Raw genomic sequence first — 57,671 nt, 5'->3', positions numbered from 1 at the left:
ATGGTTGCAGTTTTCTCTGCTCTGGCGTTATTCTCAATAGAGAGTCAAGCTCAGGACAATGCAACGGCAGAAATGACATCACAATCTTGTCCGCAAGAATTTTACTCATTGCCCTTATTTCCAAACCCAAAAATGTGTCAAGTGTTCGCACCTGAACTCCCCGCTAGTCTGACCTATCATGCCGCAACGGATCAACAAAGTGCACAAAACTTTTATATTCAAAAATTGGGAAAAGCTGAACAAGTTAAAACACTCAAAGGCCGCATTCTAATGCAGTATGATAGCGCCAAAAAAATCATAATCCTTTCCAAAGATGGAGCCGGAACACAAGTCGATGTGCTAGTGAAATCCTAGTACCCAGCACTTGTCCACAACCACAATTCGTCCACTTGAACGTCAACATATTGGTTTTCTAGATAATTTATACACCCGCACGCTACCTTATGGCACTGTCTTTGCTATTTCCAATTGAAATCTACAGGTTTGATGATTATTCGACGAAAGCGTCAAATTTTTGTCTCTTTTTTGAGGAAAGGTCTTATGGAACTAGCCATTATTTTAATGATGATGTTGATCATTGTAGCAATAGCTGCGCTTAAATTGAGTGACGGTGGTTTATCATTTCCGTTTAAACGAAAAACATCTTTACTCACGCAAACTGAACTCAGTTTTTTAGATTTAATTGAAAGTGCCATGGGTCAGCGATATCGGGTGCTGTGTAGAACAAGGTTGTCTGAAATTGTTTCGTTGCGTCAAAATACTGACAAACGAGCAGCCAAAAACGCACTGCTCAAAGCATCCAGTCGTCAATTAGATTTTGTACTTTGTAACAAATCCGACATGAGTCCCGTCATGGCAATTGACTTAGTGCGTGACGGTGGCAAAGATGGCTACAAAACCCAGCGTGATTGGTATGTCACTAGTGCTTTGGATGCCGCCCGAATTCCTCACTTACGCATTAAAGTAAAAGCAGGTTACAGCAAGGCAGAAATAAAAGAATGTATCGATGCAAAACTTGCCCCACTGCAACGCAAAACACCAAAGCCTGTAATGCCTGGAACTAACAATCCAGATAATCCCCGTGCAGATAAACCGAAAAGACCAATGCGTTCCACTCGTCCAGTGGCGGCCTAGTGAATATCAACGCGCTGAACAGTTAATTTAAACGCCCTTTGTTTGAAAAATCGACAAAGGGCTTTTTTCTAAGCAAAAAATCATCATCTTTTCACATAATGTTGCCGCAAACCTCGCAATTTGAGCCCGTAAATATTAAAATCCGCGCAAATTCATCCAACTAAAAATATCATGAAAATAGCAATCTTAGGCGCTATGGATCAAGAAGTAGCGTTACTAAAAGAGACGCTTGAAAACGTAGAAGTATCTGAATACGCTCACCTTAATTTTTATGCAGGTAAGTTACACGGCGTCGATGTAGTAGTCGTAAAATGCGGAATTGGTAAAGTCGCTGCATCCGTAGCCACGACAATATTAATTGATAGGTTCGCTCCTGATTTTGTGGTAAATACCGGTTCTGCAGGCGGTTTTGACACAGATCTTAGTATTGGTGATCTGGTAATAGGTACTAGTGTTCAGCATCACGATGTAGATCTCACTCACTTTGGTTATGAACGTGGGCAAGTATACGGTATGCCAGCCATCTTCCCCTGTGACCAACGTTTAATCGAAGCAGCAGAACATGCGGCTAAAGACGTGGTGCATGTTAAAAGTAAGCGCGGGTTAATTTGTACCGGTGACTCCTTCATTGGTTGTGATGACGCAGCGACGCGACTTCGAGGTTTATTTCCTGACATGCGTGCAGTTGAAATGGAAGGAGCTGCGATAGGCCAGACGTGCTATATGCTAGATACGCCTTTTGTAGTGATACGATCGCTATCAGACATCGCAGGACAGACGTCCTCCGTTTCGTTTAAATCATATATTGACCAAGCCGCTAAGAATTCTGCAGAACTGGTAATGAGTATGATTGCAGAAATGGCTCAACAGCAGATATAACCCATTATGATGGCTATTTATGAAGCCCTACAGCAATCCGGTTTTTTACCTTTATTGGTAATAATAACCGCATTGATACTGGAGTGGCTCATACCCTGGCCCGAAAAAGCTCATCCTTTGACACTATTGCGGCTAATGGCACTAAACCTGGCCGCAAGAGTGAACCCCAATGCCCCAAGAAGTGCTGCCCAGCAACGTATTTCTGGGAGTCTGGCGATCATAGTGCTGTTAGCTCCGATATTAGTGATCATTTCTATCCCGTTATTTCTTGCCGAATACCCATTATTTTTCGATACCCTAATGTTAATTGTGGCGATTCAATTTCAACCTGTACGACGCCATTTTAAAGGCGTGCAAAAAGCGTTGAAATCGGAAAAGAAAAATCTCGCAAGGCACCATTTAAATGGGCTTGTGCTTCGAGAAACCAACACACTAACACCAATGGGTATTGCTAAAGCGGCAATTGAATCCCTAAATCAACGATTCATCTACCAACAATTCGCTATTATCTTTTGGTATTTATTGGCAGGAGGATTAGCAGCGTTGGTCATTCGCATGTTGTATGAGTTAAACCAAATTTGGAACATGAAACTTGTTAAAAACCGCCAGTTTGGTTTGCCCATCGCTTTGCTAACCCAATTATTGTTGTTTGTACCACAAGTTATTTTTGCTTTGATTTTTTCGATTGGCACTGGCTTTGTAGGCGCTTACAAAGGGTTTAAGGGGGTGTCGCAAAAACAATTTTTTAATAGTTATATTAAAGCCATCATTGGTGGTGGTTTGGGGGTTCAACTAGGGGGCCCTGCAATTTATCAAAATATCAAAATGCGTTCACAACGCGTAGGCGCCAGCCGAGAAGTTCGCTATGCCGATTTGCAACGAAGTTGGCAATCCATGTATCAGACGTTATTTATATTTTTAACATTAATAGCGTTAGTCTTGGCAGTCACTTATAAATTATTTTAAGTGATCTTTTCTATACTTCCTTTTCTATAATGTTAACTAGCACAAATTAATAAGTTGTAGTTTAATTGAACAGTTAACAAAAAAGCATACACTGTAGTTAAAGCATACACTGTAGTTATCGTATTCTAGAAACGATATATCTTTCACCTTTGTAAAATCGGAAGTTTATATGAATCAAGAAAATCATGTCATGGTCACCGGCGATTATAAAGTCGCCGACATCAATCTAGCTGATTGGGGACGTAAAGAACTCACTATTGCAGAAAGTGAAATGCCTGCACTGATGAAGATTCGTGAAAAGTATCGTGCTTCACAACCGTTGAAAGGAGCCAATATTCTAGGTTGTATTCACATGACGATTCAAACCGGTGTATTAATCGAAACCTTAGTAGATTTAGGCGCGAATGTCCGTTGGTCTTCATGCAATATATTTTCTACTCAAGATCAAGCTGCCGCAGCAATTGTAGCTGCTGGAGTGCCAGTTTATGCTTGGAAAGGTGAAACCGAAGAAGAATACGAATGGTGTCTTGAGCAAACCATATTAAAAGATGGTCAGCCATGGGATGCTAATATGGTTCTAGATGACGGCGGCGATCTCACACAAATGCTGCATGACAAATACCCTCAGGTGCTAAACAATGTGCACGGCATCACTGAAGAAACCACTACAGGTGTGCACCGTCTATTAGAAATGTTAGAAGCTGGCACGCTCAAAGTGCCTGCTATAAACGTAAATGATTCAGTAACCAAATCCAAAAATGATAATAAATACGGCTGTCGTCATAGTCTCAATGATGCCATAAAACGTGCAATCGACCATTTGATGGCCGGTAAAAAAGCACTGGTAATCGGCTATGGTGACGTTGGAAAAGGCTCTGCCCAGTCACTCCGTCAAGAGGGTATGATAGTGCGCGTTGCGGAAATTGACCCGATTTGTGCAATGCAAGCCTGCATGGACGGTTTTGAGTTAGTCTCACCCTATATTGATGGCAATAATAGTGGCAAGATCGAAGACATCAACACAGCCTTATTGAGTAATATAGATTTAGTGGTAACTACCACTGGCAACGTCAACGTATGTGATTCAAATATTCTTAAATCTTTAAAATCCGGCGCTGTGGTATGTAATATTGGTCATTTTGACAATGAAATCGATACCGCTTTTATGCGTAAAAATTGGCGCTGGGACGAAATTAAACCTCAGGTTCATAAAGTCTTTAGAAGTGATGATGAACAAGATCATTTGTTATTACTATCCGAAGGCAGATTAGTCAATTTAGGTAATGCGACTGGGCATCCCTCACGTATTATGGACGGCTCTTTTGCGAACCAAGTTTTAGCCCAAATCCTGTTGTTTGAGCAAGGTTATGCCAATCTTGATGATGTGAAAAAGGCCGAATTGCTGCGAGTAGAAGTGCTGCCAAAACATCTTGATGAAGAAGTTGCTCGTTATATGGTGGAAGGTTTCGGTGGCGTGATCACCAAATTAACCCGGCAACAAGCAGATTATATCAATGTACCTCTGCATGGTCCTTTCAAAACCGATGCCTATCGCTATTAAACCTTATTAAATACGATTTTTATCGGTTCCTAGATAACTGACTGTCATTTGCGACACCAAATAATGGTCGGTTATTAACCTACTTTAGTCTAATTGCATAGATACTCTGTTTGAAAATTCGCGCTAAGTGCTATTATTAACCTAGTATAATCTGAACTTAGAACCAGAAGTGAAATGATGACTGAATACTCAGGAAGAGATAGGTTTGCCAGTTACACATTGTCTTATAGTGACAAAATTCTTACGGGTGTAGTTACCGGACCAATAGGATTCCAATTGGCCACTCAATACGATCGAGATTTGACTAAAATATTACAAACTATCCCAGATAAATACTTTGGATATGTCGGTGATTTCTCAGCTTGTCAAGCATATACCGACGATGCAACGAGCGTCGTTCATATAACTCATCAAAAGACTGAACAAGCAGGCTGCGTGGTTGACGCCTACTGCGTAGGCACAGCATTATCTACCGAGCAGCTTCGTCGCATTCGCAGCGCGGCGAAAAATCCAGCATCATTAGATGAAAGGGTTTATGAAAATTACCAACAATGCGTCAGTTTTGTTCACTCAGTTTTACAACAAATAGAGTCCTCCATTGAACCTAATGCATAATCAACAAATTCAATTTTGTCCTTTAGACCCTTCACATTTCGAGCGCGTTCTAAATTTGGCCAATCATGTTCATGGAGCTAATTATCTTAATCAAAACGCGATAGAAACTTTATACAAGCAGTCTTTCGCAAATAATATAAATGCGAGCTTTGTGTCACTAATTGGAGACGAATTAATCGGTTTTAGACTGACAATAGCGGCCAACAACTGGATTCCAGATAAATGGTGTACGCCAGAGCGATGGGGAGTGCCTGTAGAGCAAGTTTGTTATTTTAAGTGTAATACCGTTAACGACAAGTACCGCGGAGCAGGTATCGGCTCTAAATTACTTTCATTGTCGATTAAAAAAGCACAACAACAAGGTGCATTGGCTGGTCTGGCACATATCTGGCTAGCAAGCCCTGGGAATAGCGCATTTCGGTATTTTTCCAAATGCGGAGGAAAGCTGGTAAAGCAGCATCCAGGGAAATGGCAATCTTCCAGTATTGAAGACGACTATGTTTGTCCCGTTTGCAAAGACCTCTGTGAATGCGTCGCCGCTGAAATGCTTTTGAAGTTCTAATATTTATCCCTTGAAGTTTCTAACGCATAAAGGCAATTAAATTTATCGGTCTTAGAATGCACGAGCTCCCTAATTAAAATGAAACTCAATCTTTATAAACGACATATACAATAGGCACTTAATAGAATATGTATGATCCTATCGTTGAGCCATATCCAAAATCTCATCAACAATATCCCGATTCATATTGGGCTAAAAGTATCGAAAAATTTCCAGAAACAACGTCATTAGTTAATGATATACAAGCTGATATCGCCATCATAGGCGCCGGATATACAGGCCTTTCCTCTGCTTACCATCTAGCTAAAAAGTATGGCAAGTCTGTGGTCGTAATTGAAGCCAACGATCCTGGTTGGGGTTGCAGCGGGCGTAATGCCGGTTTCGTGCTGCCAGGAACTGGCCGATTATCACTGCTTGATATGGAACAAAAATGGGGCAGAGAGACAGCTCAAAGTGTTTTCCAAGAATATATGGAGTCGATTGACACTGTTAACGACTTTATCGAGCAAGGTAATATTGATTGTGATAAAACTCCTGGCGGTTACCTTAAACTTGCCCATAAACGCGCAAAAGTAGAAGGGTTAAGAAAGCAAGCTGAAAAATTAAGTGAGCGCTACGGTGAATCAGTCAAGTTCGTTTGCAGTCAGGAAGTAAATAACGCGTTTTTAAAAAGTGCCAATATGTTCGGTGGTATCTATTTTGATAAGAGTTTTGCAGTCAATCCAATGAAATTGGTGCTCGGCTATTATCAAATGGCAACAGAAGCTGGAGTTAAGGTTTTTTCTAATTCACCGGTGATTAATTGGCAGCAAAAAACCAATCATCATTGCCTATATACTCAAAACGGCCGAGTAACCGCGGAAAAAGTTATTATTGCCACTAATGGTTATACGGGCTCAAAGATGCATCCGTTAATCGCAAACCGTCACTTCCCAGTGCTCTCTAGCATCATTGTGACACGGCCTCTTAAAATTTCCGAATTGGCGACCATCCAGCTCAAGGCAGGTTTAATGGCAATGGATACACGCCGTATGAAATACTATTATCGATTGCTACCGGATAATCGAATCTTATTCGGCGGTAGAGGCGCGATAAATGGCAAAAAAGCCAACAACCCAATCAATAAAAAGCGGCTCGCCCAAGGCCTTAAAAATACTTTCCCAGTGTTAGATAAAATAGATATCGATCATTTTTGGAGTGGTTGGGTCAGTGCGAGTTACGACAATTACCCAAGAATTAATCATAGTGAGGATAAGAGCATCCATTACTCGATGGGATACTGCGGTTCGGGATTGGCTTTTTCGACGCTGGCAGGCAAACGTCTTGCGCAAAACATCTGTGAGCCTGAAAGCTTACCAAACTTACCATTTTGGCAGTCGCAATTACCCAAGTTTCCATTTTCTCAATTTCGGCGTGTTGGGCTTAGCGCTTATTACGCGTTAGCTTCACTACGAGATTAACCCCCTAGTGATAAGGCGTTCGCCTTGTCACATCGCCGACCTCTTGCAAGGCTACCCTCGCCTTTCAAATATGCTGTTGTCTCTAAAAAAATAATGCGCAAACATTGCTGTATGCGCATTATTCGAAACCTAGCATAGTTGTTAAACTTGACTAGGATTAGCCTAGTTTTATCTTTGCAAATTTACGTTTACCAACTTGATAAACCGCTTCGCTACTATTGGCGATTAACAAACGTGTATCCTCGACCTTTTCACCGTCTATTTTTACCGCGCCTTGTTTTATCATGCGCATAGCTTCTGAAGTTGAGCCAACCAAGTTTGCTTCTTTTAATAGATTAGCAATAGGCATTCCTTCACCTTCTGGAACCACTTCAATTTCAGGAATATCATCGGGAATCGCATTTTTTTGGAAACGCTGGATGAAATCCTGATGAGCTCCTTCAGCAGCTTGCTCTGAATGAAAACGCGCAATAATTTCTTTTGCTAATTCAATTTTAATATCTCGAGGATTTGCGCCACTTTCCACTGTTTGTTTAAGTTGCGTTATTTCCTCGATCGGTCTGAAGCTAAGTAAATCAAAATAGCGCCACATCAGTTCATCAGAAATAGACATTATCTTACCGAACATTTCATTCGGTGCATCGGTTATACCAATGTAATTACCCAAAGACTTAGACATTTTCTGAACACCATCGAGACCTTCTAAAAGCGGCATCATCAGCACAGTTTGTTGTGACTGACCTTCGGCTTTTTGTAGTTCCCGCCCCATCAACAAATTAAATCGTTGATCTGTACCACCTAGTTCCACATCCGCTTCCAACGCCACTGAGTCCCAACCTTGAACCAATGGATATAGAAATTCATGGATTGCGATAGCTTGGCCATTATTATAACGCTTTTTAAAATCGTCTCTTTCCAACATACGAGCTACGGTTTGTCTAGCGGCTAGTTTGATCAAACCTGCTGCGCCAAGATTATCCATCCACTCTGAATTAAAGCGAACCTTAGTCTTTTCAGGATCAAGAATTTTAAAGACTTGCTCTTTATAGGTTTCGGCGTTCGCAATAATATCTTCACGGCTCAACGGTTTTCTGGTTACATTTTTTCCCGTAGGGTCTCCAATCATGCCTGTAAAGTCACCAATCAAAAATATGATTTCGTGTCCAAGAGACTGAAAAGTGCGCAGTTTGTTAAGTAATACTGTGTGCCCTAGGTGCAAATCCGGTGCTGTGGGATCAAAGCCAGCTTTGATTTTTAAAGGTTTACCCTCTTTTAACTTGGCAATGAGTTCTTCTTCGATCAAAATTTCGTCCGCGCCGCGCTTAATCTCACGAATTGCGTCCTGCCAATTTGTCATTTTGCTACCTCAATTTTCACACATTAGTTTTTTATCAGCCGCGCATTTTACCCATGCAGAGTCGATTGTGAAAGGAATTCTGTATATTTTTATATAATCATGTATCCTGTAACATGCTCACTTAACTGGTTATTATTTAACCTGAAACTAGAAAATTAACTTAAATCGTTATATTCTCAACTTAGCTAACTAATTCAGAGATTTTCGTTACAGTGGTACAAAGAACTTTAAAACGCTTACCAACCAAACACAAAGCCTTATTATCTGGCTTTGCGTTATTTTTCTTACTCTTGTTGTTCATCCCGACTGAATCCGCTAAAGCATCCAAAAACAGTCAAATATTAGAAGTTGGCAAAAGGTACGAAGTACCGCTTACTATCAACTCTCAACAACAGTTAACAGAAGCTTTGGATGAAGAACCTTTGCAGTGGCAATCTTTCACTGTTGCTAAAGGTGATAACTTAGCCAAGATATTTAAGCGCGCCAAGCTTACTCCGCAGGAAACCTACTATGTTAGTAATGCCGGCGATGACGCAAAAAAATTACTCAAAATTCGACCTGGTCAAAGCTTACAATTATTAATTGATGAGCAAGGAAAACTTGAATCGTTAAGTTATGAGCTATCTTCAACTCAAACCTTATATATCAAACGTCAAGAACAGAATAGTTTTGCAAGTAATATCGAAACTAAACAGTTGGATACTCGTTTCAACTACGCCCAAGGCGAAATAGAAAATAATTTCTGGAATGCTGCCGTAAAAGCTAATTTATCAGAAAAGCACATTATGAGCTTAGCTGGCATTTTTGGTTGGGATATCGACTTCGCGTTAGGATTGCGTGAAGGTGATAGTTTTAATGTGGTATTTGAAGAACACTTTATCGACGGTGAATTTGTTGAAAGTGGTAAAATAGTTGCAGCTGAGTTTATTAATCAAGGTCAATCATTTACCGCAATACTATATGATGACGGCAATTATTACACACCGGAAGGACGCAGCATGCGCAAGAGCTTTTTGCGTGCTCCAGTGAACTTCAAATACATCAGTTCAAGCTTTAAGAAAAGACGTTTTCATCCGGTTCAAAAACGCTGGAAGGCCCATAGAGGCGTTGATTACGCAGCAAACACGGGAACGCCAGTCATTGCAGCGGGTGATGGTAAAGTTATTCGATCAACCTATGATAAATACAACGGCAACCATGTGTTTATCCAGCACGGCGAAAAATATGTGACTAAATACTTACATTTTTCTAAACGAGCTGTGAAAAATGGCCAAACTGTTAAACAAGGACAGGTTATTGGTTATGTAGGTTCAACAGGATTAGCCTCAGGTCCGCATTTGCATTATGAATTTTTAGTCGACGGAGTTCATAGAAACCCACGTACAGTGACTTTGCCTAAAGCTCAGCCGATAGCAAAATCTGAAGCACCTCTATTTGCAAAAATTGCAGAACAACGAGTGAATCAACTTAACAATACAAAACGAATTATGCTTGCAATGAACCGTTAGCATTAGGAGCATTATGTCAAACCTTTATTTAGGCTTGATGTCTGGCACCAGTATGGATGGTGTTGATGTAGCGATTGTAGATTTTTCGAAAATTAAACCCTCTATCATAGATTGTAAAACCTATGACTATCCTCCTGCATTAGTGCGCACTTTGAATTCATTGTGCGCTTCCTCGGGCAATGAGTTAGTGGCTATGGGACATGCTGATCGTGAAGTTGCTGAGGTCTTCGCCCATGCTGTTAATGACATTCTATTGAAGAATGAAATATCAGCATCCAAAATCGCCGCAATTGGTTCCCACGGGCAAACAATTCGACATCACCCATGTGGCAACAATGGATTTACCCTACAAATTGGCGATCCGAATACCATAGCAGTATTGACGGGTATTGATGTAATTGCAGATTTTAGGCGTAAAGACATCGCCTTAGGCGGCCAAGGAGCTCCATTAACACCGGCATTTCACCAAGCGATATTCCGTCACTCACATCATTCAAGAGTGATCCTAAATATTGGTGGTATTGCTAATATCACTCATATTCCTAGTGATGCACAACAATCAGTCTTAGGTTTTGATACCGGTCCAGGAAACACGCTAATGGATGCTTGGTGTCAAAAACATCTCAGTCTACCTTACGATGCAAATGGCGCTTGGGCGGCCAAAGGAAGTCACGACGCGCAACTTTTAAAGAAGCTACTTAATGAACCTTTTTTCACTTTACCGGCACCCAAAAGCACTGGCAGGGAATTATTCCATTTAGCTTGGTTAGAGCAACACCTTGCGGATTATCCCAAAAGCGTTTCCAAAGAATGTGTGCAAACCACACTTGCCATGTTGACCGCATGCTCAATAGCACAACAAATCAACCAACTTGAGGGTGTTGAAGAAGTTTTTGTCTGTGGTGGTGGTGCGAGCAATGATTTTTTGATGGAATGTTTAGAAAACGAACTTGTTGAGTGCGACTTGCGTACAACCGATGACCTTGGGGTTTCCCCCGACAGCGTAGAAGCGATTGCGTTTGCTTGGTTAGCCTATGCATTTAATCTAGACATGCCAGGGAATTTACCTTCAGTAACCGGTGCTAGTCGTCCAGCGGTGTTAGGCGCTTATTTTCCCGCCCATTAGGTTAGTAAAAATGCATAAACAACCCTTAACTAAATTGAAATTATAACGTGAAAAATCCACAGCGAGCGCTAGATAAAATAGACTTAGAGATCTTAGCAACCATGTATGCAGATCCCAGTTTAAGTAATAAGGACATCGCCGCGAAAGTTAAGTTAGCGCCATCTTCAAGTCTGGAAAGAGTTAAAAAATTACAGTCTGATGGCATTATCGAAAACTTGAGTATGCAAGTTAACTTGAACGCTCTAGGAGGGCATATTCAAGCAATGATTTCGGTACGCTTAAAGGATCACAATCGCGCAACAGTAGACAACTTTCAAACATCACTATTACCAATGGCCGAAGTGTTAAATATATTTCATATGGGCGGTGAAAATGACTTTTTTGTACATGTGGCGGTAACTGATTCCATTCATCTCAGAGACTTTGTGTTCAATGCAATTACTGCCCGAAAAGAAGTTAGCCATGTGGAAACTGCGCTGGTATACGAGCATCAAATAAGCCACACCCTACCTAACTTCAAATAGCGAAAAGTAACGCCGTTTATAGGGTTACTATTTGCGCTTTAAAACTCACCTTAGTGTATGCTTATTTGGCCATTTCTTGATGTACTAATCCATGCATTTTAGGTCCTGAACCATAATGTTGCTGACAAACTTGCATACATATTTCCATATACAATTTATCAATTTCTTCTAGGCTCATAAATTGCTGGCTAAAATTCGCAATACAGGGATCAATATGCAATTTTGCGCTATTGATTAAATGAGCCATTAACTGTTTAACGTTATCGGTTCCCATTGCAATACGCATGGTAGTAGGGTGAATCCCACCTTTTTGTTGTTCTGCAGTTGATAGCTCAGAGTGTGAGGTTAAAGCTGGACATAAGATAATCGTATTATTTTGTCCAATACTTACCTGATGACTAAAAGCCGGTTCCAATGCGTCAAAGAAGCGAACAAATGCCTCTCGGGTTAACCCCGCCTTTTCAAGATCGATGGTGAATAATGCACAGGGCCAACCATGCCGCATTTGGTTCTTTCGTAATTCAGCATTGGGGTGGTTTGGTAATGCGTGACTATTTACATTAAATAAAGGATGGGCCTCTAAGAATCGACTAAATACTTGGGTATTTATCACCTTATTCATTATTCGTTGCTCAAGTGTTTTCATACCACTTAAGACATCAAAAGCTTTTTCCGAATCAAGAAAAGCCCCTTTAATGTAATATACATCCCAAAACATTGTACGCGACCAATCAACTCCATTGACACAGCTTCCCTTAGGTTGAAACATTCGAAATCCTTCGCCTATAACTACACCTGCTGTAGTTGCTCCCGTTCCACATATGTCTTTGGTATAACTGTGTACTACATAATCTGGTCTTTTAGATTTATCTTTTTGCTGCAATGGCTGATGTAAAATGGGCGTAGCCAAGGTTGCATCTAGCATTACTAAATGATTTTCTCTATGGGCAATTTCGCAGATGCCTGCCACATCCAATACGTAACCATGAGGGTTACATGGTGATTCCAAATACACATGTAGGTTTTGTGTTTTTAAGCTAATTTTATGTTTGCTTTTAACCTGCTTAATAAAATCAGAAAACTCTTCTGCACTGTAACCATCAAACCACTCTAACTGAATATTCATTCTATTTTCACGGGCAAAATAGTCGTGTAAAAGCTGGTAAACACCGCCATATACATTGCGCGAAACAATTAATATATCCGAGTGGGAAAGTACATTTGAAAGTAAAGCGTCAATCGCAGCCATGCCAGAGTTGAAATTCCATGCCAAGTAATCAGCTGAATAAGGGCCTGCTTCTAAATCAACAATCGCATTAGCTAAAGAGATATTGGTAGGATTGAGTAATCTTGAGTATATTTGGTGAGTAAATTCCTTACCGTGAAAAGCATCATCGACCCATTCAGTGCACGCGTAAACGTAAGTTGCAGTGCGCACGATCACTGGTGTAGCAGAAAATAATGCTGGAATATTGTCAAACAATGGGTAGTGACTTTTAGACACCTGTGAGCCAGATTGTTGAGTCATGCTCTGATAAGTTGCCCTAAAAGGATTCTGCAGAGTGTCGAGTATTTTCGCAATTTGGAATGAAAGAAACTTCTTCGCATTAAAATAAGCCAACTTGTTTTCTTTGCTTAAACCATCCAAAGTCTCATTGGTTATTGTCCAAAGTCTATTAACATCAAGTTGGGCTAAGTAAAGATGTTTGGCTGTAGCAAACAATGCTTTACCATACTCAGAGTGAGGCTCAATTCCGAAATGTGCCAACTGCTCTTGTGCAAGTTCATCAATACTAACAGCCTCTGTAGTATTACGTCTTGGAGAAAGTAATTTAGCTTGGTTTACTTGTTGCTCATTTTCCATAAGGTTACTCTGCATTCAGTTGTTACTAAAATGTATAATATTTTGTTAAAAACAATATTAAGCAATTAAATAAGCAAATTTAAACAATGTTACGAATATAATTTTGATAAATTCGGCAAAAATAGGAAAGTTAAGTTTACTATGAGAGAACTAAATGATTAATTTATTGATTAGTAGCAAAGATGCAATTGACTATGTAGAGCATATTGAACGGGCTAAAATAGCTGATCTCAGTATTCAAATTTGCCCCAAAGATCCGGCCTTAATTTCCGACGCTCACACTATTGATGTAGTGCTAGGCGAGCCTAATCTGTGTATTGATGTTTTACCCCATTGCCCAAATGTGAAGTGGGTTCAATCGACTTGGGCAGGCATAAAACCGTTTTTTGATTCGGCTCCCCACGATTTTAAATTGACTGGTGTAAAAGATATTTTTGGGCCGCAAATGCGTGAATATGTGTTCAGTTATTTGCTGTATTTCGCAAGAAGAATTCAAACTTTTAAAGACTTGCAGACAAATCGAAATTGGACGCAACCCCTTTGCGCTCCTTTACAGGGAAAAACCATTGGTATTCTGGGTATGGGTTCAATCGGTACAGAAATAGCGAAAACTGCTAAACACTTTGGAATGCAAGTCATAGGTATTGCACAAAACATACGACAATTGGATTTTGTAGATGAGTTTTATCAACTTAATCAGCTTCAAGAATTTGCCCATTCATTAGACTACCTCGTTGTACTATTGCCACATACAGATAAAACTGAAAAGTTAATAGACAAAGGGGTTCTGTCATTATTAAACCACCAATGCATATTAATAAACGCAGGTAGAGGCCAAGTTATTGATGAGAATGCGCTGCTTCATGCTCTTTCACATAATCAATTACAGGCCGCGGTTTTAGACGTTTTTATTAAAGAACCATTAGCTGAAGATCATCCGTTTTGGGGTTTAGACAACCTCTATATCACCCAGCATACTGCGGCGATTTCTAAACCAGACGAAATATCTAAAATCTTTCTGCAAAATTTGCGCTTATTTAATCGAAACGAAAAACTAATAAATTTAATCGATTGGGAAAAAGGCTACTAATAACTCAATTGTTTCCGGTAAAATTACAACTGACTATGGTTATTAAAGATGACTATATTAGTGTAAATAATCATAAGTGGCGTCCTTATACTTTGATATGCTGTATTAAACCTATACAGAGAATTATTAAGTGGTTTAAGCATCACGGAGGATGCAGAAATTATGATTACTCATTCTGCCCCCATAAAAAAGCGTAGTGCTGAAGAAAGCATTATCCTTACTCTCAGCGGCGCAAGTACGATCGGCGTATTGCCTTTTGCTATCTATCGAATCATGGAACAAGATTGGGCTGTCGCTTGCTTAGATCTATTTGCGGTATTCGCAATAGGTTCTCTTTTTGTTTATGTTTACCGAACTCATCAGACCCTGATACCTGGCCGCATACTAGCTTTTGTTGCCATGTTTGTTGTGTTTGTAACTATATTGCTCAAAGGTATAAGTCAATTGATGTGGATTTTTCCAGCATTGACCGCCATATTTTTCTTATTACCTGCAAACATGGCTGCGATATACAGCTTGGTGATTTTACTCTCTATCGGATATGTGCTGCGCGAACAACTCACTGTATTTTTGGCTTTAGAGTTCTACGTAACAGCAATAGCGACTTTACTATTTAGTTATGCATTTGCAGATCGCATGCGCAAACAGCAACAACAATTGACCGAGCTGGCCACTAGCGATCCGTTAACCGGAGCCGGCAATAGACGAGCAATGGAAGAAAAATTATTAGATGTGATTGCGTTTCAAAGAAGAGAACAAAGCTTACCTGTTTCCCTTATATTGATGGATCTAGATAACTTCAAAAAGGTCAATGATGCTTATGGTCATGCTAAAGGCGATGATATTTTAAAGGCATTTGTGGAAACCATAGAAAAGCGCATTCGCTCTACTGATAAACTGTATCGGTTTGGTGGCGAAGAGTTTGTGATTATTGCCGAAAACACCCCTCTCAAAGATGCAATCAAACTAGCGGAACAGTTTCGCTTTGCTATTGAAAATGAAGGTTGGTTAGCTAAACACAATATTACAATTTCAGTAGGCACAGCCAAATACGAGCCCCACGAAACTGCTTTTGAATGGTTGGGTCGTGCTGATCGGGCGATGTACCAAGCAAAGGATTTGGGCCGAAATAATTGCTGTGTCGCATAAAAACAATCGATTGAGATTAGTTTGTGGGATATTTTGAAATAGATTTTTCTCCCACTCGTTTACCTCATCTAATTAACCTTTAGTTATTGCACATGGCACTCAATAAGATCAAAATGTCACATCTTCTCATTTACGATTAATAAAGATAATTTCATGGCACCTCCACCGGAAAGTAAACCCAACTTCATCACAAAGTATCTAAATAAGATGGAATTATTTGGCTGGTTATTGTGTGCATCCTCAATGTTGACCATAGTATTTGCTAAAGAACTCAATCCGCAAATACTGCCATTTGCTTGGATAGGCGCAATTCTTGGTGCTGGCATCATTGGCTGGGGGGCGGGCCAAAAACACAAAAGAAAGTAAGCAGCACCAGCCAGTTTAGAGTTAGTACTTACTACCTACATATACACAAATTATTCAAGCATTGATTAAATATCAGTTGTGCTTAAATTTGTACACTCCAGAATGACAAAGAAAATAATCGCTACTTTGTTCTAGACTATTAATAATGCAGAATCAGAATTCCATTGCTAAATACTAGTATCACCATGGGTTTTAGTGATATAAGTCTGTGCATATTCATATGCGCTATTTAATCCATAGTTTCTCAACCAGGTGTTTTGATTTTTTTAACACCAATATTGGATTTATCTTGTACCTAACTTCTGCTTCTTATAAGGAAACATTTATGCCTTCGCAACTTAACGATGTTATTCAAATGTCCCCAGAAAAACGGCATGCCTACTTGTTAACTCAGGTAACAATCAACCAAAAAATTTGGATCCTCACTGACGAGCATGGCTGCGTTATGCTTAATAGTGAAGATGAGGACTGCGTGCCAGTATGGCCTTCTGAAGAATTTGCTGAATATTGGGCAACGGGTGATTGGGCACAATGCACACCTAAAGCGATTCCATTGCAAGATTGGTTCGAGCGCTGGACTGGCGGTCTAGAGGAAGACGGGGTAAATATTGCAGTTTTTCCAAACCCTGATGAAGAGGGAATTGTTGTTTTTCCAGATGTTTTTGATTCTGAATTAAAACAAAGAAGTCAGTCTAAATTAAACTAAAGTTAACTTTGATAAAACCTATCATTAGAGTGAGGCGCAAGGCCTCACTCTAGATAATCTATCTCAGCAAATTCGCGATTCCCAAATAATGATTATTCAATTGCAGTCCGTGGTTTGGGTAAATATGCTCGTAAATTATCTTTAAACGCCAACATGCATGGTGTTAATACTAGTGTTAACACAGTCGCAAAGGCTAATCCACCAGCCACTGCCGTAGCTAACTGAGACCAATATTCAGTTGATGGACCACCAATATCAACATTGCGCCCCATGAAGTCGATATTAACACCCATTACCATTGGTAATAACCCGAGAATGGTCGTCACCGTAGTCATCATTACGGGTCTTAAACGTTGTGCTCCTGTGCGCAATATTGCCTCGGTCGTTTTAAGCCCTTCACTTTTTAATATGTTGTAGGTATCAATCAACACAATATTATTATTCACCACGATCCCGGCTAGGGCGATAACACCCACTCCAGACATGACTATGCCGAAGGGTTTCTGGAATATAAGCAGACCGAGTACCACACCTACAATTGAAAATAATACCGCACTCAAAATTAAGAAAGCCTGGTAGAAACTATTAAACTGCGTCACTAAAATAATAGCCATAACAAACAAAGCTATCAAAAATGCATTGAGCAAGAATGCTTGGGACTCTTCTTGTTGCTCATTTTGGCCTTTAATTGTGATCTCTACTCTGGGATCTATATTCAACTTAGGTAGCTGCTCCCTTAGCTCAGGCAGAGCAATGCTTAATAACTCGCCAGGTACCATATTCGCTTCAACTTGCAACACACGTTTGCTATCCACATGACGAATTAAATCGGTTTTCAATTGGGCAGTGCGTTCTACAAAATTACTTATGGGTACCAGACCATTTGCTGTTTTTAATCTCAATTCATCAAGCTTACCAATGTACCTGTCAGTGCGCGGAAATCTAACCCGAATATCTAATTCATCATCCACGTCATCTGGTCGATATTCCCCGATTCGTAAGCCTGTCGTCACAAATTGTACCGTGTTACCCACTAAGGTAGCATCAGCGCCAAACCTTGCAGCATCACTTCTATTAACTTTCAACTGCCACTCAATACCGGGCTTTGACGCAGTGTCACCGATAGACGTAAATTTCGAGTTCGCATCTAACGCCTTACGAATTTTTAATGCTGCATCATTCAATAATTCAGGGTATCGAGAAGATATTTCAATTTGTAAATCTTTACCAGACTGAGGCCCTTCTTGGTCAGGTGCGACTTCTATGTCGAGCCCAGGCATATCTCCAATTCGTTTTTCTACGTCAATTAAAACCTCATCTGAGTGGGCTCGTAAATGCCAGTCGAGAAGGTTCAACCGCAGCGTTCCAATTTGATCTTGACCACCAGAACGAGAATACAAAGTATCGATTTCAGGCATATCAATTAACTTTGCTTCCACTTCTTTGATGATATTGTCTTTTTCGTAAACCGAATAATCACCGGTAGATCTCACTGTGATGTTCACGCCTTGACTATCGGCCTTTGGAAAAAACTCCACGCCTAAGCCTGATGAAATATATAAAGTAAAAATCACTAGACCAAAAACAACAGCAATTGATAAACTTTTTAAAGGGTGAGCAATGGCCTTTGATAAAAATCGAATGTAACCACCGGTGTATCCATCAAGTGCAAGCAGATCGCCGTGTTCAGCTTGTTCAAGTTGTTGTCTGGTTTTCTCACTGATATATCGAGGTTTACCAAAAGCGGCTCCTAAAGTTGGTACAAATACCAATGCCATTAACAGTGATGCGGTTAATACTGCTATCAGGGTAAAAGGTAAGTACTTCATGAACTCACCCATAATACCCGGCCAGAACATTAACGGAGCAAACGCGGCTAACGTCGTAGCGGTAGAGGCGATTATTGGCCATGCCATGCGCAGAGCTGCGTTTTTGTAAGCACTTTTCTTGTCTTGACCTTCGCTCATGCACCTATCGGCATATTCTGTCACCACTATGGCACCATCGACCAACATACCAACAGCCATAATTAGAGAAAACAAAACCACCATGTTCAAGGTATAGCCAAACAAGGAAATAACCAAAATACCGGTTAGAAAAGAACCTGGTATAGACACGCCCACCAAAAACGCGGTGCGCACGCCTAATATAGCAACTATTACTATAGCCACTAAGACTACTGCACTGGTGACATTATTCTGTAGGTCACCGAGCATCGTATTTATGTTTATTGACTGGTCGCCTGTGTATGTAACATTCACACTATTCGGCCAAATTGAAGACCCTTTGGCTTGCTCCACAAAGGCTTTGACTTTTTCCACGGTAATCAGCAAGTTCTCACCCGGACGTTTTTTTATTTCAAGCGACACTGAGGGATGAGAATCTAAACGAGCAAAGCCTGCCGGATCTTTATAAGAACGGCGCACCTGAGCTACATCTTCAAAGGTGATCACTCTGTCACCATCAACTTTTATTGGCTGTTCCAATACGTCTTTAACCGTTTCAAAAACCGACGGAACTTTAACCGCGAAGCTACCAACTCCGGTATCCATAGTACCCGCAGGTACCAATCGGTTGTTGCGAGATAAGAGGGTTAAAATTTCACTTTGATCAAGCCTGTAAGACTCCAACAACAAGGGATCGACAATAATTTCCACTAAGTCTTCACGGTCACCACCAATGTCCACCTCAAGCACTTCAGACAGTCCTTCAAGTCCATTTTGTAGTTCTCGGGCGGTGGTTATCAGTGCTCTTTCAGAAACAGGGCCAGACAGCACCACCGTCAAAACGGCCTGCTGCCCCGCCATTGTAATTTCGTGAATCGTTGGCTCTTCTGTCTCTTCTGGGAGTTTCGCGCGAGCCACTGTAACTTTATCGCGCACATCTGCTAACGCTTCTTTGGAATCAAAACCAGCAACAAATTCCATAGTAATACTGGCGAAGCCCTCGCCTGCTGTTGCTTTCATTTCTTTTAAGCCGTCAATGGAGCGTAATTCCCTTTCCATTGGTTTGACGAGCATTCGCTCAGCGTCTTCCGGCGCAATGCCATCATGGACAATCGAAACATAGATGAAGGGAATAGGTACATCAGGATTTGATTCTTTGGGAATATTTAAATAGGTTACTGCACCAGAGACCAGCAAGAGTACAAAAATCATTAATACTGTGCGCGTGTGGTCGATGGAAGCGGATATAATATTTTTCATAGGAAATAATACTGCTATTTTTCAGACATTGAGTCGTCAACAATTTCTACTTTATCGCCATCACGAACAAATCCTTGCCCTCGGGTAATAATGCGCGCTTTTTCACCTAATCCTGATAACCAGACACCTTCACTGTCACTCTTAACAATATCGATTGGCACAAACTTAACAATGTCACCTTCAACGGTTTTAACACCTAAATTACCTTGTTCGTCCAAAGCCATCACCGCTGGCGTAATCTTAATTGCCCAATCTTGTTGCAGTGGTATTTTTAATTCTGTGCTCATTCCTGCCAACAATGCACCGGTTGGATTAGCCACTTCAACTTCTAAGTTAAATGTATTGGTACCGGTATTTGAAATACTGGAGATATAACGAATTTTCCCTGAAGCAGTCTGCCCTGTAGTAAGTCTGCCACTTGCCTGCTGGCCAAGGTGAATTTTTTGAATCCAGTTTTCAGTCACATCTGCGGAAATAACCAAAGGATCTAAATCAACCACAGTAGCGATGGTATCGCCATCTCTGAGTAAATCGCCAATTTCAACTTCACGGGTATTCAGTATTCCATCGAAAGGCGCAACAATAGTGGTTTTAGTTATCGCCAATTCTAGGCGCTCTATTTCTGCTTTTGCCAGCTCTACATTGGCGTCAGCTTGAGCCAAAGCAGATTGCGATTGGAATCCTTTTTTACCCAAAGACTGCGCGGCATCAAGTTCAATTTCTCGCTGTTTTAAAATCGATTTCGCCGAGCGCAAGAGTGCATTAAGATCATTTCCATCAATGCTCAGAATCTTCTGCCCCTGCTTTACCGCCTCTCCTTCCTGCACAAAAATGTCAATGACTTGGCCCTTAATTTCCGAGCGCAAAGTAGCAATTCGGTCCGGTTCAGTGCGACCGTAGACGCTCACTTCGCGACTGACTTGCTGGGCATAGAATGTGTCGACCTTAACTTTGGTCAATGACTCTTCGGCTGACTCTTGTTTGCTTTCGACTTGCTCATTTAGAAGATGTCCAGAGGCAACCCATAAAGATAAAAGTATGAAAATAAACAGCGCTATCCAAGCCGGTTGGCGTCGAATTTTAGTTAGAACATTTGACATTTTATCTCCTAGTCCGATAGAACCAACGTTACTACTGCTAAACTGATACTGCCAACTTTAAATCGTATCGAAATGTGAACGACTAGGAGTGACATTCTAATACTCAGTTTATGAACGAATAAAATCACTTATGAATACGTTAAATAAGCAACAAAAGTTTTTGAACAGACACAAAAAAGCCAGCTTGAACGCCGGCTTATTGTAGTTATTAGTTGCTTGATTAAACGCTAAAAGAAGAACCACAGCCGCAGGTAGTTGTGGCGTTAGGGTTGTTGACTAAAAATCGAGACCCTTCCAGCCCTTCAACGTAATCCACAGTCCCACCAACCAAATACTGTAGGCTCATAGGATCAACGACCAAGGTGACTTCGTTTTTATCGATAGTCATATCGCCTTCATTTACTTTTTCATCGAACGTAAAACCGTATTGAAACCCAGAGCAACCTCCTCCAGTGACATAGACCCGTAGTTTCAGATTTGGATTCTCTTCCTCTTCTATTAACGTACGAACCTTTGCGGAGGCGGCTTCAGAAAATTCAATTGGCACCGCCATTTCTACCGACATATATTACCTCTACCTTTGCTAACAGGGGAAATACCCTATTTATATGCTAATTATCTAATACCTGAGTAATCTAATCAACTATTCTGTGCTGGTTTGTAAAGTTTCTATATTCCAATCAAAGGTTCTTTCCAATTCGCCGCGTTTACGCTTGAATTGAAAAATTTTAGTTTTCACCAATATTTTCTCAGGTGAAAAGTTTTGTGGCAAGATCATTTCCCCTTGAATAGTTTGGAAGTACTTGAAACTAAAGCTTAATTCAGATGATTCTTGGGTGACAAGTTCGGATAAACTATATTGTTTAGGTTTACCCGCTTCACTGCCAATTATACTTACCTCGATTGAACCTTTTACGACATTTTTAATTTTGTCTTGCTGCATTAACACCAGTTCAAACCAATATGCTCGGTCACTGAGGGACTTTTTAATTTCGAATGCCTCAATCACAAAACCATCTTGCTCCAATTCAGGGGCCATGACTCTTTGATAAAATTGGATTTCTTCTTTAAGTTTAGCTTCATTAGCTAACCCTTGCTCAAGCATCTGCTGGGATTTTTTAACCGCCAATCTTTGTACTTCCAACTCTACGCCAAGAATATTTAACTGTTTAGTTAAACGTTGATTATCAAGTGATAGGTTTTCCATTGTATGTTCAAGGGTGCTGATTTTTGCATTTTGGCTTTCAAAGTGCGAATTGCCGTACATAAATGCAAAATATGCCGTGCAAATAAACAAAATCAGCAAAACTGTATAAAATTTAAATGCACTCCACGTTTTACGAATTTCATCAGGTATCACTACGTATTTTTCCTAAAATAATTTTATCATTGTTTACAAGCACTTGTGGTAAGCTAAATTTGGCCTAAGGGTGCAACGGAAAATCAATACAGAACACCATTATTACCCATTGAAAGTATAAGCCCAACAGATAATGACATTAAAATCTTTCAGACAGGAATTAGCGAATCCTCGCACATCAATTCAACTATGTATATTAGGCATAGTGGGTGGGATGAGTGCTGCATCTTTAATTATTGTATTTCGACTATGTGTTGAGTGGATACAGTTATCTTTTTTAGAAGAATTAAACCGCTATTCTGACTTAACGCCAATCGCACGTTTTGCATTCCCTATAGCTGGCGCCCTGCTGATTATCTTGTTTGCCTTTCTAACTGGTTTTAAACACTATCGAATGGGGATTCCATTCGTTATTCACAGACTTAAACAACGATACGGACATATTCCTTTTCGCACCACAATTAATCAATTTTTTGGTGGCATGATAGCGTTGGCCAGTGGATTTGTTGTTGGTCGAGAAGGTCCTTCTGTGCATTTAGGAGCGGCTGGCAGCAGTTTCATTGGACACGGTTTAAAATTACCCTATAACAGCATTCGTATTTTATCCGGTTGCGGAATCGCTGCGGGGATATCTGCATCCTTCAACACCCCTTTTGCAGCCGTTATTTTTGTTATGGAAGTGGTACTTCGAGAATACCGTATACATTTATTTATTCCAGTGATGTTAGCCGCGGCTTGCGGTTCATTAATGACGAGGGTGGTGTTTGGCCAAGTCCACGAATTATCCTTTTTATCATTTCAATATATCAACCATTGGCATTATCCGTATTTAGTCATTTTAGGCATTTCATTAGGCTGCCTTGCCACCCTATTCAATAATCAATTAATGAATGTCATTCGCCTATTTAGACCGGTAAAAATGATTTGGCGAATTTTAATAGCTGCACTGATAACTGCAATATTCGGCTATTTTTTACCTGAATCTCTAAGTGCAAGTTTAGATACCACACACTCGTTCGTAAGTGGTGAGACTACAGGTATGTTAATCGCCATATTAGTTGCCAAATTTATATTAGCTTTGGTGGCAATAGGCTTAGGTGTTCCCGGCGGGCTTATTGGTCCGGTATATGTTATTGGTATGCTGGCTGGCGCGGTGTTAGCTATTCCTTTGGGTTTCGTTTTATCTGAAAGTATTGATTACAATAATAGTTTTGCTTTACTGGGTATCGCAGGCATGCTCACCGCAGTATTACATGCACCACTTGCGGCCTTATCTTCAATTATGGAATTGGCTTACAACGCCGACGTAATTTTACCCGCTATGCTGGTCATAGTGCCCGCTTATGTCACATCTACACAGCTATTCGGAAATCGTTCTATATTTATCCGTCAGCTGGAATATCAAAAACTGTCTTTCACGATATCTCCAATTCGTGAAGCATTGCAGAAAACCGGTGTGTTGGCGGTCATGGATACCGAATACAAACTATTTATTGATGCGCCAGATAAGCACATAATGGAATTTTTAGACACATCACCGAATCATCCTGTTGTGCTGCGGTCTTCTTTTGAAATTGACGTGCAGTATTCACTGGTACAGTACGAATTAAGTTTAAATCACAATAGTGCACCATTGGCATATTTCGATATGGAAGGTGTGCCCAGCCAATCTACGTTGGCGGAGGTATACGAAATATTGCAAGTGAATAGAGATGGCGCTGTCTACGTATACGAGACAACCCCCTCAAGTATTGTCGGCGTGATTACGTGGAATACGTTACGTAATTATTTACATCAAGAAAAGTTCTAATCAATTTAAGAAGGTAAACAATGTTGTTTTTTTGGATAAAAGCGCTCCACATATTTTTTATGATTGCTTGGATGGCAGGCATTTTCTATTTACCTAGATTATTTGTTTATCACGCGCAAACAAACAACCAAGACGTACGGGATCAGTTTAAAGTAATGGAACGAAAACTATGGTTTTTCGTGACCCCATTTGCGCTCCTTACCCTAATTTTTGGCGTTATCTTAATTTATATGCACGGTAGGGAATGGTTTGCAGTATCAATGTGGCTGCACGTTAAATTAAGCTTAGTAATCTTAGTTTACGCTTATCACGGTTATCTTTATTTGCAGATGAAAAAATTCGCCAAGGATATCATTCCTCATTCTTCGCGCTTTTATCGTTTCTTAAATGAAGCCCCTGTTATAGTGCTTTTTGCAATCGTTGCTCTAGCCGTGTTGAAGGCGTTTTAACCATTAAATAAGTTTAAATTTAAGATTAGATTTGCTTTCAGTTGTATCATTAGCCAATATATAGGTAGGGAAATTTTTTAATCGGGAATAAGACAATATGGATGTCAGCAATCGGCAACTCGCCTTACTTTTAGATAAAACGGATTCCACATTCAAACTACTTCGTGATAACCCAAGTTCAGTTGAATATAGCAACGCTTACGAAGAAGCGAAGCAAGAGCTGGACTGCTATCTAGACAATATCCGCGACTCACTGAAAAAAAAGTACAAAGATTTTTAGGCTCGTAGATAGATTCGAGCACACCATCGAACATACCACCGCATTTCATCTCTCTCTGCCTGTCATGCTGCATACGAATATATACCTATAACAAAATACTATGCATTTTTAATTTACAAAATCCACTATCAACTCCTACAATGTTAACCAAGTTAATATAATGTTAACATTGTTTACATATAATTTTAGGTTCTAAGCTTGAAATAATAATTGGAGTCGATTTGAAACGGTTAGTTATTTTATTCGTAATTTGGTCTTGCGCACTATCTGTTTTCGCAAAAACGCCATTGTCGTTAGAAGATTTAAACCAAATTCGAAAAGTTAAAACAGTCACATTTTCACCGGATGGAAGGCTGACGGCTGTCACCCTGAATTTACCGGATGATAGCTATGATGGTATCGATTTAGTGAGTTTGAGAGAGCTGTACGTGGTTTCCAAGAGAGGAAAAATATCGCCTGTGATTTCCGGCGGAAGACCAATGGGACATGTAAGATGGAGCCCCCAGAGCGACGCGCTATATTTTTTAGCCAAAATGCAAGATGACCAAACAGTTTCCCTTTACCATATCGAAATTGGAGACACTGACCCCATAAAAATTTACAGCGCTGATACTGATATCAAGGGCTTTGATGTTAATGAACAAAATGATGCTGTGATCATTTGGGGTTACTCAACTCCTGATCATCAACAACAGTTATTAAATGATGTTGGATTCAACGCAACCGTATTTGATGAGTCTGCTAGAAACGCGTCTTTATGGCGGCTAAGTTTAGAGAACCCGAGTAAGAAGGCACGCCTACTTTACAATGATAGCCACGTGTTGAGTGCCAAATGGATTCCGCGCTCAGAACAAATATTGCTACATCACTCACCTTCTTCACTTACCGATGATGTGGTAATGGAAAGTTCAATATCGGTATTAAAGCCAAATGGGCAAATGCTGATAACCAATTCTCATCGGGGAAAGGTCGGAGAAATGAGTGTTTCTCCTGACGGAAGTCATTACGCTTTCATAGGTGGAGAAGATCAGTCTGATCCCGCTGAAGGTAGGCTTTATCTGAGCCAAGTAGTATCTGAAACCCCTATTGATATATTACCTGACTTTGATGGACATGTTAGCGCTGTTAATTGGTTTAATTCTTCAACTGTTGGTTTTATTGGCGCTCAAAACCTGACTACTTTCATTGGCAATAAGGACATAGAAGATCTAGCCGGTTCATATCGAGTTCGAGTCAAACATGATGGAAAGATTAGTGCACTGAGTGTTGATAGCAAAGGTTACAACATTGCATACATAGCCGATTCCCCTGAGCATCCTGCCGAGCTGTTTTTAAAAACTAAACACAGTAACAAAAGAATGACCAACTCCAATGTTTGGCTGAAAGATAGAATTTTGCCTAAACAAATTGAGGTTTCTTATACTGCCAGAGATGGGACTGTTATCGATGGGATTTTGGTTGAACCAATTGACGATTCAGCCCCCACTTCATCAGCGATTATTTTTGTACATGGAGGTCCAGAAGACCATTTTTCTCTGGGTTGGAATAACCGTTACTCGTATCCCGTTGCATATGCTGCTAGCAAAGGTTTTTATAGTTTCTTACCAAACTACAGAGGATCAACTGGCAAAGGTGTCGCCTTTTCAAAGTTGGGTCAAAAAGATTATGCCGGTGCTGAGTTTAATGATCTGTTAGATGCCCGCACCTTTTTAATCGAAAATTACGGTGTGGATCCGCAAAGAGTAGGTATTACAGGTACTTCATACGGCGGCTATGCTGCTGCATGGGCAGCAACCAAACAACATAATTATTTTGCTGCGAGTGTGGCAGGTATGGGTGTATCCAATCAAATTTCCAAATTTGGGACAACTGATATTCCATCAGAAATGCTCAAACAGCATGCCTTAATAGCACCTTGGCAAGACTGGACTTGGTATTTAGAACGAAGCCCAATTTATCACACTCAAAATGCCACAACGCCACTTTTGTTGTTACACGGAAGCCGTGATACCCGAGTATCTGCTAACCAATCTAAAGAGCTTTATCGCTATTTTAAATCCAATGCAGATGCGCCAGTTAGGTTAATACTGTACCCGAATGAAGCCCATGGCTTGGCGTTAGCGCCAGCAAAACTAGATTACAGTATGCGTTTGATGCGCTGGATGGATCATTTTGTTATTCAACAAAATAAGTCGAAACCCAATCAACAACTCCCTCACCCTGATCTGCCGGAACCAGAACTCCAAAGCGAGTGAGCCACATAAAGATCCATTTTCATCAATTTAGCGTATGAATAGCCTAAGCCAGATACACCAGTTAAGTTTACTTGGTGTATTTGGTTTTTCTAACTTCCACATAATGTTATGATGTTGGGCTACTTAACGAAATTTGGCATTCTGAAAAATCAGAATAATGCAAACGAGACCACTAATAAATGTCACAAGAACTACAAGATCATTATGCAAGCATTCTCCAACTTTTAGGAGAAGATACCACTAGAGAAGGTTTGGTTGATACTCCAAAAAGAGCAGCGAAAGCAATGCAGTTCTTAACGGATGGGTATGAAAAAGACATTCAAGGCGTTGTGAACGGAGCCATTTTCGAAGCTGATACAGACGAAATGGTTATCATCCAAGATATCGAGTATTACTCTTTGTGCGAACATCATGTGCTGCCCTTCATTGGACGTTGCCATATTGCATACTTACCAGATGGTAAAGTGCTTGGCTTGTCTAAATTCGCACGAATAGTCGACATGTTTGCTCGCAGATTGCAGATACAAGAAGGACTGACCAAGCAAATTGCTGATGCGGTTTTGGAAGTCACTGGTGCTAAAGGCGTTGGCGTTGTCATGGAAGGTAAACATATGTGTATGATGATGCGTGGAGTGCAAAAACAAAATTCGTCAATGATCACCTCGGTGATGCTTGGTTCATTTAGAACTTCTCAAGCAACTCGAAATGAATTTTTACGCTTAATCGGCAAATAACAAGTAACCAGCATTACTTGAGCTAAAATTAAGGCGCTTTTTAAGCGCCTTTTTAGTGCTTTGCCAATTGCTTTGATTTACATATCGAGTTCTTTTAGTTTACGGGTTAACGTATTTCTGCCCCAACCAAGCTTTTTAGCTGCATCTTGTTTATGACCGTTAGTATATTGTAAAGCTCTTTCCAACATGATTTTTTCAAAGTCATGGGTGGCTTCATCTAAAATATTCTGACGACCAGAGTGAAGTTGTTTATCAGCCCAGCTCGCCAGTAGCGTTTTCCAATCTCCTTCCTGATTAGCAGATTGCGTACTGGCAGGTTGAGTGCTAATTTCTGGCGGTAAGTCATTAATTAAGATTTCTTGACCACTGGCCATTACCGTTAACCAACGGCACATGTTCTCCAATTGGCGCACATTTCCCGGCCATGATAACTGTGAAAGCACATTGGCGGCTTCTTTACTAAGCGACTTCGCATCCACTTCTAACTCTTTCGCGGCACGACTCAGGAAATGCCTTGCTAACAAAGGTATATCTTCTCGACGTTGAGCCAAGGTCGGAATATGAATTTTAATCACGTTAAGACGGTGGTAGAGGTCTTCGCGAAACTTTCCATCTACAACACGTTGTTCAAGATTTTGATGAGTAGCGGCAATGATTCTTACATTAACGCTAACTGGATTATGCCCGCCTACTCGGTAAAATTGACCATCGGCCAATACGCGCAATAATCGGGTTTGCACATCCAACGGCATATCACCAATTTCATCTAAAAATAGAGTCCCACCATCCGCTTGCTCAAACCTTCCTTGGCGTGCAGATTGCGCGCCTGTAAAAGCCCCTTTTTCATGGCCAAACAATTCAGATTCGATTAGATCTGCGGGAATAGCAGCCATATTCAACGCGATAAAGGTGTTGGCTTTTCGAGGGCTGTGGCGATGCAATGCTTGAGCAACTAGTTCTTTACCTGTTCCTGATTGACCGTTGATCAAAACACTAATACTAGATCTTGATAGCCTTCCAATGGCACGAAAGACCTCTTGCATTGCTGGCGCTTCACCAATAATTTCGGTGTCTTTAACTTCTGGTTCTACTTGACGTTGTGAGTTTTGTTCTCGCGAATGAGCCAATGCGCGCTGGACTAAATTCACCGCTTCATCGATATCAAATGGCTTTGGTAAATATTCAAACGCCCCACTTTGATAAGCATTAACAGCGCTGTCTAGATCTGAATGCGCGGTCATAATAATGACTGGAATATCAGGAAAGTGACGATGCACTTCTTGCAATAACGTCATGCCATCCATTTGTGGCATTTTAATGTCAGAAACGATTACTTCTGGTTGTTGTCCTGAGTGTAACTGCAAAAGTAAATCTTCTGGATTCTCAAAACTAAAACAGGGAATTTGCGCCGACTGCAACGCTTTTTGTAACACCCAACGAATCGAGCTATCATCATCTACGACCCATACTGGTTCAGCGTTCATTGATTTACGTCCTTTTTCTCTATCGGTAAATAAATTTTAAATGCGGTGTGACCTGGCCAACTTTCAACATCGATCTTGCCTTTATGATGATCCACCAAAGATTGTGCGATGGACAGACCTAAGCCTGTTCCGTTTGATTTCCCTGTTACCATTGGATAAAACAAGGTGTCTTTAAGCTCTACTGGGATCCCGGGACCATTGTCGATAATCTTGATTTGTGCAACTAGCGGGTATTTCACGCCGTGTATGGTAAATCGGCGTTTAATTCTGCTACGAATAATAATTTCAGGCTCATCATTGCTTCCGTCTAAAGCCTGAATACTATTAGTGACAATATTTAACACCGCTTGCTGCAACATATCTTGGTCTAAAAACAAGTCAGGGATACTGGGGTCATAATCCCGTTCAATAACGATATTATGAGTGGCATCCAGCTTCACTAAGGTGCGAATTTTCTCTAGTACTTTATGTATGTTCACCCATGCAAAATTGGGCAAAGAATTAGGACCTAACAATCTATCGACCAAATTTCGCAATCTATCTGATTGGCCAATAATAACTTGAGTAAACTCTTTTAACTCAGGGCTATGTAATTCTTTTTCGAGCAATTGAGCAGCCCCACGTACACCACCAAGTGGATTTTTGATTTCATGGGCTAAGCCGCGAATTAACTCTCTAGCAGCTTGAAGTTGAGCCCATTGTTGACTCTCTTGACTGATTCTCTTCTGCTGATCTATCACTTTCATTTCCAGCAGAAGTGCTGGTTTTTGTTCAAACTCAAATGTCGTAACAGTTACATCTGTTAATACATGTCGACCGTCGGAAAAAGCAAATAAAACTTCGCCATCAGAAAATCCTTGATCTCGGTCCATTGCATCCTCTAACCGCGCAAAGGTCACGCTGGAATGAGACACAAACTGAGTCAATGGAAAACCAAGTAATTGATTTTCGCCAAACTCAAGTATCGACTGCGCAGCCAAATTGACGTAGCGGATTGAGAGGTTCTCATCCAACACCAATACAGCGGTGGCTAAGCTTTCCAAAAGGTATTTAAATTGTTCACTCAAAGAATTTCATCCAATAACATTGTTGCACCACATCAGTGCACAACATTAACTTGTTAAAGTCAATGTCAATTAAGAAGCATGCTACAGGCTTCTAAAACGTTTAATTTGGATTGATCAACGTCGAGGCCTGATGCATGTAAAACACTCTAGGCTTAGACAATGCAAGGATCTTGCCTGTATGGTGAATAAATTTTACTTGAATTGAATGTTCTCCCCGCACTACATTCTGTAGCTGAAAAGAAGGGGCTGGACTTGTCTGTACTAACTCACTATCTAAATAAATTTCGAACTTACCATTGCCCACAGGTTCGAGCCTTGCTGAGACTAGAACCTTACCTGAATTGTGACGAATTGTTTCTTCCTCAGCAGGAGATATTATCTCAAGTTGATAATCAGGAAATTCTAAACGACTTTTTTTAACCTGCTTATTGGCTACACCGTTTAGCAAAGAAGGCATAACAGCACTATTAGCATCCTCTAGATCGAGTTGCACAGCACCACTTTGCGGAGTGTCAGTATAAGTAACTGAGCCGTCCGCATTAATCACTTTGTATAGCTTCTCACCATTGGCGGTGACAGCAAACAATAACAGAGAAACAACAATGGTTTTTTTCATACTGTAAAGTGTAGCCTTTTCTAGAACAAAAAAAAGCCCGCAATAATGCGGGCTCGTATAAAAAACAATAACTATAGCAATTTAGCAGCTGTAGTACATGCCAAATTCTACTGGGTGAGTAGAAGAGTTAAGTAACTCAACTTCTGCAGATTTAAGCTCAATATAAGCATCAATCATGTCATCAGTCATAACGCCACCAGCAGTTAAGAATTCACGATCACTATCCAAAGCTTCTAGCGCTTGTTCTAATGAACTTGCAACAGTTGGAATTTCAGCCGCTTCTTCTGGAGGAAGGTCATATAGATCTTTATCCATAGAATCGCCAGGGTGGATCTTGTTTTTGATTCCATCAAGACCAGCCATTAACATTGCAGTGAATGACAAGTATGGGTTACCAGTTGGATCAGGGAAACGTACTTCGATACGACGAGCTCGTTCACTGTTCACGTGAGGAATACGGATAGATGCAGAACGGTTACAAGCAGAATATGCTAGCATTACCGGTGCTTCAAACCCTGGAACCAAACGCTTGTAAGAGTTAGTCGAAGCATTAGTGAATGCGTTAATAGCACGAGCATGCTTAATAATACCACCAATGTAGAACAAGGCGTCTTCAGACATACCAGCATATTTGTCACCAGCAAATACGTTTTTACCGCCTTTGCTAATTGATTGGTGAACATGCATACCTGAACCATTATCGCCTACTAGAGGCTTAGGCATAAAGGTCGCTGTTTGGCCATATGCATGAGCTACGTTATGTACTACATACTTATAGATTTGAACTTCATCAGCTTTTTTAACTAGAGTGTTAAACAAACAAGCGATTTCGTTTTGACCTGCTGTTGCCACTTCGTGGTGATGAGCTTCAACAGTTAGTCCCATTTCTTCCATAACAAGACACATAGCAGCACGAGTATCATTTGATGAATCAACTGGAGGTACTGGGAAGTATCCGCCTTTGATACCTGGACGGTGACCCATGTTGCCGCCTTCAAACTCGGCACCTGAATTCCAAGAAGCTTCTTCAGCATCAATTTTGAAGAAAGAACCTGACATAGTAGTGCTATATTTCACGTCGTCAAACAAGAAAAACTCTGGCTCTGGACCGATATAAACTTCGTCACCAATTCCAGTAGATTTTAAATATTCTTCCGCGCGACGAGCTACAGAACGAGGATCTCGGTCGTAACCTTGCATAGTTGAAGGCTCAAGTATGTCACAACGAATGTTAATTTGAGTTTCTTCTGCAAAAGGGTCTAGGACTGCAGATTCTGGATCAGGCATAAGCACCATGTCAGATTCATTAATGCCTTTCCATCCAGCGATAGAAGAACCATCAAACATCTTACCTTCTTCAAAGAAGTCTTCAGTTACTTGATGAGTTGGGATAGAAACGTGTTGCTCTTTACCTTTAGTGTCGGTAAAGCGTAGGTCAACAAATTTCGCTTCGGTTTCTTTGATAAGGTCTAAAGCCTTTTCTACTGACATTGTGTCCTCCTGAATATAATCAAAGATTATGGTGTTTTTCAAACTTGCAATACTAGTTGCTGAACTAAGCGATTTTCATGCCATATGCATGATGCCCCTAAAATGCCTATTCTATCGTTGAAATGGTGAATTATAGACTCATAACCCACCACTTCCTGCACCACCATGAAGCATCTCCGTCCAATGTGGTGCATTAGTTATTACCTACAACAACTAGTATGCTCAGATTAACCTAATAACAATTAGATAGATGTATTATTTTGATATTTGCTATTACTAACTAATTATCAAAATTGTGCACCTTTATTAAAATTTCGCACCAAGCCACAGCCAAAGTTTATCGGTATCAACCCGGCCGCTCTCACCAGAGTAGGCTGCGTACTTAATTCCCATAGAATAGTTGGCTGATATTTTATAGGCATACTGTAGATCAATTTCACTTCCAAGGTCATCAACAGACTCACTAGCATCATCGGCCTCAAAGTCGTGATAAGTCGCGGTCAAGCTTCCACCAGCCACTTGACCAGATAAAGTCACGGATAAATCCACTAATCCCTCTGCTGGTGTGCCTAAAAAAACATCAGCCCAACCGTTAAACTTATGAAGGGTCGCAAGAGGTGTAGAAAATCCGTAATTGCCGTCATCAGAGCCTAACACTTCATAACCAACTTTTGCAGTCACTCCTGAAAATACACCACCGACTTCTAACATCAAATAATCTGCATCAAAACTAGTGGTGGCTGAATCACTGCTTTGTGTGGCGTATTCAGCTGTATAAATAATCTTGGTATCGGCAACTGAACTGTCGCCGGAAAAGCGAATACCAAAAGTATCTAGAGAATTTTCCACATTATTATCTATCTCTAATAAATATCCATAGGCCGTTATTTTCCCCAAAGAAGAATTATATGAGGCATTTAGTAGGTGATCTTTAGCATCAAAATCAGCCGCCTCAGCAAAAATTCTATTTCGCTGGGTTAGATAAGCATATTTTAAAGAGACCGCTTTTGCTGGGCTATAGTTCACGCTAATACCATCAAAGGTTTGGCGATCCTGACGCCAACCTACGTGTCCGATAAATCGGTGATTATCCATGGTAATAACTTGGCGACCGAGTTTGGCTGTGAAATTGTCTTTGGAGTACTGAATATATCCTTGATCCAATTCTGTGTGCTCAGGGTCTGCAATCACAGAATACATACCGGAGTTGTAACCTGTTGGTCCAACAGTATAGTCCCCTTGCCCCAACACAATGCGAGTATCTTCCACTTCAATCATTGCGGAAAAATTCTTATAGCTAGCCGATTTGTAGCTTAATAATGTGCGTAAGGTTAACGCACTTGCATCTTCAACTGCATTGTCTTGATCAACCGATTCATAACGCAGGTTAAAATTAACCCCAGCGGTGCCGCTTGTCATGGCTTTAGCGATAGATTCTTCAGCATTTACAGAAGCACTAGAAACGCTCAATAAAGCGACTGCTACAGCAACGTTAAGTGTTTTTTTAGTCATAGTTTTCATCATCTTCTCTCTTATTCCAGACATGACTTCGCCGAGACCTTCGACTCGCTATTAAATTTAATAGCTAAAATCGAGGTCTTGGTTTACATGGTATTTAAAGGTTAATGTGATTAAATTTTGTCAGAACCCGTTTTCAAATTTTCAGTGCGTTCACTGCTAACTTTGTTTTTTCGATGAGAGTCCACCGATTCCACTTTTCGCTGCTTTTCATACAAAAATTTGAGTACTTCATGTCGATAGTGGTTGTACTGAGGATTATCAGCCAACTCAATTCGATTTCGCGGTCGCTCTAATTCAACCTGCAAAATTTCACCAATAGTTGCAGCTGGACCATTAGTCATCATCACGATGCGATCGGAGAGTAAAACCGCTTCGTCCACATCATGAGTAATCATGATCACGGTATTTCCCAGTTTGTTGTGAATTTCCATCACTGAGTCTTGCAGGTGAGCACGGGTTAACGCATCGAGTGCTCCGAAAGGCTCATCCATTAACAATACTTTTGGTTGCATAGCCAAAGCTCGAGCAATCCCCACACGCTGTTTCATACCGCCAGATATCTCAGAAGGTAATTTGTCAACGGCGTGACTCATGTGAACTAATTCAAGATTGTGCTCTACCCATTCCTTAATCTCTTTTTTAGAGCGCCCAGAACGCGTTTGTTTAACCGCTAACTCAACATTTTTATAAGCAGACAACCAAGGTAGAAGAGAATGATTTTGAAATACAACGGCCCGTTCAGGACCAGGTTCATTCACTTCCTGACCTTCAAGTATCACTCCACCAGTTGTGGCTTGATACAGTCCGGCAATGAGGTTCAGTACTGTCGATTTGCCGCATCCCGAATGACCAATCAAGGATATAAACTCACCTTTCTGAATTTTAAGATTGACATCTTGCAAAGCAGTAAAAGGCCCTTTGGGAGTAGGAAAATCTATAGCTACTTGCGTTAATTCAAGTTGATGTTTAAACGTCATGTTAATTTCCTCTTTAGCGTAAGGTCGCTGACTTGTCCCAACTTACCCATTTCTGAAGCTGCAACATTAATCGATCGAGTATGAAACCTATGATTCCAATAGTGAGTACCGCAACCATAATACGAGCCAAAGATTCAGAACTACCATTTTGAAATTCATCCCAAACAAACTTTCCAAGTCCCGGATTTTGCGCCAACATCTCTGCGGCAATCAAAACCATCCAGCCAATTCCCAGAGAAAGACGCAAGCCAGTAAAAATAGCAGGGATAGAGGAAGGCATAACAATTTTCAAGACATGCTGTATGGGATTTAATCTCAGTACTTTACTTACATTGATTAAGTCCTTATCAATACTCGACACGCCTACTGCAGTATTAATCAAGGTCGGCCATAAACAACACAGCGCCACTGTTGCAGCAGAGGTAATAAAAGACTTTGAGAACATAGGGTCATCCGACACATATGCGGCACTTACCACCATAGTAACTAGCGGCAGCCACGCAAGGGGGGAAATCGGCTTGAATAGCTGTATTAAAGGGTTTATTGCCGCATAAGAAGATTTGCTTAAACCGCACAGTATGCCTAATGGAACCGCAATTAACGACGCCATAATAAAGCCAACCATGACCGTATAAAGGCTAGTCCAAATTTGTTGAAAGAACGTTGGAGCGCCAGTAAAAGCACGGATTTTTGGTTGATAGGTGGGATCCTTCGCTACCCGTTCAGCATTGCGCTTTTGTTGTCGTTCATAAAATTCAGTGGCTTTATTTTTCTGCGCATAATGCTCATCGACTAACACAGTAGCTTGCTCCCAAACAGCTGCGGTGCCAGGAAACTGCCCCAGTGAGGTATCAATATTTTTCGCCATAGCGTTCCATAAGCCAATAAACAACACCAATCCGATTAATGGCAACATAATCGTTTTTAATAACCCTGTTAGCTTTGCTAAATCAACGCTAGTTTGCTTCTCAGTTAGCATAGGAATAGCTGCTTGTTTCGACATTTTCTTTCTCCGTCAGGTCAAATCACTTAAGCCCTAGAGCTTAGTGCTGCCTTTTAATCCAATGTTGAATTTATCCAAATAAGCATTTGGCTGAGTTCCGTCATACACAATATTGTCGATAAAGTGTTTCTGAGCCGGTTTGTAGCCTGTTTCAGTGGCAAACTCAGGGAAGTCTTTCGCTGATGCTTTGCCTTCAGCGATTAGGGCTTTTGCAGCTTGCGCGTAAATGTCTGGGCGATACACTTGCTTAGCAATATCTTTGTACCAAGAGTCAGGTTTTTGCTCGCTAATTTGGCCCCAACGACGCATTTGAGTTAAGTACCATATGGCATCACTGTAGAATGGATAAGTCGCGTTGTAACGGAAGAAAACATTGAAATCAGGCACCTCTCGCTTGTCGCCTTTTTCATATTCAAAAGTACCTACCATACTGTTTGCAATTACTTCAGCGTCGGCACCAACATAAGCACTCTTGGCTAGAATTTTGACAGCTTCAGGGCGGTTCGCATTATTGTTTTCATCTAACCATATGGCTGCGCGAATCATCGCTTTAACCACGCGGATATGAGTATTCGGATTTTCCTCAGCCCATTTTTTACTTACACCAAAGACTTTCTCAGGATTGTTTTTCCAAATCTCATAATCAGTTACTACCGGAACACCAATACCTTTAAAAACAGCCTGTTGATTCCAAGGTTCGCCAACGCAATATCCTTCAATTGTTCCAGCTTCCATTGTGGCAGGCATTTGTGGTGGAGGCGTTACCGAAAGTAAAGCGTCTGCGTTAATCTGCCCACTGGTGTCGCCTTTATGGGGCGCATAATAACCAGGGTGAATATTACCGGCAGCTAACCAATAACGAAGCTCATAGTTGTGCGTGGATACGGGGAATACCATCCCCATGTTGAAAGGTTTACCGGCATTTTTAAAACCATCAATTACCGGCTTCAAAGCATCGGCTTTAATCGGATGCACAGGTTTACCATTTTCATGGGGAATATGGGGTTTCATTTGTTTCCAAATGTCATTGGAAACAGTAATGGCGTTGCCATTTAAATCCATACTGAAAGCAGTAATAATATCGGCTTGAGTACCAAAGCCGATAGTCGCCCCTAATGGCTGACCCGCTAACATATGCGCGCCGTCCAATTGTCCATCAATGACTCTGTCGAGCAAAACTTTCCAATTTGCTTGCGCTTCTAAAGTGACATATAACCCTTCATCCTCGAAAAATCGCTTTTCGTAGGCTATGGCGAGCGGCGCCATATCAGTTAACTTAATGAATCCAAATTTCAGTTCTTCTTTTTCTGGGTAACCCACTTCCTGAGCATGCAAACTTGTGCTGCCAATCACCACGGCGATAGGGGCCAAAATCATGGTTTTTCGAATCGATGATACCAACTTGATAACTGCACCCGACCATTTTGTTAAAGACATAATCTACTCCGAATTTTTTCCAAAAAAAAACCCACGTCAACTCCAAAAACTTGAAGTTCACGTGGGCTACTTTGCCGTATCAAATAACTGCAACTCTGCAGTCAGGTGACATTATATTAGATGGACAACGCTTAGGTTATTATTATTGCTTTAAGCTATTGTCACGAGCGTTACTAAGCATTACTGATGCCAACTTTAATTTTTTATATTTATCAATAACTTATGAAATACTATGGTTTGTGTATCACTGCTCAAAAGCCATAGTAGTGCAAATTGCACTATGAAATTGCCTCATAAAAGTGCTTTCCTCGCACTTTTTTAGTATTGGCACTAACCAAGAGCATTTAAAAGAGGCGCGATTTGGCGATAAATATCACTACGATAAATACCTTCAATACACCCTTTAGTGTTTATATTGTCAGCAATTTGACCGCTACTTTTCATTTTCTGCAATAACCATTGTCCATACTCAACATCAGGGTTGTTCACATCATTCCCATCGACTGTAGTTGAAAATTGATTATAAGAAGGCACTGAGCGTGGAGAAAGCTTAGCTTGGGTTAAACAACTGCCTAAAAGAGATGGGGTAATTATCTCCAAAGGTTCCCCTAAGAATCCTTCTTGACTCATCATCACTGCGGTTTCAAAACGATTAGGTACAGAGTCTAACCAATTGCAGGCTTGTTTTAGGGCTGCACAAATTGCAAGAACAGTATTCGGTTTGCTTTCGACAAAAGAAGACAGAAATCCGAGGACTTTTTCTGGAGAGTCTTGCCATATATCGGATGAAGTAACTACTGTCACCCCGCAATTACCACGCACAGCTTTTGCGTTCCATGGGCCGCCAACACAAAAACCATCGATGTCGCCATTTAACATGGAATCGACCATATTAATTGGTGGGACCACGCTGATGTTCACATCGTCAAAGCTGATCCCGCCACTGAGCAACCAGTCTTTAAGTTGATAATGATGACAGCTATACGGAAACACAGTCGCAAAAGACAGTTTGTCTTTGTTTTCTTGAACGCGATAATCAATCACGTTTTTTAGTAATTTAGCGTCCAGGGGAAATGCCAATTGAAAGATTTTGTTAACCGCCAATACTTCTTCAATCAAGGCTTCAGACAATGTAATGCCATTCCCATTTTGACTTAACACCATGGGTGTCACCACATGAATGGGTGAGACTCCCAAACCTAAAGTGCTGGCAATGGGCATTGGGGCGAGCATTTGTGCCGCATCCAAGATCCCTGCATGTAATTTATCCCGTAACGTCGCCCAAGAATTTTGTTTTTGCAGAGTAACGTCTAATCCCCAATTTTCGAAGTAACCGAGATTTTTTGCCACTACAAAAGGAGCGCAATCGGTAAGGGGGCTAAATCCGAGGGTTAATTTTGTTTTTTCAGGTTTAATCATGATTTGCTTTACAACGAGTTAAACATCGAAATGATGGTCTTGGCCACATCATCTAGCTTTTGACCGGTATCCATAGCCGTTTTTCGCATGGTATGGAACGCTTGATCTTCACTGATATTTTTATTTTTCATTAGTATACGTTTAGCCTGGTCAATATTCTTTCGAGAGGTAAGTTGCTGTTTGGTGTCGATTAATTCGGTTTTTAATTTTTGGAATTCTCGAAATCTAGCCACAGCGGCATCTAAGATAGGTTTCACTCGATGGGGTTCGAGATCCCCCACCACATATGCACTAACACCAGATTCAATGCTCTGGTTGATGGTGTCTGTGTCTTCTTCACTAGAAAACATCACAACAGGTTTGGGATCAATATTTTTAATAGTGTGCAGGCTTTCCAGAATATCACGACTAGGTGACTCAATATCAATAACGATAATATCCGGCTGCAACTGGTCTACTTGCTTTAATAAAGTGCCGGATGGACTAGCTAAATGACTAATTTCATAGCGAGAATTTCCCAGCGCTGCGGTTACCAAGTCTGCTCGATGTGTATTTTCGTCGATTAGCAGAATCCGTAAGTTCTTCGCGCTGTGAGCTACATTTTTTTTGTCTTTATTACTCACCAAAACTCATTTCCAGCTCTGAATTGAAGAGGTTACTATCGGTAAGCGAAGGAAGAGCAATCTCCACACCATAAATATATAACCAAGATATTCAATTACTTACAATTATTCATCTAATTAAATCACATAAACTTATGTAATAACCGTGCAACCGCACCAACTGAGTGCAAAACTAATGAGCGTAGTGTTTACCGGTTGTATCAAATAACGGATTTTCAACTGTTTTTTGCAGGCTCGTTGCTGACCATACTTTATTGCGCATTGACCACAAAGCTTTCGCTTGATTCAAGGCCTCTGACCAATCAAGGTCTTCCATAAGCACCAGCATAATACTGAGCGTTCCAATCACTGCATCATGGGCATAAGTATTTTCTTTACCTTCCCAGAACTCAATTAATTCACTAGCAATGAGTTGTCGTGGTTTCGTCATTCTGCTTTCGTTAAATGCCTCAACGTTAATCACTTTATGTTCGGTATTTCGGCAAATATGTAAGGCAACGTCGCGCTCGGGATTAAATTCAATTTCGCCTCCTTCGCCTCTAAAACACAACATATTTGGATCTTCTAATAACGCCGCGGTTAGACGATGTTTTTCATCTACTTGACGATGAAACACCCCTTGTAAACTAAAGTTAGCTTTCGACGGATTAAGAATTCTCGCTAAGGTGTTAGCGCAGGAACGAAGTCCAAATTGAGCCCGTAACTGAATTATTTTATCCAACTGCGGATTCACTTGTTCCAATTCCATATAACTAAATCCAAGGGTGGCAAGTTGTTCGGCAACCATTTGAGTTGAAGTTGCGACACTGAAACCTAAATGTGGCATCACTTCATTCAAATATAATCGTTTAGAGTCCGGCTCATTAGTGCCGTGTAGAAAAATTCGTTTCCCTTGTTGAGCCAATACTAAAACCGCCAATAAAAACCAAGGTAACTGTCGTCTTTTCCCAGCGTAACAACCCATGTCTAAATCTACATGTAGTGAATCTAAGCCAGCAATAGTATGTTGTCGAAATGCTTGGGTAAAACCAGCTAACTCCTCTGGCGTCTCCTCTCTCACTCGCAGTAACATAAGAAAAGCCCCTTTTTGCTCAGGCGTCACACGTTCTTCGATTACCATCGTCATAGCATCAAATGCTTCTTGTTGAGTTAAGGTACGCCCTGCTCTCTGGCCTCTGCCAATGATCCGGATAAAATGTTTAAATTCCTGATTTTCGTTCATTCGAGTAATGTACCTTAGTCGACTATTGCGTTGCGAGCTGGGATAGCAAGGAGCTAAAATTTAGATGCATAAAATACATTTTATGTTCCGGTTTGCAAAGGTTTAAGTTCAGCATCGAGAATAGTTATATTTCCCTCATAAGTATGGCTTTTAACTAATTGCTTAAGCTCTGTTTTACAGGAACCACAGTTAGTACCACATTTTAGTTCATCACCTAATTTATCTACCGAATTACAGCCCTGCTTTATTGCCTCTACAATGGTGTTTTCTCCGACTTTGAAGCAGCTACATATCAATCGACCTTGAGCGAACGCTGGATCCGGTGTAGCCCTCAATAACGCCGATTTCTGTTCATCTAGTAACGCCGTTTGCTGCAACAAACTATTTATCCAATTAACATCCATTTGCGGGGCATTGGAGTCCCAAAATAGAGCTAAATCTAAACCACCATCGCGGAGTGCGAAAATATTTCTTTTGTCGCCCAGCTCCGTTTTTTGCCGGGAAGAAAACCACTCTGTGCATAATGGTAAGTTAACCTGCAATTCAGAGACCATTTCAGCATTATCTGAAGCAAAATAAACTAAATACCCCTGATCGATAGCAATTTCGCTCCAATATTCGGCGACTTGATTCAACAACCTATGGTCTAGCTTTTTTCGAGTAAATAGTTGACCATGCAGTGGATAGTTACACAACTTCACATTCACCGCAGAATGTTTTAATTCGGGCTGGCCAGAAACCGCATCTGAAGCATCAGAGTAGAGAGCTGCGATAGCGGAAGAGGATGAATTAGTGCCACTCCAATGAATAGGCGCAAACAACTCCCCTGTTCGTTGTTGTGGCTGCAGTTTAACCGGCATTATGACTTTTTTATGTTGCTCAGTTTGTGCGTGCTTTTGCGAAATGGCAGAGGTTATTTCTAGGAAATCTCCATCACATATTCCATTTTGTTTGGCATCAAGGGGGTGCATATGCACAAAAGCGCGGTCAATGTGGCCAGTCAATTCGGCTGTTTTTCCAGTACGAGTCATGGTATGCCATTGATCTCTAATACGACCACTATTTAAAACAAATGGAAAGTCCGCACTGGTAGCTACTTCGGGGGCTTTAGGTTGCAGTGCAATAAATTGTGCCTTTTTAGACGCAGTATAGAACTGCCCATCGGTAAATAGTCGTTGAGTGCCAGAGCGATTGTTTGCATTAATCGGCCATTGAACCGGCTTTAATCTGTCATATTCTTTTTCACTTATGTGCTTCAAAGCCGACAAGTCGAGGGCCCTGAGTCCATGATTTTTATAAGCGGTTAAACCTGCGTGTTCACGAAATATTTCGGATGGGTTGAGATAGTTAAAACCTTGTTCGAATCCCATAGCTTTAGCAACGTCACAAATAATCTGCCAATCATGCTTGGCAAGTCCTGGCGCAGATAAAATGCCCCGCTGTCGAGAAATACGCCGCTCTGAATTGGTGACTGTGCCATTTTTTTCTGACCAACCTGTAGCAGGTAGCACGACATCGGCCATCGCTAGTGTGTCATTTTTTGCCACACAATCAGACACCACTACAAACTCACATTTTTGCAAAGCGCTAGCTATTTTTCCTCGATTTGGCATGCTCACCATGGGATTTGTTGCCATGATCCAAATCGCCTTAATATTGCCTTTATGCACCTCGTCGAACATATCTACAGCTTTCAAGCCAATAGTTTTTGGAATAGCTGGCGATTGCCAATAAGATTGTACGATTTGTTGATGCTGCGGATTATCGATGTCCATATGCGCGGCGAGCATATTGGCCAAGCCGCCCACTTCCCTGCCGCCCATTGCGTTTGGCTGTCCTGTGAGGGAAAACGGACCACAACCTTCTCGTCCCAACTTGCCACTGGCTAGATGACAATTAATGATGCTGTTAGCTTTATCGGTGCCAGAGCTGGACTGATTTACTCCCATAGTATAGGCCGATACAGCTTTATCTGAATCTGCGAATAAAGTATAAAACTTGGCAACGTCGATTAAAGGGATATCACAAACTTGCGCGACCTTTTCTAATGTCCATTGTTTTGCACAGTCTAAAGCTGCATCAAAACCTTCTGTATTAGCATCGATATAATTTTGATCTAGCTTGTTATGCTGCTTTAAGTAATGTAATAAACCATTAAATAACGCGGTGTCTGTACCTGATTTTATTGCCAAGTGGAGATCAGCAATCTCGCCAGTGCCAGTTTGGCGAGGATCAATAGTGACAATCTTCATTGCTGGATTTAGCTTTTTGGCACGTTCTATTCGTTGAAATAGAACGGGGTGCGTCCAAGCAGCATTAGAGCCAATAAAAACAATAAGATCAGCAAGCTCTAAATCTTCATAATTGCACGGTACTGCATCTGCGCCAAACGCACGCTTATATGCAGATACGGCTGATGACATGCACAAACGTGAATTGGTATCGATATTTGCGGTACCAATGTAGCCTTTCATTAATTTGTTGGCGACATAGTAATCTTCTGTCAATAATTGACCTGAGACGTAGAAGGCAACAGCACCGGGTCCGTGCTCAGCAATAATTTGCCTAAATTTGTTAGCGACATGCTGTGTAGCTTGTTGCCAATCGACATCTTGACCTTGGATTTTAGGACTCAATAAACGTCCTTCAAGGCCATTAGTTTCTAGAAGTTTACTGCCTTTAACACATAACCGTCCAAAATTAGCCGGATGATCAGAGGAGCCATTCACTTGGTTTAATCGATACTCCCCGCCGTCGGCAGGTTTCTCGACCTGAACGTCGACACCACAACCGACACCACAATAAGGACATGTGGTTTTTGCCAGTGTTGGCGATGGTTGACAATCAAAAGCTCGATCGTTTTCGGTCGCAACTATTGAACTACGCGGAATATGAGCACTCATTTAATTCACTAATTGAAGCTGGACTTGTTGATCAACAATACGTGCTGGATAAACCGCAATTTTTACGCTTTCGTCATCTATACACTCTCCAGAGATAAGTTTAAAACGCTGCTTATACAATGGTGACGCGACAAAAGGTTCATTGGATACAGAGCCCACTAAACCTCGGTACATGACATTAGCTTTACCGATAGGATCCCAATTACTCACGGCATAAAGACTTAGTTTATCGCCCTGACAAATTTTGAATATTGCCACTTGTACGTCGTTGACTAGGGCACATACACCGGAATTATCAACCAAGTCGTTAGGTTCACACACGTTAATCCAATTATCACTCATGCTCATAATTCCTTACTCCACTTCTACGATATTGATAGATGAAGCAGTTTCAACAACCGGCTTCACTGTGCCTAAAATTTTATCAACTTCAGTTTCTGTTGCTGGACGAATCTGCTCACGCTCTTCCACAAAGATAATGTTGCTATCAGTTTTTTCGCTATTCACAAATTGACGGAAGCGTTTGCGAGAGTTTTCTGCTGTTATGGCCGTCTTCCATTCACATTGATAACTATCGACGACGTGTTGCATTTGCTGTTCGAGTTCAGCACCGAGTCCCAGTGAGTCGTTAATCACTACCTCTTTAAGATAATCAAGCCCACCTTCCATATTTTCCATCCATACAGAGGTTCGCTGCAATCTGTCTGCAGTGCGCACATAAAACATCAAGACCCTGTCGATGTATTTAATTAACGTTTCGGTATCCAAATCAGTAGCGAATAGGTCGGCGTGTCGTGGTTTCATTCCACCATTACCGCAAACATATAGATTCCAACCGTTTTCTGTGGCGATAATACCGATATCTTTACTTTGCGCTTCGGCACATTCGCGGGTACAGCCAGATACGCCGATTTTCAATTTATGGGGTGAGCGTAGGCCTTTGTAGCGGTTTTCGATATCAATAGCCTGACCAACTGAATCTTGTACTCCGTAGCGACACCAAGTGCTGCCAACACATGACTTAACGGTTCGAAGAGATTTGGCGTAAGCGTGACCGGTTTCAAAACCTGCATCAATTAGTTCTTCCCAAATAAGAGGAAGTTGTTCAACTCTGGCACCGAATAAGTCAATTCGTTGTCCGCCGGTCACCTTAGTGTACAAATTATATTTTTTCGCTACTTGGCCAAGCACAATGAGTTTATCAGGGGTTATTTCTCCACCAGCGATACGCGGAACCACCGAATAAGTGCCGTTCTTTTGCATGTTGGCCAAATAAGTGTCGTTGGTATCTTGCAAAGTGACATGGGGCGTTTCCAGAATAAAGTCATTCCAGATAGACGCCAAAATAGAAGCTGCTGCTGGTTTACAAATTTCACAACCTAAGCCGGTACCGTGTTTTTCCAATAATTCATCGAAGGTTTTGATTTGGCCCACTTGAACCATATGGAACAACTCTTGACGTGAATAAGCAAAATGCTCACAAATATCCTTCTTAACTTCCACGCCTCGTTTTTCAAGCTCATTGTCTGTAACCGACTTAAGCAATGCTGCACAACCTCCGCATCCGGTACTGGCTTTAGTGCAGCTTTTAACAGCGGCTAAATCGCAAGCCCCAGCATCAAGGCTGGCGACAATGTCACCTTTAGTAACGTTGTGACATGAACAAATTGTTGCCGTATCAGGAAGCGCATCAGCTCCTAAAGTGGGAGCGCCTTCACCGAATGAGGGTAAAATTAAGCTTTCTGGGAATTCAGGTAAATCAATTTCATTTAACGCATATTGCAATAAAGTATCGTAATCACTGGTATCACCTACTAATACAGAACCAGTTAACTTGTTGGTGTCAGCATTGACAACGATTTTTTTGTAAACGCCTGTAACTTGATCTTCATAAGTGTAGGTTAATGCGCCATGCTCTCTGGCGTGAGCATCACCGATAGAGCCAACTTCGACCCCCATCAGTTTTAATTTAGTGCTCATGTCAGCACCTTCAAATAACACATCCCCACCAACAATATTACTGGCTGCGGCTCTGGCCATGGTGTAACCGGGTGCGACTAAACCAAAAATAAAATTGTTCCAAAGGGCACATTCGCCAATGGCATAAATATCCGGGTCGCTGGTCAAACAGTGATCGTTAACTACAATTCCGCCGCGCTCACCGATCTCGATGCCAAATTCTCGAGCTAACTTGTCTTGGGGACGAATTCCGGCAGAAAATAGGATCATATCGGTTTCGAGGATTTCACCGTCTGCGAATACCATTCTGTAGCGACAGCTATCGCCAGCTTCAATACTTTGCGTAGCTTTTTGAGTATGTACTTCAACCCCTAGATCTTCAATTTTGTCCTTCAGTACACGGCCACCGCCAGTGTCTACTTGGACAGCCATTAATTGTGGGGCAAACTCCACAACATGGGTTTTCAATCCAGCTTGTTTAAGGGCATTAGCCGCTTCTAACCCCAACAAACCGCCACCAACAACTACACCAACTTTGCTTACTTGAGCAGAAGCACTAATGGCTTCCAAGTCTTCAATGGTTCTGTAAACAAGGCAATGAGGTTGATCATTGCCAGGAATTGGCGGCACAAATGGAAAAGAGCCAGTGGCTAAAATCAACTTGTCATAAGTTAAGACTTCAGCGTTTTCAGTAGTCACTGTTTTGGCTTGTTTGTCGATGTTATTAACTCGTGCGTTAACCTGAAAATTAACTCCAAGTTGCTGATAATGTTCTGCACTCGTTAAAGAGAGTTCATCCGCTGTTTTGCCAGAAAAATACTCTGATAAATGAACACGGTCGTATGCCAATCGAGGTTCAGCAGATAACACCGTAATATGAAAACGATTTTTGCCGTATACCTCTTCACTTTGTTGAATAAGCTGCTCAACAAAATGGTGTCCTACCATTCCGTTTCCGACTACGACAATGCGAGTTAAATGTTCATTTGTGGTCATAATATGCCTCTAATTTATTAACCCCAGAAACGAAAAAAGCCCGCAGTATCTGCTAAACAGATACTGCGGGCTTCGTTGCCGGGTATAACTAACCGCCATGGCTAGCTATTGAATTTTGTGTAATAGATTGAGCGAATCAAAATGCAGCAATCTACCTCTGAACATAGATAAGCATTTATTAGGCCAAAAAATTAATTCTATAATTATCAATAATATAGTTTATTTAAAGCCCAGATTAATGTCAGCTAGTGCCGTTTCTTGGTGCAACTTTTAACTAAAATAGGGCATAACCATCAAAGGAATTTATATTATTTTTAGGTAAAATAACTTAGTAAGAGCAGAATGATAATGAACTCAACCAAGGCAATAAATTTAAATAAACGCAGTGGGTTTCGTTGAATTAGCGGCTGATGCTGAATTTGACTCAGCATAGTGGTATTTGGTTTGGACAAATCCGTAAAAAATTCCGAAAACGCCTGATAACGCTGCTCTGGATTAATTGCCAAACCTTTTGCCAATGCGATATCTAACCATTGTGGCAAGTCAGGTCTAAACTTCCTTAATGAAATATACTGCCAATTATCAACACTTAACTTTGTTGTTGATTGAGGGGTAAATGCTTTAAAGGGCAAATGTCCGGTCAACATTTCGAAACACACGACAGCCACAGAAAATAAGTCAGAGCGAAAATCGAATTGATTATTGAGTAGATATTCTGGAGCGATATAGTTCACCGACCCCACAGGTACACTCTCTTCTTGCAAAGCTTGAGTTTCCGCCATTGCACCAACATAAACCGTACCGAAATCGATTAACTTAACCTCGCCCGTTTTGGTAATCATCACATTTTCCGGTTTAATATCACGATGAACCATATCTTGTCGTTGAAAAATGCGAAGTGCTGCTATTAGCTGCTTCATTATACTTCTGACTTCAACAATGGATGCAGACGGATTATCTAGCAGCCATTGGCGCAAAGTTTGCCCTTCAATAAACTCACAAATGTGATACATAAATTTAGCGTTATCTGGACGCGGGTTTATGCGCATAATATTTACGTGTTGGAGTTTTTGACCTATCCACTCTTCTCGTAAAAAACCGCTTAAATAGTTGGGATCATCAACAAAATATTGAGAAGGGGTTTTTAAACAAAACAGTTCTTGCGTGTCTTCCTTAATAACTTTATACAAGCTACTTCGTGTGCCATTGAAAACCTGTTCCAGTACCCGATATCCCTCAAGCTTCATCCCCTCTTTTAGCGCAGGCGGCATCGCTAATCGAGTAAGTTGACGATGATATTCGTTGATGTCGGCATGAGGCAGTTCAGCAACTTTAACCAACAAACAACTTAGATTGTCGTCACTACCGGCTTCAATCGCTAATTCAACGATGCTTCTGGCGAGGTTTTCTAAATCAATTTTTGGTTCTGCCAACCATTGATTGAGTAGCAGCTGTATTTGTTTTGAACTAATAAACTCATGCACACCGTCGGTTGACAAGATAAAAAGGTCATCTTTGTTGAGCTCAAAAGTACAAAAATCCACATCGAGATTAGCTTCAATACCAATGGCACGACTTAATACTTTTTTGTTGCCAAACCGAGCATGATGATCGGTAGAAAGTTGCTCAAAATCCCCCTGCTGCAGTCGACAAATTCGACTATCGCCAGCATGAAATAGGAAACCAGTGGTAGACTTGAAGATTAATGCGCTAAAAGTAGTGACCATTTGACTATGGTCACCTAAAGCATACTCATGTTGGCCTGCGCACCAACGATTCAAACCTTGTAAAACTTGCGTAGCGGCCCTTTTTACCGTCCACGTTTCTGGGGTTTGACGGTAATCCTGTATGAAATTAGTAGCGCAGGTTATAGCGGCTTCTTTTGCCCTGCTGCACGAGCTAACACCGTCAGCGATGGTTGCGACAGCTCCTTTACTCGTTAATTCAGCACCCACTGGCAACCAGGCTGCAAACGCATCCTGATTTTCCGTTTTCACACCAGCCGTTGAATAACCACCAAATTCAAGGTGAAGTTTTTCCAAGCTAAAATACCTGAATTAAATAGAACGATTCATATTATGTGACGTTTATCAGTTCGACACTACCATCTTCTCTGACTTCAGTAATTGTGCCGCTAGGCTCTTTCATAAACAGTAATGCTACGAAGCCCAACACAGCCGTAGAAGCAATCACAATGAAGAAGGTTGACGTGTCGACAAGAGAGTAAACCGTTAAATATACAACGGCACCAACGTTACCATAGGCCCCTGTCATACCCGCAATTTGTCCAGTTAGGCGACGTTTAATCAGAGGAACCACAGCAAAAACCGCGCCTTCACCAGATTGCACAAAGAAGGAACATGCCATGACGACCACAACAGCTAACCAGATTGGCCACGTAGCATCAATAAAACTCATTGCAAAATATCCCAGAGCTAAGCCTGCGGTAAGAATCAACAATGTTGGTTTACGACCAAATTTGTCAGAAATTAACCCACCGCCAGGCCGAGACATTAAATTCATAAATGCATACATACCTGCTAATAGTCCGGCAGTCGCCATATTTAATGTGAATGTATCGGCAAAAAATGCCGGTAACATCGAAACCACAGCTAATTCAGAACCAAAAGTGGCAAAGTACAATATATTCAGCACTGCAACTTGTTTAAATTCATACTTGTGAATATCAGGTACAGGAGTAACAAAAATATCTTTATTTACTTGATAGGTTTTATATACGTCAAATATATAGAGTGCGACAAGACTCAAATACAACAGGGTTACCACGTCGTGGCTTAATAAAGAAACGCCATTTGGTGAAAGCTTCCAGTTAAGTAAAGCTAAGGCCAAATACATTGGCGTTTTCATAACTAATAAAAAATAGAAATCTTTGACACTAGTGACTTCTAATCCGCCAAGGTTTTTGGGACGAAAATAAGTTGAACCTTTGGGTGTGTCTGTGGTGTTTTTGTAATAAATAACACTAAAAATCAAACTCAAAACACCAGTAATACCAATGGCATAACGCCATCCATCCTCGCCTCCGAACAGCAATGCAATGGTGGGTAATGAAAAAGCCGCTGCGGCTGAACCGAAGTTCCCCCAACCACCATATACGCCTTCTGCGGTACCCAACTCTTTCGGAGGAAACCACTCACTCACCATGCGAATACCAACAACGAAACCAGCACCAATACATCCCATGGCAAACCGGGCAATTAACAATTGTTCGAAGCTATTGGCTAGGGCAAACGCAAAACAGGGGATAGCACAAATAGCCAGCAATGCAGAATACACCAGCCTTGGCCCAAACTTGTCGGTTAATGAACCAATTAACACTCTAGCAGGTATGGTTAAGGCAACGTTGATGATTAACAGTGTTTTCCATTCACTTAATGTTAATCCTACGCCGTCGACGATAGCTTCTTTGAGTGGCGCCATGTTAAACCAAACTACAAAGGTGATAAAAAAAGCCATCCAAGATAGATGCAAGGTTTTCATTTTGCCGGTAAAAGACACTAGATTAAATTTTTCCGCATTCATTTTTATTTCGCCTAACAGGTTTAACCTTTCATTGAACAAAAAAAAACCCACTCAACTTTCCAATTATCGGAAAATTGTGCGGGCTTCATTGCCTAACGTTCATCAGACAACTTTGTAGATGACGTTAATTTGTTGGTTTCGCAATAGATCTGTATTTTTGCGTTTTAGTTAACCAAGCAATAATCAATCCAACAATGAAAAACAAATTTAATCTCATAAATTCAAATACTTAATTGTAAAACAAGTTATATCAAAAGAGAGCTTACTATTCGTTTTGGTGCAACAGCGCACGGTTTAGGTGATTTTAAATGCTTGTATCGACAGGTGGATTTCTAAGATTAAGCCACAGCGAATTTACAAATACCTAAGATAAGTAGGGGGAAGGGGCAGTTACTTGCTCAATATCACAAATAAATAGGGCGCTGCTCATTATTTACCTGTATAATCCGCGCCCAAACGTAACCCTCGGCAATCCCAGTGAATAGAATTGGGTATTAATGGCAATCCGAGAGCATATTTAAAAGTACAGGCTTACCGAACAAAATGAAAGATATTAGTAAATTAAGAAACATTGCAATTATTGCGCACGTTGACCATGGAAAAACAACCTTGGTTGACAAGTTGTTGCAACAGTCAGGCACCTTGGAAAGCCGAGGCGAAGCTGAAGAGCGCGTTATGGATTCTAACGATATTGAAAAAGAACGTGGAATTACCATACTTGCAAAAAACACAGCAATTAACTGGAATGATTACCGTATTAATATCGTTGACACTCCTGGACACGCCGACTTCGGTGGTGAAGTAGAGCGTGTTATGTCGATGGCTGATTCTGTACTTCTATTAGTAGATGCCCAAGAAGGTCCAATGCCGCAAACTCGTTTTGTGACACAAAAAGCTTTCGCTCAAGGTTTGAAGCCAATCGTAGTAATCAATAAAATTGACAAACCAGGTGCTCGTCCTGATTGGGTAATGGATCAAGTATTTGACTTGTTCGATAACCTTGGCGCAACTGATGATCAGTTAGACTTCCAAGTAGTTTATGCATCAGCACTTAATGGTTGGGCAACAAGAGAAGCAGACAAGCAAGCTGAAGACATGACGGATTTGTTCCAAACAATCGTTGATGTAGTAGAAGCGCCTGATGCAGATCCTGAAGGCCCGTTCCAAATGCAGATTTCTCAACTTGATTACAACTCATATGTAGGTGTTATCGGGGTTGGTCGCGTAACTCGCGGTGCAGTTAAACCAAATCAGCAAGTCACTATTGTTATGGCTGATGGCACTAAGCGCAACGGTAAAGTAGGCCAGGTACAAGGTTACCTTGGTTTACAAAGACATGAAGTTGATTCAGCACAAGCTGGTGACATCATTGCAATTACCGGTTTAGGCGAGTTGAAAATCTCTGACACCATTTGTGATCCAAATGCTGTAGAAGCTTTACCGCAGTTATCTGTAGATGAACCTACAGTAACCATGACTTTCCAAGTTAATACTTCTCCATTTGCGGGTAAAGAAGGTAAGTACGTTACTTCTCGTAATATTCTTGAGCGTTTACAAAATGAGTTAATTCATAACGTAGCGTTAAAAGTAGAAGAAACTGAAGATCCGGATAAATTCCGTGTTTCAGGACGTGGTGAGCTACATTTGGGTATATTGATTGAAAATATGCGTCGTGAAGGTTACGAATTAGCGGTTTCTCGCCCTGAAGTAATTTTGAGAGAAATTGATGGCGAAATTCACGAACCATTTGAAACATTAACTATTGATGCTGAAGAAGAGCATCAAGGTTCAGTGATGGAACAAATTGGACTTCGTAAAGGTGAACTTACTAATATGTCTCCTGATGGAAAAGGACGTATTCGTATGGACTTTATGATCCCTAGCCGCGGATTAATTGGATTCCAAACTGACTTTATGACGATGACTTCGGGCTCAGGTTTGATTTATCACACATTCGATCATTACGGACCGCATAAAGGTGGCTCAATTGGTCAACGTAAGAATGGCGTATTGATTGCCAATGCAACAGGTAAAGCATTAACCAATGCTTTATTTAACCTTCAAGAACGTGGTCGTTTATTTATCGGTCACGGTGTAGAAGTTTATGAAGGTATGGTTATCGGTATTCACAGTCGTGATAACGACCTGACGGTAAACGCACTTAAAGGTAAGCAATTAACTAACGTTCGTGCATCTGGTACTGATGAAGCACAAACACTAGTTCCGCCAATTAAAATGTCTCTAGAGCAAGCTCTTGAGTTTATCGATAACGATGAATTGGTAGAAGTGACTCCTGTTAGCATCCGTATCCGTAAAAAATTACTAACTGAAAATGAAAGAAAACGCGCTGGTCGCAGTAAAGAATCATAGTAGTTAGTTAATACTTAAAAAAGCCGGCTGATTATGTCGGCTTTTTTGTATCAAACGTTTTAAGTACTAGGCCGACTGCGTTGCATATTCCTGTATATAGTTAATAATAACTACCAGATTTTCTAACCACTTAGACATAATGAATGCAAAATAGAACCTTCCCAGTATTTGAAACACAACGACTTAGATTAGATCAATTAACTAAATTGGACAGGCAATCTATTTTTGAGGTCTTTTCAGACCCTAAAGTTGTGGAACATTATGACGTTGAATTGTTTAAAAACATTCAAGAAGCCGATAGGTTAGTAGAGTATTTTGATTCAAGATTCACTAGCGACAGTGGTATTCGCTGGGCGATTCGCAGTAAGCAAAGTGGTGAATATATTGGTTCTTGTGGCTTTACCCATTGGAATAAGTATGACCATAGTGCCGTTATCGGATACGAAATTAGTCAGAGAAATTGGGGAAAAGGGTTTGCTAGTGAAGCCGTAAAACGAGTTGTTGACTTTGTATTTTCCCCTGATTTCCATTTCTACGTGCATCGAATAGAAGCTTTGGCTTTGCCTTCAAACATTCCTTCAGGCTCATTGCTAACCAAACTAGGGTTTAAATTAGAGGGTACATTGCGCGGAAAATGTTATTGGAACGACGATTTCCACGATATGAATATGTACGGTCTATTGCGTGAAGATCGCCCTGATAATTAAAGCCATGATAATTCTTGGGCTAAAAAATCAAACTCAATATCCAAGCGAAAAGAAATGCGATAGTCCCTAGCAGCGTTTCCATCACGGTCCAGGTTTTAAGTGTTGTTTTCACATCCATGTTTAAAAGACGACTCACTAGCCAAAAACCTGAGTCATTAAAATGCGAAAGCACTGTTGAACCACCGGCGATTGAAATAACAATAAAGCATAAATCTAAGGAGCTTAAATCAGGGGCTACAGTGACAATAGGCGCAACTAATGCAGCGGTGGTAGTTAGGGCGACAGTTGCCGATCCTTGGGCCACTCTCAAACTGGCTGCAATTAAAAAAGCAGCGACTATTAATGGCATACCCGTATCAGCTAATATGGAGGCGAGTGAATCTCCAATCCCACTGGCTCTTAGCACACCACCAAACATTCCTCCTGCACCTGTTACTAAGATTATTGCGCATATAGGTGCTAATGACTCTGCGCATAATTGCTCTAATTTTTCTGCACCGTACTGCTTTGAAAATATAATTAAGCAACTAAGCAGGGTGATAAGTAAAGCAATAGGTGTCTGCCCTATAATGATAAACACATGAGAAAGTTGGTGCTCACTATTTATTAAGCCTGCGACTATTAAAGTACTTAAAACGGTATTAAACGAAATTAAAACAACCGGCAACAATAATATGAACAGTACTGTGCTAAATCTTGGGTATGAACTATTGTCTGCTGGCGTGTTTTGTCCAAATAAGTCGTTATCAACAGGAATATGAAACTTTTTTCCACAATACAAAGCAAACAGATATGCGCCTAAATACCAGGTTGGTATCGCAATTACTAAACCTACAATGAGAAGAAGCCCAATATCAGCTCCTAAAAATCCGGATGCAGCTACAGGTCCTGGATGAGGCGGTACAAAAGCATGCATTACTGCAAATGCGCCAGCGCAGGGCAGCGCGTAGACTAATAGAGATCCAGAGAAACGTTTTGCCACACTAAAGATAATCGGCATTAACACTATTAGACCGGCATCAAAAAAGATCGGAAAACCAAACAAAAGAGATGCAATACCTAAAGCTAAAGGCGCTCTTTTCTCGCCGAACCGAGTTATTAATGTGTCCGCCAAAATCGTTGCACCACCACTATGCTCAAGGATTTTCCCAATCATGGCCCCCAAACCAACCAATAACGCGATAGACGCTAATGTCCCACCAAAACCTTGGGTTAGTGTTGAAAGTAGTTTTTCAGATGGTATACCGGCGGCGATTGCTGTAACTATGCTTACTAGAATCAACGCTATGAAAGCGTGAATTCGAAATTTAACAATGAGAATTAATAGCGTTAGAACTGAAAGGACTGCGACTGTTAGCAAATAAACTGAGGATTGAGCGGGCGCTAATATATCCATATACCAAAAAACCAACCATTGTGTCATGCGCTACCTTGTCACAATAAACAGGTTTATTTCAAGTTTCGCTTTCGATTTTCAATTTATTAGACTGCAAAAAGATCTCAGAATAATAAAAATCTTAAGTCCGACACTGACTTTGAATTAGAAAACACTTTGTTTAGGAGCTGCTTTACTTCTTCACAAAGTATTTTCTATCTAGCTATGTAGTTCGATGTAAATTAGTTCGCTTTACTTTGGATATAGTCGTTAACTAGACGTTCTAATATATCCAATGGAACTGCGCCATTTTTAAGTACGACGTCATGATAATCCGCTAACTTAAACTTATCACCTAACTCCAATTTAGCCTTTTCTCGTAACTCTAGGATTTTCATCATGCCCACTTTATAAGAGGTTGCCTGACCTGGCATGACTATATATCTTTCTATTTCTGAGACAACATCACTTTGTGCGATCCCAGTATTGTTCGCCATATACTCTATCGCTTCTTCTCGCGTCCATCTTTTAGCATGAATTCCGGTATCTACCACTAAACGAACAGCTCTAAATAACTCAGCTTGTAAACGACCAATATTATCGTACGGGTCATCTTCAAATCCTAATTCCCAAGCTAGACGCTCGGCATATAATGCCCAACCTTCAGCATAAGCGGTAAATGGCGATAAGGTTCTGAAAATAGGTAACCCCTTTAGCTCCATAGAAATACTTACCTGAAAGTGATGGCCTGGAATACCTTCATGATAAGCTAAAGTGCGCATACCGTATTTAGGCGTAGCTTTAATATCATACAAATTAGCGTAGAAGACGCCCGGTCTAGACCCATCCATAGATGGCCGTTGGTAATATGCACCTGGTGCTGTTTTTTCTTTAAATTCTGGTATGCGCTTAACTTCCATGCCAGCTTTAGGCAGAACATTGAATACTTCTCCCATTGACTGGTTAATTTCATCAAGGATAGTCTGGTAGTCGGCTAGTATCTGAGCACGACCTTCATCAGTATCAGGATAGTAGAAACGTTCATCATTTTTTAATGATTCAATTGCAGTAGTGAAACCATCGGTAACGTCAAACCCTTCTGATCCTAAGATCGTTAGTATTTGTTGCTGAATGCGTTCCACCTCAGACAAGCCGGTCTCATGTATGTAGTCAGCACTATAGTTAGTAGTGGTAAAAAACTCTAAAGCTTGTTTGTATGCAATATCACCGCCTTCTAAACGCCATAAACCATCGTCTGTACCAGCTTTGTTTTGTAGCTTTTCAAAATAATCAATATATGATTGATAGGCGGGATAGACATGTTGGTTAATAGCTTCTGCCGCATCTTTTAGTACTTGTGATTTATCTGCATTGGAAAAATTTGCAGCTTTATCAATTTTGCCCTGTAAGGAAGTATATAATATGTTTTCTTCAGCGGGTGAATCCACAAAAGCTTGCATTTCAGAGAGCACTCGGTCGATCACAAAACTAGGCGGTATAATATTATTTTGCTCTCGAACAATTAAACCCTCCATATTTTGCGCAAATTTAACGTCTGCCTTTTTTAGTCTAGATATATAATTTTGAGCATCTTCAAGCTCGTTTACTTGATGTGTTGAATCCATGAAGCTTGGAAACTGACTTTGTAGCCCAAACAATTGGTTTACAGGATAATTGTGAAAACGATATGGTTCAGACTCTATCTGCCCATCTATCAGGTAAAGAGCAATTTCTTTTGATAATCGTTGTGATTCATCCAAAGAATTATCTGAATAAGCTAACAAACCTTCACGTACCTCTTTCATAAGTACGAACATTTCATCAGCCTTTTCCAAGCTGTCATCATTTAATTCAGCATTGTGACCTTTAAAGCCCATACCATCTAGAACACCAATACTGGTTAATATTTCTGGGTTATCTAAGGCAAACTTAATTAAAGTACGATCTAAAAAAGCGCGAAAGAACAAAGGCTTTTTCGCATACCACTCATGGGCTCCTAACGCCCCTCCAAACAAAGTAACAGTCAGAAGCAGCAGACCAGTCCATTTAAAAAACTTTTTCATTATTTTTCCATTTGTTATTTTTTATTTCCCACTCCAACTATGACAAAGTAATTATTTTTATGGAAACAAAATTTCACTTCAGGTGACAAATGCCCCCATGAAAAGTGTAACAACCATTGTCATAAGTTTTGAGCAAGATAGAAGCAGTTATTTGGGTTAAAAGAACCCAGATTTCATATCAAGATGCCACGGGCTGAAGCCCGTGCTACAGAGTTGAGCATCTTTTGGCTCTCACATGGGGGTGGAGTCGGTTGTTTTTAGCTTCGCAGAAGCGTTAAGCGACGGAACGGGCAGCATGGATGCTGCACTGGAGATAGCCACAGGGGTAAGGCTGGTATCTTTAGGAACGCAGTTCCGCCCAGCCGCACGACAGCCTCTTTAACGTGGACAGACATGGCTTATTCCACGGGCTAAAGCCTGAAGAATCCCCACAGTAAAAAGAAGTAAGTGCTTGAAATTTGGTATTATATATTTCACCACAAAACAAAAATAACCAAACTCAAGCACTATGAAGCTATTATCAGATTTATTTACCTTAGATTCAAACGTTTTAGATCCGCGTATTACCACCTCACTGTTTGCCGCTGCTAAAAGCCTCATAAATGGCTCTGAATTAACCTTAACAGCGATGGGAAGAAATGCGGCTTGTGACACTGGTGGCATTGAAAAGCACAGTATTAAACGGATTGACCGACTGTTGGGAAATCCTCGACTACACCGGGTTATTCCTCGCTATTATCAAATCATACAAAACTTGTTTATCACGGAAAAACATCCGTTAATTCATATTGACTGGTCAACGGTGTACAACTACAACTTTGTGATGTTAAGAGC

General features: G+C 40.8%; 47 protein-coding genes and 1 pseudogene (1 of these 48 running past the window's edge). 24 read left to right on the top strand and 24 right to left on the bottom strand.

The genetic code is table 11. From position 1 onward, the window contains the following. From KO530_RS17300 to KO530_RS17265, 8 genes are all read left to right on the top strand, one after another. A protein-coding gene (locus KO530_RS17300) for a hypothetical protein (RefSeq protein WP_216049711.1) crosses the window boundary here: on the top strand, nucleotides 1-354 show its 3' portion. 33 nt of this gene lie to the left of the window's left edge; the window shows 354 of its 387 coding nt (coding positions 34-387); its start codon lies beyond the left edge, outside the window; it ends in the stop codon at nucleotides 352-354. A 186-nt stretch (nucleotides 355-540) separates the two neighbouring features. Further along, a complete protein-coding gene (locus tag KO530_RS17295) occupies nucleotides 541-1,134 on the top strand; it encodes a DUF2726 domain-containing protein (RefSeq protein WP_216049710.1) in 594 nt (197 codons plus the stop codon). 171 nt (nucleotides 1,135-1,305) lie between these two features. Then, nucleotides 1,306-2,013, top strand: coding sequence for a 5'-methylthioadenosine/adenosylhomocysteine nucleosidase (locus KO530_RS17290; RefSeq protein WP_216049709.1), 708 nt, complete (start codon nucleotides 1,306-1,308; stop codon nucleotides 2,011-2,013). 6 nt (nucleotides 2,014-2,019) lie between these two features. Beyond that, a complete protein-coding gene (locus KO530_RS17285) occupies nucleotides 2,020-2,979 on the top strand; it encodes a cobalamin biosynthesis protein CobD/CbiB (RefSeq protein ID WP_216049708.1) in 960 nt (319 codons plus the stop codon). A 169-nt stretch (nucleotides 2,980-3,148) separates the two neighbouring features. Continuing rightward, a complete protein-coding gene (gene ahcY, locus KO530_RS17280) occupies nucleotides 3,149-4,540 on the top strand; it encodes an adenosylhomocysteinase (protein WP_216049707.1) in 1,392 nt (463 codons plus the stop codon). 174 nt (nucleotides 4,541-4,714) lie between these two features. Then, nucleotides 4,715-5,155 carry a hypothetical protein gene (locus tag KO530_RS17275; protein ID WP_216049706.1) on the top strand — a complete coding sequence of 147 codons (441 nt, stop codon included), beginning with the start codon at nucleotides 4,715-4,717 and terminating at the stop codon, nucleotides 5,153-5,155. After that, nucleotides 5,148-5,717, top strand: coding sequence for a GNAT family N-acetyltransferase (locus KO530_RS17270; protein ID WP_216049705.1), 570 nt, complete (start codon nucleotides 5,148-5,150; stop codon nucleotides 5,715-5,717). Before KO530_RS17275 ends, KO530_RS17270 begins: the two co-directional genes overlap by 8 nt. A 128-nt stretch (nucleotides 5,718-5,845) precedes the next feature. Beyond that, nucleotides 5,846-7,177 carry an NAD(P)/FAD-dependent oxidoreductase gene (locus KO530_RS17265; protein ID WP_216049704.1) on the top strand — a complete coding sequence of 444 codons (1,332 nt, stop codon included), beginning with the start codon at nucleotides 5,846-5,848 and terminating at the stop codon, nucleotides 7,175-7,177. A 157-nt stretch (nucleotides 7,178-7,334) separates the two neighbouring features. Here KO530_RS17265 and tyrS read toward each other — a convergent pair whose 3' ends face one another. Next, nucleotides 7,335-8,534, bottom strand: a complete 1,200-nt coding sequence (gene tyrS, locus KO530_RS17260) for a tyrosine--tRNA ligase (protein ID WP_216049703.1) — start codon at nucleotides 8,532-8,534, stop codon at nucleotides 7,335-7,337. Between the two features lie 212 nt (nucleotides 8,535-8,746). Between tyrS and KO530_RS17255 the strand changes: the two genes are divergently transcribed. The 3 genes from KO530_RS17255 to KO530_RS17245 are packed head-to-tail and all read left to right on the top strand — an operon-like array spanning nucleotide 8,747 to nucleotide 11,692. Continuing rightward, complete coding sequence (locus KO530_RS17255; RefSeq protein WP_216049702.1) at nucleotides 8,747-10,042, top strand: peptidoglycan DD-metalloendopeptidase family protein; 1,296 nt, start codon at nucleotides 8,747-8,749, stop codon at nucleotides 10,040-10,042. Between the two features lie 13 nt (nucleotides 10,043-10,055). Continuing rightward, nucleotides 10,056-11,168 (top strand): anhydro-N-acetylmuramic acid kinase, encoded by a 1,113-nt coding sequence (locus KO530_RS17250; RefSeq protein ID WP_216049701.1) that lies wholly within the window; start codon nucleotides 10,056-10,058, stop codon nucleotides 11,166-11,168. A gap of 47 nt (nucleotides 11,169-11,215) precedes the next feature. Continuing rightward, on the top strand, nucleotides 11,216-11,692 hold the full coding sequence (locus tag KO530_RS17245) for an Lrp/AsnC family transcriptional regulator (RefSeq protein WP_216049700.1): 477 nt from the start codon (nucleotides 11,216-11,218) through the stop codon (nucleotides 11,690-11,692). 61 nt (nucleotides 11,693-11,753) lie between these two features. On the opposite strand, the gene KO530_RS17240 is transcribed toward KO530_RS17245, so the two are convergent. Continuing rightward, the gene (locus tag KO530_RS17240) at nucleotides 11,754-13,571 is read right to left on the bottom strand and encodes a trans-sulfuration enzyme family protein (protein WP_436792307.1); all 1,818 of its coding nucleotides are present in this window, start codon (nucleotides 13,569-13,571) and stop codon (nucleotides 11,754-11,756) included. A 139-nt stretch (nucleotides 13,572-13,710) separates the two neighbouring features. Between KO530_RS17240 and KO530_RS17235 the strand changes: the two genes are divergently transcribed. From KO530_RS17235 to KO530_RS17220, 4 genes are all read left to right on the top strand, one after another. Further along, entirely contained in the window at nucleotides 13,711-14,646 is a 936-nt protein-coding gene (locus tag KO530_RS17235; RefSeq protein WP_216049699.1) for a D-2-hydroxyacid dehydrogenase, read from the top strand. A gap of 162 nt (nucleotides 14,647-14,808) precedes the next feature. Next, nucleotides 14,809-15,795, top strand: a complete 987-nt coding sequence (locus KO530_RS17230; RefSeq protein WP_216049698.1) for a GGDEF domain-containing protein — start codon at nucleotides 14,809-14,811, stop codon at nucleotides 15,793-15,795. Between the two features lie 153 nt (nucleotides 15,796-15,948). After that, nucleotides 15,949-16,161, top strand: coding sequence for a hypothetical protein (locus KO530_RS17225; RefSeq protein WP_216049697.1), 213 nt, complete (start codon nucleotides 15,949-15,951; stop codon nucleotides 16,159-16,161). Nucleotides 16,162-16,486: 325 nt separating this feature from the next. Beyond that, on the top strand, nucleotides 16,487-16,867 hold the full coding sequence (locus KO530_RS17220) for a DUF2750 domain-containing protein (protein ID WP_216049696.1): 381 nt from the start codon (nucleotides 16,487-16,489) through the stop codon (nucleotides 16,865-16,867). Nucleotides 16,868-16,959: 92 nt separating this feature from the next. Here the strand turns inward: KO530_RS17220 and KO530_RS17215 are convergent, their stop codons facing one another. The 4 genes from KO530_RS17215 to KO530_RS17200 all read right to left on the bottom strand — a co-directional run bounded on the left by KO530_RS17215 (nucleotide 16,960) and on the right by KO530_RS17200 (nucleotide 22,533). Next, nucleotides 16,960-20,073 (bottom strand): efflux RND transporter permease subunit, encoded by a 3,114-nt coding sequence (locus tag KO530_RS17215; protein WP_216049695.1) that lies wholly within the window; start codon nucleotides 20,071-20,073, stop codon nucleotides 16,960-16,962. A gap of 14 nt (nucleotides 20,074-20,087) precedes the next feature. After that, complete coding sequence (locus KO530_RS17210) at nucleotides 20,088-21,173, bottom strand: efflux RND transporter periplasmic adaptor subunit (RefSeq protein ID WP_216049694.1); 1,086 nt, start codon at nucleotides 21,171-21,173, stop codon at nucleotides 20,088-20,090. Between the two features lie 220 nt (nucleotides 21,174-21,393). Beyond that, the gene (erpA, locus tag KO530_RS17205; RefSeq protein WP_216049693.1) at nucleotides 21,394-21,738 is read right to left on the bottom strand and encodes an iron-sulfur cluster insertion protein ErpA; all 345 of its coding nucleotides are present in this window, start codon (nucleotides 21,736-21,738) and stop codon (nucleotides 21,394-21,396) included. A 78-nt stretch (nucleotides 21,739-21,816) separates the two neighbouring features. After that, on the bottom strand, nucleotides 21,817-22,533 hold the full coding sequence (locus KO530_RS17200; protein WP_216049692.1) for a DUF6776 family protein: 717 nt from the start codon (nucleotides 22,531-22,533) through the stop codon (nucleotides 21,817-21,819). 133 nt (nucleotides 22,534-22,666) lie between these two features. On the opposite strand from KO530_RS17200, the gene KO530_RS17195 reads away from it, so the two are divergent. From KO530_RS17195 to folE, 5 genes are all read left to right on the top strand, one after another. Further along, entirely contained in the window at nucleotides 22,667-24,343 is a 1,677-nt protein-coding gene (locus tag KO530_RS17195) for a chloride channel protein (RefSeq protein WP_216049691.1), read from the top strand. Between the two features lie 20 nt (nucleotides 24,344-24,363). Beyond that, a complete protein-coding gene (locus tag KO530_RS17190; protein WP_216049690.1) occupies nucleotides 24,364-24,792 on the top strand; it encodes a CopD family protein in 429 nt (142 codons plus the stop codon). A gap of 97 nt (nucleotides 24,793-24,889) precedes the next feature. Further along, nucleotides 24,890-25,072: a hypothetical protein gene (locus KO530_RS17185; protein ID WP_216049689.1), complete on the top strand. Its 183-nt coding sequence runs from the start codon at nucleotides 24,890-24,892 to the stop codon at nucleotides 25,070-25,072. Between the two features lie 221 nt (nucleotides 25,073-25,293). Next, on the top strand, nucleotides 25,294-27,327 hold the full coding sequence (locus KO530_RS17180) for an alpha/beta hydrolase family protein (protein ID WP_216049688.1): 2,034 nt from the start codon (nucleotides 25,294-25,296) through the stop codon (nucleotides 27,325-27,327). Between the two features lie 179 nt (nucleotides 27,328-27,506). Continuing rightward, on the top strand, nucleotides 27,507-28,061 hold the full coding sequence (folE, locus tag KO530_RS17175) for a GTP cyclohydrolase I FolE (RefSeq protein ID WP_216049687.1): 555 nt from the start codon (nucleotides 27,507-27,509) through the stop codon (nucleotides 28,059-28,061). A gap of 77 nt (nucleotides 28,062-28,138) precedes the next feature. Here folE and glnG read toward each other — a convergent pair whose 3' ends face one another. The 16 genes from glnG to KO530_RS17095 all read right to left on the bottom strand — a co-directional run bounded on the left by glnG (nucleotide 28,139) and on the right by KO530_RS17095 (nucleotide 50,322). Further along, nucleotides 28,139-29,545, bottom strand: a complete 1,407-nt coding sequence (gene glnG, locus KO530_RS17170) for a nitrogen regulation protein NR(I) (protein ID WP_216049686.1) — start codon at nucleotides 29,543-29,545, stop codon at nucleotides 28,139-28,141. Then, nucleotides 29,542-30,612, bottom strand: coding sequence for a nitrogen regulation protein NR(II) (gene glnL / locus KO530_RS17165; RefSeq protein WP_216049685.1), 1,071 nt, complete (start codon nucleotides 30,610-30,612; stop codon nucleotides 29,542-29,544). The genes glnG and glnL overlap by 4 nt, the downstream gene beginning before the upstream one ends. A gap of 100 nt (nucleotides 30,613-30,712) precedes the next feature. Next, nucleotides 30,713-31,228 (bottom strand): DUF4124 domain-containing protein, encoded by a 516-nt coding sequence (locus KO530_RS17160; protein WP_216049684.1) that lies wholly within the window; start codon nucleotides 31,226-31,228, stop codon nucleotides 30,713-30,715. An 81-nt stretch (nucleotides 31,229-31,309) separates the two neighbouring features. Then, nucleotides 31,310-32,719: a glutamate--ammonia ligase gene (gene glnA / locus KO530_RS17155; protein ID WP_216049683.1), complete on the bottom strand. Its 1,410-nt coding sequence runs from the start codon at nucleotides 32,717-32,719 to the stop codon at nucleotides 31,310-31,312. 306 nt (nucleotides 32,720-33,025) lie between these two features. Next, nucleotides 33,026-34,264 (bottom strand): alginate export family protein, encoded by a 1,239-nt coding sequence (locus KO530_RS17150; protein ID WP_252729344.1) that lies wholly within the window; start codon nucleotides 34,262-34,264, stop codon nucleotides 33,026-33,028. Nucleotides 34,265-34,350: 86 nt separating this feature from the next. After that, on the bottom strand, nucleotides 34,351-35,217 hold the full coding sequence (locus tag KO530_RS17145) for an ABC transporter ATP-binding protein (protein ID WP_216049682.1): 867 nt from the start codon (nucleotides 35,215-35,217) through the stop codon (nucleotides 34,351-34,353). A 13-nt stretch (nucleotides 35,218-35,230) separates the two neighbouring features. Further along, a complete protein-coding gene (locus KO530_RS17140; RefSeq protein WP_436792308.1) occupies nucleotides 35,231-36,133 on the bottom strand; it encodes an ABC transporter permease in 903 nt (300 codons plus the stop codon). Nucleotides 36,134-36,253: 120 nt separating this feature from the next. Beyond that, nucleotides 36,254-37,597, bottom strand: a complete 1,344-nt coding sequence (locus KO530_RS17135; RefSeq protein WP_216049743.1) for a CmpA/NrtA family ABC transporter substrate-binding protein — start codon at nucleotides 37,595-37,597, stop codon at nucleotides 36,254-36,256. Between the two features lie 390 nt (nucleotides 37,598-37,987). Then, nucleotides 37,988-39,076, bottom strand: coding sequence for a CmpA/NrtA family ABC transporter substrate-binding protein (locus KO530_RS17130; protein WP_216049680.1), 1,089 nt, complete (start codon nucleotides 39,074-39,076; stop codon nucleotides 37,988-37,990). 8 nt (nucleotides 39,077-39,084) lie between these two features. Then, nucleotides 39,085-39,699, bottom strand: a complete 615-nt coding sequence (locus tag KO530_RS17125) for an ANTAR domain-containing response regulator (RefSeq protein ID WP_303501211.1) — start codon at nucleotides 39,697-39,699, stop codon at nucleotides 39,085-39,087. Between the two features lie 172 nt (nucleotides 39,700-39,871). Next, entirely contained in the window at nucleotides 39,872-40,921 is a 1,050-nt protein-coding gene (locus tag KO530_RS17120) for a glycosyl transferase family protein (RefSeq protein ID WP_216049678.1), read from the bottom strand. Between the two features lie 80 nt (nucleotides 40,922-41,001). Further along, nucleotides 41,002-43,824 carry a nitrate reductase gene (locus KO530_RS17115; protein WP_216049677.1) on the bottom strand — a complete coding sequence of 941 codons (2,823 nt, stop codon included), beginning with the start codon at nucleotides 43,822-43,824 and terminating at the stop codon, nucleotides 41,002-41,004. Next, nucleotides 43,825-44,172 carry a nitrite reductase small subunit NirD gene (nirD, locus tag KO530_RS17110; RefSeq protein WP_216049676.1) on the bottom strand — a complete coding sequence of 116 codons (348 nt, stop codon included), beginning with the start codon at nucleotides 44,170-44,172 and terminating at the stop codon, nucleotides 43,825-43,827. Between the two features lie 6 nt (nucleotides 44,173-44,178). Continuing rightward, nucleotides 44,179-46,779, bottom strand: coding sequence for a nitrite reductase large subunit NirB (gene nirB, locus KO530_RS17105; protein WP_216049675.1), 2,601 nt, complete (start codon nucleotides 46,777-46,779; stop codon nucleotides 44,179-44,181). 314 nt (nucleotides 46,780-47,093) lie between these two features. Continuing rightward, nucleotides 47,094-48,821 (bottom strand): bifunctional protein-serine/threonine kinase/phosphatase, encoded by a 1,728-nt coding sequence (locus KO530_RS17100; protein WP_216049674.1) that lies wholly within the window; start codon nucleotides 48,819-48,821, stop codon nucleotides 47,094-47,096. A gap of 34 nt (nucleotides 48,822-48,855) precedes the next feature. Next, nucleotides 48,856-50,322, bottom strand: coding sequence for a NarK family nitrate/nitrite MFS transporter (locus tag KO530_RS17095; protein ID WP_216049673.1), 1,467 nt, complete (start codon nucleotides 50,320-50,322; stop codon nucleotides 48,856-48,858). A 543-nt stretch (nucleotides 50,323-50,865) separates the two neighbouring features. On the opposite strand from KO530_RS17095, the gene typA reads away from it, so the two are divergent. Together typA and KO530_RS17085 are read left to right on the top strand one after the other, a co-directional pair. Next, a complete protein-coding gene (gene typA, locus KO530_RS17090) occupies nucleotides 50,866-52,692 on the top strand; it encodes a translational GTPase TypA (protein WP_216049672.1) in 1,827 nt (608 codons plus the stop codon). A 143-nt stretch (nucleotides 52,693-52,835) separates the two neighbouring features. Next, the gene (locus tag KO530_RS17085) at nucleotides 52,836-53,399 is read left to right on the top strand and encodes a GNAT family N-acetyltransferase (RefSeq protein ID WP_216049671.1); all 564 of its coding nucleotides are present in this window, start codon (nucleotides 52,836-52,838) and stop codon (nucleotides 53,397-53,399) included. Nucleotides 53,400-53,418: 19 nt separating this feature from the next. On the opposite strand, the gene KO530_RS17080 is transcribed toward KO530_RS17085, so the two are convergent. After that, nucleotides 53,419-54,822, bottom strand: a complete 1,404-nt coding sequence (locus KO530_RS17080) for a GntP family permease (protein ID WP_252729343.1) — start codon at nucleotides 54,820-54,822, stop codon at nucleotides 53,419-53,421. Nucleotides 54,823-55,016: 194 nt separating this feature from the next. After that, complete coding sequence (locus tag KO530_RS17075; RefSeq protein ID WP_216049670.1) at nucleotides 55,017-56,837, bottom strand: DUF885 domain-containing protein; 1,821 nt, start codon at nucleotides 56,835-56,837, stop codon at nucleotides 55,017-55,019. 235 nt (nucleotides 56,838-57,072) lie between these two features. On the opposite strand from KO530_RS17075, the gene KO530_RS17070 reads away from it, so the two are divergent. Continuing rightward, complete coding sequence (locus KO530_RS17070) at nucleotides 57,073-57,219, top strand: hypothetical protein (RefSeq protein ID WP_216049669.1); 147 nt, start codon at nucleotides 57,073-57,075, stop codon at nucleotides 57,217-57,219. A gap of 126 nt (nucleotides 57,220-57,345) precedes the next feature. Further along, nucleotides 57,346-57,671 (top strand): annotated as a pseudogene (locus tag KO530_RS22295) (hypothetical protein); the annotation flags it as partial.

The sequence above is a fragment of the Aliiglaciecola lipolytica genome (assembly GCF_018860635.1).
Lineage (GTDB): Bacteria > Pseudomonadota > Gammaproteobacteria > Enterobacterales > Alteromonadaceae > Aliiglaciecola > Aliiglaciecola lipolytica_A.
The sequence above is the reverse complement of the archived record's forward strand: the minus strand, read 5'-3'. Positions and strand labels throughout refer to the sequence as shown.

What these genes read in the sequence shown, in the direction of transcription:
- KO530_RS17225 (WP_216049697.1), top strand. Translation starts at nt 15,949, where the DNA reads ATGGCACCTCCACCGGAAAGTAAACCCAACTTCATCACAAAGTATCTA.
- KO530_RS17080 (WP_252729343.1), bottom strand. Translation starts at nt 54,822, where the DNA reads ATGACACAATGGTTGGTTTTTTGGTATATGGATATATTAGCGCCCGCT.
- KO530_RS17295 (WP_216049710.1), top strand. Translation starts at nt 541, where the DNA reads ATGGAACTAGCCATTATTTTAATGATGATGTTGATCATTGTAGCAATA.
- ahcY (WP_216049707.1), top strand. Translation starts at nt 3,149, where the DNA reads ATGAATCAAGAAAATCATGTCATGGTCACCGGCGATTATAAAGTCGCC.
- KO530_RS17120 (WP_216049678.1), bottom strand. Translation starts at nt 40,921, where the DNA reads ATGAACGAAAATCAGGAATTTAAACATTTTATCCGGATCATTGGCAGA.
- KO530_RS17185 (WP_216049689.1), top strand. Translation starts at nt 24,890, where the DNA reads ATGGATGTCAGCAATCGGCAACTCGCCTTACTTTTAGATAAAACGGAT.
- KO530_RS17070 (WP_216049669.1), top strand. Translation starts at nt 57,073, where the DNA reads ATGGGGGTGGAGTCGGTTGTTTTTAGCTTCGCAGAAGCGTTAAGCGAC.
- KO530_RS17230 (WP_216049698.1), top strand. Translation starts at nt 14,809, where the DNA reads ATGATTACTCATTCTGCCCCCATAAAAAAGCGTAGTGCTGAAGAAAGC.
- KO530_RS17215 (WP_216049695.1), bottom strand. Translation starts at nt 20,073, where the DNA reads ATGAAAAATATTATATCCGCTTCCATCGACCACACGCGCACAGTATTA.
- KO530_RS17075 (WP_216049670.1), bottom strand. Translation starts at nt 56,837, where the DNA reads ATGAAAAAGTTTTTTAAATGGACTGGTCTGCTGCTTCTGACTGTTACT.
- KO530_RS17285 (WP_216049708.1), top strand. Translation starts at nt 2,020, where the DNA reads ATGATGGCTATTTATGAAGCCCTACAGCAATCCGGTTTTTTACCTTTA.
- KO530_RS17130 (WP_216049680.1), bottom strand. Translation starts at nt 39,076, where the DNA reads ATGATTAAACCTGAAAAAACAAAATTAACCCTCGGATTTAGCCCCCTT.
- KO530_RS17220 (WP_216049696.1), top strand. Translation starts at nt 16,487, where the DNA reads ATGCCTTCGCAACTTAACGATGTTATTCAAATGTCCCCAGAAAAACGG.
- KO530_RS17085 (WP_216049671.1), top strand. Translation starts at nt 52,836, where the DNA reads ATGCAAAATAGAACCTTCCCAGTATTTGAAACACAACGACTTAGATTA.
- KO530_RS17265 (WP_216049704.1), top strand. Translation starts at nt 5,846, where the DNA reads ATGTATGATCCTATCGTTGAGCCATATCCAAAATCTCATCAACAATAT.
- KO530_RS17250 (WP_216049701.1), top strand. Translation starts at nt 10,056, where the DNA reads ATGTCAAACCTTTATTTAGGCTTGATGTCTGGCACCAGTATGGATGGT.
- KO530_RS17210 (WP_216049694.1), bottom strand. Translation starts at nt 21,173, where the DNA reads ATGTCAAATGTTCTAACTAAAATTCGACGCCAACCGGCTTGGATAGCG.
- glnA (WP_216049683.1), bottom strand. Translation starts at nt 32,719, where the DNA reads ATGTCAGTAGAAAAGGCTTTAGACCTTATCAAAGAAACCGAAGCGAAA.
- KO530_RS17290 (WP_216049709.1), top strand. Translation starts at nt 1,306, where the DNA reads ATGAAAATAGCAATCTTAGGCGCTATGGATCAAGAAGTAGCGTTACTA.
- KO530_RS17195 (WP_216049691.1), top strand. Translation starts at nt 22,667, where the DNA reads ATGACATTAAAATCTTTCAGACAGGAATTAGCGAATCCTCGCACATCA.
- KO530_RS17190 (WP_216049690.1), top strand. Translation starts at nt 24,364, where the DNA reads ATGTTGTTTTTTTGGATAAAAGCGCTCCACATATTTTTTATGATTGCT.
- KO530_RS17150 (WP_252729344.1), bottom strand. Translation starts at nt 34,264, where the DNA reads ATGTCTGGAATAAGAGAGAAGATGATGAAAACTATGACTAAAAAAACA.
- KO530_RS17095 (WP_216049673.1), bottom strand. Translation starts at nt 50,322, where the DNA reads ATGAATGCGGAAAAATTTAATCTAGTGTCTTTTACCGGCAAAATGAAA.
- KO530_RS17235 (WP_216049699.1), top strand. Translation starts at nt 13,711, where the DNA reads ATGATTAATTTATTGATTAGTAGCAAAGATGCAATTGACTATGTAGAG.
- tyrS (WP_216049703.1), bottom strand. Translation starts at nt 8,534, where the DNA reads ATGACAAATTGGCAGGACGCAATTCGTGAGATTAAGCGCGGCGCGGAC.
- erpA (WP_216049693.1), bottom strand. Translation starts at nt 21,738, where the DNA reads ATGTCGGTAGAAATGGCGGTGCCAATTGAATTTTCTGAAGCCGCCTCC.
- nirD (WP_216049676.1), bottom strand. Translation starts at nt 44,172, where the DNA reads ATGAGCATGAGTGATAATTGGATTAACGTGTGTGAACCTAACGACTTG.
- KO530_RS17160 (WP_216049684.1), bottom strand. Translation starts at nt 31,228, where the DNA reads ATGAAAAAAACCATTGTTGTTTCTCTGTTATTGTTTGCTGTCACCGCC.
- KO530_RS17115 (WP_216049677.1), bottom strand. Translation starts at nt 43,824, where the DNA reads ATGAGTGCTCATATTCCGCGTAGTTCAATAGTTGCGACCGAAAACGAT.
- folE (WP_216049687.1), top strand. Translation starts at nt 27,507, where the DNA reads ATGTCACAAGAACTACAAGATCATTATGCAAGCATTCTCCAACTTTTA.
- KO530_RS17240 (WP_436792307.1), bottom strand. Translation starts at nt 13,571, where the DNA reads ATGCAGAGTAACCTTATGGAAAATGAGCAACAAGTAAACCAAGCTAAA.
- KO530_RS17145 (WP_216049682.1), bottom strand. Translation starts at nt 35,217, where the DNA reads ATGACGTTTAAACATCAACTTGAATTAACGCAAGTAGCTATAGATTTT.
- typA (WP_216049672.1), top strand. Translation starts at nt 50,866, where the DNA reads ATGAAAGATATTAGTAAATTAAGAAACATTGCAATTATTGCGCACGTT.
- glnG (WP_216049686.1), bottom strand. Translation starts at nt 29,545, where the DNA reads ATGAACGCTGAACCAGTATGGGTCGTAGATGATGATAGCTCGATTCGT.
- KO530_RS17270 (WP_216049705.1), top strand. Translation starts at nt 5,148, where the DNA reads ATGCATAATCAACAAATTCAATTTTGTCCTTTAGACCCTTCACATTTC.
- KO530_RS17135 (WP_216049743.1), bottom strand. Translation starts at nt 37,597, where the DNA reads ATGATTTTGGCCCCTATCGCCGTGGTGATTGGCAGCACAAGTTTGCAT.
- KO530_RS17140 (WP_436792308.1), bottom strand. Translation starts at nt 36,133, where the DNA reads ATGTTGCCATTAATCGGATTGGTGTTGTTTATTGGCTTATGGAACGCT.
- KO530_RS17275 (WP_216049706.1), top strand. Translation starts at nt 4,715, where the DNA reads ATGATGACTGAATACTCAGGAAGAGATAGGTTTGCCAGTTACACATTG.
- nirB (WP_216049675.1), bottom strand. Translation starts at nt 46,779, where the DNA reads ATGACCACAAATGAACATTTAACTCGCATTGTCGTAGTCGGAAACGGA.